General features: G+C 71.9%; 32 protein-coding genes (1 of these 32 cut by a window edge). 15 read left to right on the forward strand and 17 right to left on the reverse strand.

All coding sequences use genetic code 11. The features are described from left to right. Positions 1-64: 64 nt before the first annotated feature. The 7 genes from ACFQV6_RS11260 to ACFQV6_RS11290 all read right to left on the reverse strand — a co-directional run bounded on the left by ACFQV6_RS11260 (position 65) and on the right by ACFQV6_RS11290 (position 15,698). Positions 65-376, reverse strand: a complete 312-nt coding sequence (locus ACFQV6_RS11260) for a hypothetical protein (RefSeq protein ID WP_378027345.1) — start codon at positions 374-376, stop codon at positions 65-67. A gap of 10 nt (positions 377-386) precedes the next feature. Beyond that, entirely contained in the window at positions 387-6,428 is a 6,042-nt protein-coding gene (locus tag ACFQV6_RS11265; RefSeq protein WP_378027346.1) for an RHS repeat-associated core domain-containing protein, read from the reverse strand. 63 nt (positions 6,429-6,491) lie between these two features. Further along, positions 6,492-9,965: a LamG domain-containing protein gene (locus ACFQV6_RS11270; protein ID WP_378027347.1), complete on the reverse strand. Its 3,474-nt coding sequence runs from the start codon at positions 9,963-9,965 to the stop codon at positions 6,492-6,494. Between the two features lie 142 nt (positions 9,966-10,107). Further along, the gene (locus ACFQV6_RS11275; RefSeq protein ID WP_378027348.1) at positions 10,108-12,540 is read right to left on the reverse strand and encodes a TIM-barrel domain-containing protein; all 2,433 of its coding nucleotides are present in this window, start codon (positions 12,538-12,540) and stop codon (positions 10,108-10,110) included. 25 nt (positions 12,541-12,565) lie between these two features. Continuing rightward, complete coding sequence (locus tag ACFQV6_RS11280; protein WP_378027349.1) at positions 12,566-13,387, reverse strand: carbohydrate ABC transporter permease; 822 nt, start codon at positions 13,385-13,387, stop codon at positions 12,566-12,568. Continuing rightward, a complete protein-coding gene (locus tag ACFQV6_RS11285; protein WP_378027350.1) occupies positions 13,387-14,328 on the reverse strand; it encodes a carbohydrate ABC transporter permease in 942 nt (313 codons plus the stop codon). Before ACFQV6_RS11285 ends, ACFQV6_RS11280 begins: the two co-directional genes overlap by 1 nt. Continuing rightward, positions 14,325-15,698 (reverse strand): ABC transporter substrate-binding protein, encoded by a 1,374-nt coding sequence (locus ACFQV6_RS11290; protein WP_378027351.1) that lies wholly within the window; start codon positions 15,696-15,698, stop codon positions 14,325-14,327. The genes ACFQV6_RS11285 and ACFQV6_RS11290 overlap by 4 nt, the downstream gene beginning before the upstream one ends. Positions 15,699-15,902: 204 nt before the next feature. Here ACFQV6_RS11290 and ACFQV6_RS11295 point away from each other — a divergent pair, with 204 nt between their 5' ends. Continuing rightward, positions 15,903-16,958, forward strand: a complete 1,056-nt coding sequence (locus ACFQV6_RS11295; protein WP_378027352.1) for a LacI family DNA-binding transcriptional regulator — start codon at positions 15,903-15,905, stop codon at positions 16,956-16,958. Between the two features lie 302 nt (positions 16,959-17,260). Here ACFQV6_RS11295 and ACFQV6_RS11300 read toward each other — a convergent pair whose 3' ends face one another. Next, the gene (locus tag ACFQV6_RS11300) at positions 17,261-18,454 is read right to left on the reverse strand and encodes a glycosyltransferase (RefSeq protein ID WP_378027353.1); all 1,194 of its coding nucleotides are present in this window, start codon (positions 18,452-18,454) and stop codon (positions 17,261-17,263) included. A 128-nt stretch (positions 18,455-18,582) separates the two neighbouring features. Between ACFQV6_RS11300 and ACFQV6_RS11305 the strand changes: the two genes are divergently transcribed. Beyond that, a complete protein-coding gene (locus ACFQV6_RS11305; protein ID WP_378027354.1) occupies positions 18,583-19,239 on the forward strand; it encodes a DUF998 domain-containing protein in 657 nt (218 codons plus the stop codon). Between the two features lie 24 nt (positions 19,240-19,263). On the opposite strand, the gene ACFQV6_RS11310 is transcribed toward ACFQV6_RS11305, so the two are convergent. Then, on the reverse strand, positions 19,264-20,367 hold the full coding sequence (locus tag ACFQV6_RS11310) for an epoxide hydrolase family protein (RefSeq protein ID WP_378027355.1): 1,104 nt from the start codon (positions 20,365-20,367) through the stop codon (positions 19,264-19,266). Between the two features lie 62 nt (positions 20,368-20,429). On the opposite strand from ACFQV6_RS11310, the gene ACFQV6_RS11315 reads away from it, so the two are divergent. The 9 genes from ACFQV6_RS11315 to ACFQV6_RS11355 all read left to right on the forward strand — a co-directional run bounded on the left by ACFQV6_RS11315 (position 20,430) and on the right by ACFQV6_RS11355 (position 39,290). After that, a complete protein-coding gene (locus ACFQV6_RS11315) occupies positions 20,430-21,437 on the forward strand; it encodes a helix-turn-helix transcriptional regulator (protein ID WP_378027356.1) in 1,008 nt (335 codons plus the stop codon). A gap of 119 nt (positions 21,438-21,556) precedes the next feature. Next, the gene (locus ACFQV6_RS11320; protein WP_378027357.1) at positions 21,557-23,785 is read left to right on the forward strand and encodes a hypothetical protein; all 2,229 of its coding nucleotides are present in this window, start codon (positions 21,557-21,559) and stop codon (positions 23,783-23,785) included. Next, positions 23,785-27,132, forward strand: a complete 3,348-nt coding sequence (locus tag ACFQV6_RS11325; protein WP_378027358.1) for a DUF6603 domain-containing protein — start codon at positions 23,785-23,787, stop codon at positions 27,130-27,132. Before ACFQV6_RS11320 ends, ACFQV6_RS11325 begins: the two co-directional genes overlap by 1 nt. Further along, positions 27,132-29,744: a hypothetical protein gene (locus ACFQV6_RS11330; RefSeq protein WP_378027359.1), complete on the forward strand. Its 2,613-nt coding sequence runs from the start codon at positions 27,132-27,134 to the stop codon at positions 29,742-29,744. Before ACFQV6_RS11325 ends, ACFQV6_RS11330 begins: the two co-directional genes overlap by 1 nt. Then, the gene (locus ACFQV6_RS11335; RefSeq protein ID WP_378027360.1) at positions 29,741-33,514 is read left to right on the forward strand and encodes a hypothetical protein; all 3,774 of its coding nucleotides are present in this window, start codon (positions 29,741-29,743) and stop codon (positions 33,512-33,514) included. The genes ACFQV6_RS11330 and ACFQV6_RS11335 overlap by 4 nt, the downstream gene beginning before the upstream one ends. Next, a complete protein-coding gene (locus ACFQV6_RS11340; RefSeq protein WP_378027361.1) occupies positions 33,511-35,019 on the forward strand; it encodes a hypothetical protein in 1,509 nt (502 codons plus the stop codon). Before ACFQV6_RS11335 ends, ACFQV6_RS11340 begins: the two co-directional genes overlap by 4 nt. A gap of 105 nt (positions 35,020-35,124) precedes the next feature. Then, complete coding sequence (locus ACFQV6_RS11345) at positions 35,125-36,810, forward strand: tetratricopeptide repeat protein (RefSeq protein ID WP_378027362.1); 1,686 nt, start codon at positions 35,125-35,127, stop codon at positions 36,808-36,810. After that, on the forward strand, positions 36,807-37,853 hold the full coding sequence (locus ACFQV6_RS11350) for a hypothetical protein (protein ID WP_378027363.1): 1,047 nt from the start codon (positions 36,807-36,809) through the stop codon (positions 37,851-37,853). The genes ACFQV6_RS11345 and ACFQV6_RS11350 overlap by 4 nt, the downstream gene beginning before the upstream one ends. Before the next feature lie 177 nt (positions 37,854-38,030). Next, positions 38,031-39,290 (forward strand): carboxypeptidase-like regulatory domain-containing protein, encoded by a 1,260-nt coding sequence (locus tag ACFQV6_RS11355; RefSeq protein ID WP_378027364.1) that lies wholly within the window; start codon positions 38,031-38,033, stop codon positions 39,288-39,290. Between the two features lie 95 nt (positions 39,291-39,385). Here ACFQV6_RS11355 and ACFQV6_RS11360 read toward each other — a convergent pair whose 3' ends face one another. After that, positions 39,386-42,100 (reverse strand): ATP-binding protein, encoded by a 2,715-nt coding sequence (locus ACFQV6_RS11360; RefSeq protein ID WP_378027365.1) that lies wholly within the window; start codon positions 42,098-42,100, stop codon positions 39,386-39,388. Between the two features lie 18 nt (positions 42,101-42,118). Beyond that, positions 42,119-44,800 carry an ATP-binding protein gene (locus tag ACFQV6_RS11365; protein ID WP_378027366.1) on the reverse strand — a complete coding sequence of 894 codons (2,682 nt, stop codon included), beginning with the start codon at positions 44,798-44,800 and terminating at the stop codon, positions 42,119-42,121. 127 nt (positions 44,801-44,927) lie between these two features. Here ACFQV6_RS11365 and ACFQV6_RS11370 point away from each other — a divergent pair, with 127 nt between their 5' ends. From ACFQV6_RS11370 to ACFQV6_RS11380, 3 genes are all read left to right on the forward strand, one after another. Further along, positions 44,928-45,773, forward strand: coding sequence for a BTAD domain-containing putative transcriptional regulator (locus ACFQV6_RS11370; protein ID WP_378027367.1), 846 nt, complete (start codon positions 44,928-44,930; stop codon positions 45,771-45,773). 82 nt (positions 45,774-45,855) lie between these two features. Beyond that, the gene (locus tag ACFQV6_RS11375) at positions 45,856-48,297 is read left to right on the forward strand and encodes an ATP-binding protein (protein WP_378027459.1); all 2,442 of its coding nucleotides are present in this window, start codon (positions 45,856-45,858) and stop codon (positions 48,295-48,297) included. 39 nt (positions 48,298-48,336) lie between these two features. Further along, positions 48,337-51,069: an ATP-binding protein gene (locus tag ACFQV6_RS11380; protein ID WP_378027368.1), complete on the forward strand. Its 2,733-nt coding sequence runs from the start codon at positions 48,337-48,339 to the stop codon at positions 51,067-51,069. Between the two features lie 75 nt (positions 51,070-51,144). On the opposite strand, the gene ACFQV6_RS11385 is transcribed toward ACFQV6_RS11380, so the two are convergent. Genes ACFQV6_RS11385 through ACFQV6_RS11395 form a run of 3 tightly spaced genes read right to left on the reverse strand, consistent with a single transcriptional unit; the run spans position 51,145 to position 53,716 of the window. Then, on the reverse strand, positions 51,145-51,933 hold the full coding sequence (locus ACFQV6_RS11385; RefSeq protein WP_378027369.1) for an oxidoreductase: 789 nt from the start codon (positions 51,931-51,933) through the stop codon (positions 51,145-51,147). Continuing rightward, complete coding sequence (locus tag ACFQV6_RS11390; protein ID WP_378027460.1) at positions 51,933-52,913, reverse strand: alpha/beta fold hydrolase; 981 nt, start codon at positions 52,911-52,913, stop codon at positions 51,933-51,935. The genes ACFQV6_RS11385 and ACFQV6_RS11390 overlap by 1 nt, the downstream gene beginning before the upstream one ends. A gap of 11 nt (positions 52,914-52,924) precedes the next feature. After that, positions 52,925-53,716, reverse strand: coding sequence for an alpha/beta hydrolase (locus ACFQV6_RS11395; RefSeq protein WP_378027370.1), 792 nt, complete (start codon positions 53,714-53,716; stop codon positions 52,925-52,927). A 116-nt stretch (positions 53,717-53,832) separates the two neighbouring features. On the opposite strand from ACFQV6_RS11395, the gene ACFQV6_RS11400 reads away from it, so the two are divergent. After that, on the forward strand, positions 53,833-54,378 hold the full coding sequence (locus ACFQV6_RS11400; protein WP_378027371.1) for a GNAT family N-acetyltransferase: 546 nt from the start codon (positions 53,833-53,835) through the stop codon (positions 54,376-54,378). Between the two features lie 51 nt (positions 54,379-54,429). Here ACFQV6_RS11400 and ACFQV6_RS11405 read toward each other — a convergent pair whose 3' ends face one another. The 3 genes from ACFQV6_RS11405 to ACFQV6_RS11415 form a co-directional block, all read right to left on the reverse strand. Then, on the reverse strand, positions 54,430-56,562 hold the full coding sequence (locus ACFQV6_RS11405) for an MMPL family transporter (RefSeq protein ID WP_378027372.1): 2,133 nt from the start codon (positions 56,560-56,562) through the stop codon (positions 54,430-54,432). A gap of 117 nt (positions 56,563-56,679) precedes the next feature. Continuing rightward, complete coding sequence (locus tag ACFQV6_RS11410; RefSeq protein ID WP_378027373.1) at positions 56,680-57,468, reverse strand: MBL fold metallo-hydrolase; 789 nt, start codon at positions 57,466-57,468, stop codon at positions 56,680-56,682. Between the two features lie 120 nt (positions 57,469-57,588). Then, positions 57,589-57,671: the final stretch of an alpha/beta hydrolase gene (locus ACFQV6_RS11415; protein ID WP_378027374.1), read on the reverse strand. Its footprint extends 739 nt past the window's final position; only the last 83 of its 822 coding nucleotides appear in the window; its start codon lies beyond the right edge, outside the window — the gene reads right to left on this strand; its stop codon occupies positions 57,589-57,591.

Consider the following 57,671-nt stretch of genomic DNA (forward strand, 5'->3'; position numbering starts at 1 on the left):
TGTTCGGCGCTGAGTCCCTGCACCGCGTCGCCGACCGGGCCGTTCCGGGGAAGCCTCCGGCCGGTCAAGGCGTGCCGGGCGGGATACCCCTGACGATGTCGTGCCCGACCATGCGCAGGAATGCCCCTTGGTGCAGATTGGCGCGGTTCTTGTCGGGGACACGCAGCCAGCCGATCATCGCGACCGGCACCGCCGGGATCGCCACCGCGAAGCCGGCCAGGACACCGATGGTCGGTATCCAGGTGCCGGCCACGCCGGTGGCGCCCAGCAGCACGAAGACAGCTACGGCGGCGAAGGCGAGCAGGGCGCCTCGCAGACCCCGCACATACATCCGATACGAGCCCTCGTTCCTGAGCCAGGCCGGCTGCTGTGTCACGTCCGGCACCCTAGTCGTCGGCCCACGGGTAGACCCACACCCGCTCCGTCCAGGTATGAGTGCCGCCGAACCAGCCCACGCCGGCGCCGGGCCCGATACCCACGTTGGGCGTCACCGTCCAGACGTTCGCGGTTCTCGACTTCGAGACGCCGACGGCGGCCTTGCCGCCGAAGAAGCCCTGCGCCTCGCCACCGATCGAGTCGCCGCCCTGGTCGTCGAGGCTGCCGTTGGAGATGCTGATGCCCGCCGAGCCGCCCGCACCCCCGCCGAACCAGAAGCCCGCACCGGCGGTGCGGGAGTAGCCGATGCCTTTACGATCGGCGGCGAAGCAGAGCGAGCCCACGCCGCTGGCCCCGAAGCCGAAGATGCCAGCGACGCAGAGCTGGGCCGACCAGCCACCCTTCTGCGGGGTGTACTGCTTCTTGACCTGCGGCTTGGGCTTCGGCTTGGGCTGCTTGAACGGCTTGCCCGGCCGGTCCTCGTACCAGACGGTGTTTCCGGTCCTGGTCTTCCGCGTGGTGGAGCCCTTGTACTTGTACTCGGGATGGTGGAAGTACCTGGGCTTGGCCTTGGCCTTGGGCCCGTTGGTCGGGTCGCAGTTCTTCTTACCCTCGCAGTACGCGCCGCGGGGCTGCCCGCACGCGCCGCCGCCACCCTTGGCGCATCCGCTGACGTTGGGGTCGCTGCGCAGGCCGGTCGGGTCGGAGTTGCCGACCGGCTCGTTCTCCGAGTAGGAGTACGCGTTCCACTGCTGCGGGTCGGCGAGGTCCTGGACCGGGTCGACCGAGACGAACTTGCCCAGGCCCGGGTCGTACTCGCGGGCACCCAGGTGGGTGAGCCCGGTCGGGTCGGCCTGCCCGCCCAGGTAGCCGCGTGCGTTGACCCAGGTGACCGCCACGCCGCGGGCTTCGCCGTACGGCTTGGAGCGCCGTTGGGTCAGGGTCTGGCTCGTGTCAGCGGTGATCGTGGCGTACGCCGTGCCCTGCGAGTCGGCGGCCAGCCAGCGCAGGCCGCCGCTGTCGCGCTGGGCGATCGTCTCGCCGCCGAAGGTGTAGTAGCGGATCGCGGTGGCCGTGCTCGCCCCGGCGGCCAGGCGTACCTGGGTGTCTCCCAGCTCGACGGTCGTCCCGGTGCTGTCGCGGGAGATCAGCCGCTCGCCGTCGGCGTCGTAGATGTAGCTGCCGGCGCCGCTCGCGTCGGTGACGGTGGCCAGTGATCCCTCGGCGTCCCAGGTCAGCGTCTGCTGGCCGTTGAGACCCGGCCGGGAGACGGTGTTGCCGGCCTGGTCGTAGGCGTACGTGCCGGCCGTCCCGCCGGTGCGGGTGGTGCCGGTGACGCCGTGCGGGCGGGTGGAGCCGGCCGCCGGGTAGGCGTACGTGGTGGTGACGTCGCCGGTGGTGGCGTGGTCAACCTGCTGACGCCGGTTGCCGACGCGGCCGATCGGGTCGGTCGGCGTGCCGAAGCTCCAGCTCTGCCAGTACGGCGCCGGGCCGCCCAGCGCCGCCGCCGATGCGGGCAGGTTGGTGCAGTCGGCCGATGCCGGCGTCCACGCCTCGGTCAGCCGGCGGTGGTGGTCGTACCGGAAGCACTGGGTGTCACGACCGGCCGCCGCGTTGTCGTCGATGAGGCGGATGTTGCCGGCCTCGTCGTAGTCGAACGTCGCGTTGGTGACGTACGCGCTGCCCACGCTGCGCGTCACCGACCGGCGTTCGACCCGGCCGGTGGACTCGTCGTAGTAGCGGGCGGACGAGACGAACCCGGCGCCGGTGAGCTGGGTCGAGCGGTTGACGGTGCTCGGCTCGTACAGGCTGGTGTAGGTGGCCTGGTTGACGTAGTAGGCCGCGCCCGTGTAGCCGGCCTTGAGCCGCGCAGCGGTGCCGTAGACGTCGTCGTATTCGTAGGTGACGGTCTCCTTGGCGAGGCCGCCGGCGGCCGGGAGCACGACAGTGGCCGGAGAGCCGTCCGCCTTGTACGTGCGGTCGGAATCGTAGGTACCGGCGAGCGCGCCCTCGGCGGCCGGGATGGTGACCCGGGTCAGCTTCGGCCGGTACTCGGCGTCCACCGAGACCAGGGTGCGCACGTACGCGCTGGTGACACCGTTCGCGGTGACGTTACGGGTGCTCGTGGCGGTGGCACCCTTGTACGGCGTGTCGTACGTCCAGGACGCCCGCACCGCGCCGGTGATCGTGCCGTCGCGCATGCTGGTCCGGCGGCCGAGGTCGTCGTAGGTGGTGGCGACCACCCGGTTCTCCGCGTCCTTGACCGTCTCGGCCTGGTCCTTGAGGTTGTACGTGGTGATCGTCGTGCCCTGGTCGGGGTCGCTGCCCTGGGTCTGCCGCCCGCGGATGTCGTACGTGTAGCTCCACGTGTTGCCGGAAGCGTCGACGACGGTGGCCAGCTTCCCGGCCGGGTGGTAGGTCATCTTCGTCTCGTCGTACCCACCGGTCGGTGTGCGGCCGTGGTGCTCGCGGACCGCGGTCGTGCGGTCCCGGGAATCGGTGTACGTGGTGACACCGATACCGCCCTGCGGCGGGGTGACCGCTGTGTGGGTGCCGTGGTAACTGGTCGTGGTGCGCCATTTCTCGGCGCCCTCGGACAGCTGGATCTCGTTGGTGATCCGGCCCGCGCCGTCGTACACGCGCACGGTCTGGCGCGGGACGTCGTCGTCCAGGGTGAGCCCGTCCTTGATCTTGCCGGTCGGCAGGCCGGCCATGGCGTGCTCGTCGTTGGTCTTCCACAGCCGCCCGGCGGAGTCGTGGAACGTATCGGTGACGATCTTCTCGGTCGGGCTGGGGCCGCCGTAGGCCACCGTCTGGGTCTGCCGGTCGCGCAGGAAGCCGTCGAAGATCTCGTGGCTGACGCGGTAGGCGCCGTTCGGGTCGAGTTTCTTGGTGACGACCGTCGAGGCGTCCTTGACGGTGATCCCGTCCGCCTTGATCAGCGTGTAGTCGAAGTGGGCGGTCGGCGCGCTGCCGAACGTCGCCCGGGGCCGGCCCGGCGACCAGACATCGGTGGTACGGCCAGCGGCGTCGTACGCGTACTCGGTGATCCGCCCGTTCGAGTCGGTGACCTTGGTCGGCAGTCCTCGGGCCGGGTTGAAGTCGGTGGTGGTGGGCCAGTCGAGGTGGTTGGTGACCACAGTGCGGGTGGTGGGTGCGCCGGTGGACGGGGTGAAGACGGTGCGGGTCCGGGCGCCGGTCACGTCGGTGGTCTCGGTGACCCGGCCGACGGCGTCGTACTTGTTGGTCTTGTCGACGTGATAGCCGCGGGTTCCCCCGCTGAATCCGCTGATCGTCTCGGTCGTGGTGACCTGACCCTTGGTGGGCGTGGCGTTGTAGCCCAGCGTGTCGAAGCTGTGCCGGGTGTCGCCGATGATCTGCGCCTCGGTGGTGGCCGCGGTGGCACACGACCCGGCCCAGCTGTGCGTGCGCTTGACCGGCGTGAGCAGCCAGTTCGTGCCGGTGATGTTGCGCGCGTACTCGGTGGCCGTGCACTCGTCGTCACCGGTCGGCGTCTCCTCGCCGAGGTCGGCGACCTGGGTGACCATGCCGTAGTTGTCGTAGGTGGAGACCGCCTTGGTGCGCCGCCACCCGCCGCCGTCGAGGCCTTCACGCACCCGAACGGTGGACGGCCCGGTGAACCGGGACTCGACCGTGGAGGTGCCGATGGTGCGGGTGGCGGTCGCCGCGGACTGCCAGAAGTCGGTGACGGTGGCCTCGACGATCGTGCTGCCGTCGTACGTGATCTGCTCGCGGGGTTTACCGGCGAACGCCTCGTGGTCGACCGCGGTGCCGCCGTCGCGGTCGGTCACCGACACCGACCGGGCGGTGCCGTTGGCCAGCCGGTCGCCGTGCATGCCGCGGTAGTAGAGGGTCTCGGTCCTGCTCTGCTCCCCCGCGCCGCCGAGCGTGGTGACCACCCGCGGGTAGCCGCGCCACTGCGCCCAGCTCAGCTTCGCCGTGGGCGTGATGCCGTCGTTCATGTCGTAGTGCCAGAGCGCCTGGTTGCCCGGGTTCTCATAGTCGTAGTGGGTGAGCTCGGTCTTGTTGCCGCCGGCGTGGTCGATCTCCTGGATGTCGGTGACGACGTACTTGTGGAAGTAGTCGGTGACGTCCGTGGTGCGGCCCTCCGGCGTCCACTTGACCGGGTAGCAGCGCAGCGCGTTGTTGTCGAGTGCGGCCACCGCGGGCATGCGCGAACCGACCACGCAGTCCGGGTCGCTGTAGGTCACGAAGATCTGACCGCCGGTCTCGGTGCGGATCGAGTTGACCCGCCACCAGTTCATCGCGAGCGCCCAGTCACCGCCGGAGGAGTCGACCCGGTTGGGCTTCTGGACGCCTTCGAACGACACGCTCGGGTACGGCACGCTGCCGCCGTTGAGCCCGGTGTAGGTGACGCTCTTGAGCCACAGGCCGGGCCGGGTGCCGTCGCCCGGGTCCGGGAAGCTCTGGTCGAACGTCCAGGAGTCGACCGGGCTGCCGGACTGGTTGGTGGTCACCTTGCTGACCCGCTTGGCGCTCCAGAACGTCGGCGATCCCTGCAGGCAGTTGGTGGCTTTCGGCGCGACCGAGCAGTCCAGGTCCCACGGGGTGTCCGGAAAGGTGGTCGGATTCTTGGTGCCGCAGTTGGCCAGGCAGCGGTCGCTGTTGGTGAACACGACCTGGTTGCCGCCGCCGTAGTCGATGCGCTCCAGGTAGCCGCCGCGCACGTAGTCGACCGGGGAGGCGCTCGTCTGGTTCTTGGCGTACTTGTTGGTCTCCTTGGTGTACGTGTACGTCATCGTGTTGCCGTTGATGTCGACGACCTGGTCGAGGTTCCACCGCCAGGCCTGGTTGCACCATGAGTTCGCGAACGTGGTGTTGCGGCACTCGTCGTTGGTGTTGTTGCCGAACACCGGCACGGTCCACGCCGAACTGGCCGACCGCCCGAACCAGTACTGGGTGCCGTCGGCGGTGGTCACCTTCCAGTGCTCGTTGTTGTTGTCACCGTTGGTGACACCGCTGGTCAGGCGCTCGATCTTCGAGGCGTTCTCGGACGTCAGGTGCCACTTGCCGTCGCTGTCCTTGAGCAGTTCCCCGGAGCTGCCCGGCATCTGCAGCACGGCGTTGTCGGTGCCCCAGCACAGGTCACCGGTCTTGGTGGTGTTCAGCGCGCCCGGACCGCCCATGTCCTCCTGGCAGGTCTTGTAACGCCGCTCGATGTACCCGCCGCCGCCGAGCGAGAAGCCCTCACCGACCTGACCCGGCTGATTGTTCGATGCGGCATGCCGGCCGTCGACGCTCTGCGCCGAATAGGACAGCCCGATGTCCGGTTCCGGTCCGGCCGTGGTGGCCGGGCCGCTCATACCGTACGACCAGGTGAAGTCGCCGCTCGAGCCGGACTGCGTCCACAGCGCCGAGGGCTTGAGGTCGGTGGCGGTGAACGTGCCGGCGCCGCTGGACGGGCCGGTGGTCAGCGCGACCGTGGTGCCCGCCGCGCTGACCGCGGGCACCTGCGCCGTGGCGGTACGGGCCCGCGCGTCGTTGCGGGTCGGCAGCGGGACGGGCCGGCATTCCGTACCCGGGTCGCAGTCCGGCAGCGCTACCAGCTGCAGCCGGGCCGCCCCGTCGGCGCCGAACGCGGTCGCGAACTTGTCGTACTCCACCGTGACGTCCAGCGCGGCCGGCGCGGCCGACTCGGTGCTGACCCGCAGCAGGAGCCCGTCCACGCCGGACCGGGCGGCAGCCGCCCGGTCCAGGGTGCTGACCTTGGCCTTGGCTGCCCCGCCACCGTTCACGCCTCCAGGCGCGGCGACCAGCACGGGCAGCCGGCCCGCCCGCGCCCGGGTCTTGATCAGGGGCGTCTCGGCGGTGGCGGCGGCGGGCCACTCGGGGGCCGGCCGCTTCACCTTCGCGGCGGCCACGGTGCCGTCCACGGTGGTCTTGACCCGGGCTGCCGCCGGCTCGGCGAGCGGCACGGTGTCGTAGCGCTGGGCGGGCAGCGGTTTGGCCGGTTCGGCGGCCTGCGCAGCGGTGGCGGGCACCATGAGCAGGCCGGCCGCCAAGGCGGACACGGAGATGAGGACACGACTAATCACGACAACGCGCTCCTGGCGTCAAGCGGGCGGCGGATGGGATCAGGGCTCGTTGAACAGTGCGGTGATGTCCTCGGCAGCCAGCGTGCCCTGCCAGACCCGGACGCGGTCGATGGCGCCCTTCCAGTACGTGTTGCTGCCGCTCAGGTACTTGCCGCGGCCGACAGTGAAGCCGCCGGTGGAGTCCCAGGCCGGCCGGTAGTTCGCGGTGTTCGCGAGCACGCCGTTGACGTACAGCCGCATCACGCCGGCGGTGGCGTCGTAGGTGGCCGCCAGGTGGGTCCAGGCACTGGTGGCCCCGGTGATGAACGCCGCCATCTGACTGCCGGCCGTGTCGTCGGTGGTGCGCATGCCGAACACCCATGCGCCGCCGGTGAAGTTGTCCTGGTAGCGCAGGTAGGCGGAGCTGTTGACGGTGCCGTCCTGGCCCCAGACCGTCTGGTTGCCGGTGTTGCTGTCGCGCCGCACCCAGGCGGTGACCGAGAACGACTGGTCGGTGCGCACCACCCGGCCCGCGGTAGCCGCCGCACCGGTCACCCCGTCGAACACCAGCCCGTTGGAGAAGTTGTAGCCCTCACCCCACTGGGTGGCGAGCTGGGTGGGCTGGGTGGCGTGCGTGGTCTGCGTCAGGGTCAGCGGCCGGTCGTAGCCGGAGCCGTCGGTCACCTCACGCGGCGCGTCGTCGTCCAGGTCGTCCATCTCCCACTGGCCGACCTGCACCGGCTCGGTCAGCGGCCGCAGGTCGATGACCGGGTCGATCGCCCGGTCCCAGACCCGGACCTCGCCGAAGGTGCCGCCGACGAAGTTGCCCAGCACGCCCGCGGTCCTGGCCTGGCCCACGTGCATCGGGCCGGTGGCGTTCCACGCCTGCGCCGGGTTGTAGGCGGCCGTGCCCTCCAGTTTGCCGTTGACGTACAGGCGCAGCTCCTGGGTGCCGGCATCGTAGGTGCCGGCGACGTGCGTCCACACGCCCACCAGCGGCGCCGAGGTGCCGGTCGCGGCGGCCTGGGAGTAGGTGCCGCCGTCGGCGGTGTGCCGGACGAACCGGTAGCGGTTGACCCCGGTCGACGGGGTGGTCTGCAGATAGAAGGCGCTGGAGCTGGTGCCCGACTGGCTGAGCAGGGTCTGGAAGCCGGTCGTGTTGCTCAGCTTCACCCACGTCGCGACGGTGAACGTCCGCGACGTGTTGAGCACCGGGGCCGCGCTGCTCGCCGACTGGGTGGTGCCGTTGAACGTCAGCGCCTTTTGCACACCGGTGGCCGAGTGGGTGCCGACGATCCGGTCGTCGGTCCAGCCGGGATTGTTCGCGAGAGCGAGGCTCGGCCCGCCGGTGGGGGTGGTCTGCGCGGTGCTGCCGGAGCCCTCGTCCAGGCCCCACACGGCGGCGGGCGCGTTGCCCTCGTTCACCAGGAACCTGTAGTCGTACGGGCCCGAGGCGTTGCCGGCCTGGTCCTTGGCGCGCACGGTCAGCACGTTCTCGGCGAGCCGGTTCGGGGTCACCCAGATGGTCACGCTGCCGCCGGCCGTGGCCGGGGTCGCGGTCATCACCGGGCCGGCGTTGAGCTGGTACGCGTACGACGCCACGTCGGCCTGGCCGTTGGGCCCGAAGGTGAACTGCCCGGACCGGCCCATGTTGCCGTGCACGACGTCGTCCGGCGTGGCCTCGGGGTAGAGGTTGTCGGCCGTGGCGACGGACGGCTTCGCGGTCGGCCCGGTGGTGTCCACGTCGAACTCGCAGTAGGCAGACTGGTTGGAGCTGCCACCCAGGGTGTCGCTCGCCCGCACCTGCCAGCGCAGCCGGTCGCCGTTCGCGATGCCGCTGGTGATCTGCACCTCGGCCTTGGCGCTCGGGGCCACGCCGGACTTGGTGCGCGGCCAGCCGGAGACCGTCGCCCACGTGCTGCCGTCGTACTTCTGCAGGGTGAACTGGCCGCTGAGCGTGCCGCCGTTGGTGCCGTCCGGGTCGGTCAGCACGGCCTTGAGCCACGGCGACGACGACCGCAGGATCGGCCGGTTCGTGCCGGTCACGCACGCCTGCGCCGGTGCCGTGTAGTCGGCGGTCAGGGTGAGCTGCCCGGCCGACGGGGTGTTCGGCGGGGTGTTGTACTCGATCGACAGCTTGGTCAGGGCCGGGTCGAACTTCTTCCAGTTCTTCGAGTCGCCCTCGCCGACGCGGTTACCGGTCTCCCCGGCGGCGAGCGCCAGCGTGTAATTGGTCTGGCCCTTGGCCGCGTCCACGTCGGTGCGCAGCGCGGCCGCCGTGTACTCCAACGGCTTGTTCGGCTGCGGGTCGTTTCCGCACCCGGCGCCGGTGCTCGGCTTGTGCGCGTTGCCGCTCATGGTCTGGATGAACAGCTGCAGGTCGGGGCCGTCCCACGCCTGCCGGCCGGCGGTGGCCAGGTCGGCCGAGCGGAACAGGCTCACCGGGGTGGCCGTGCACGACCAGGAGTGCGTCATCGTGGTCAGGAACTTCGCGCTGCGGATCTGCTTGCCGGCCAGCGAGGCCAGGTTGAAGGCGAAGAACGGCCGGGCGATGCCGGAGCCGTCCGGGTCGCGGCCGGCCCGGGCGACGCCGTCGTTGCGGTTGGCGTTGGTCTCGTTGGCGTAACCCCAGCGGATCTTGTTGATCGTCGTCCACGGGTCGATGACCACCGGGTACACCGCGTTCCTGCCGCGCAGCACCTCGGTGTCCGGCACGATCACCAGTTCGTCGTTCTCGATCCCGGTGGCCAGCTCGGCCCGGTTCGCCTTTTCCGGCAACTCCTCGCTGAGGGTACGAGCCGACGCCCGCACGGCCGGGGCGGTGCCCTTGGCGTCCCACATCACCGCGCCGTCAGCCGACGCCACGTTGCGGCCCGCGCGGTCGCGTACGGCGAACCCGCCGCCCGCTTTGCCGGCCACCGACACGCCGGACGCCGCCACCTTGAACCGCAGCTCGTCGAGTTCCGGGTTCTGCGCGGCCTCGCGGGTGTTCACCACCAGTGACCAGGTGAAGCCGTCGGACAGCGCGCGCACCCGCAGGTCGACGTCGTCCAGCACGGACTCGTAGACGGCGGTGTCGTTCTCCAGCCGCGGCGCGGGCAGGGTGCCCGGCCAGGAGAACGCGACTGATCCGCCGGCCACCGGCAGCGTTGCCATCGGCTGTGTGCCGCCCGCCGAGAAGGTGGTGGCGGCCAGCGTCGCGACCGGTGTCACCACGCCGTTCTCCAGTCGCAGGCGGCGGTCGATCTGCCGCCAGCCGCCGGCGCTGTCGCCCGTCCATCGTGGCTCGGCATAGGACTCGAGGACCAGCTTGCCGGCCGGGGTCGCGAATGCCCGCGACGTCTCGGTCTGTGAGCCGTGTACCACGACCGGGACGCCCGTCTGGGCGGCCGCGTCCAGCGCGGTGTCCTCAGCTGTCGGTGACGACGAGGGCGGCGCCGCCGCCGCTGCGGCTGCCGGCAGTGCGATCATTCCGCAGGCCGCCAAGACGGCAGCAGAAACGAATCCGCGCAGGGTGGAACCCCGTCCGGCCATGGCACACATCCCCCGTGAAGCGTGGCGATCGTAAGTGACCACACCGTATGTGTTCGAATGATCGCTGTAAATAATCTTGTTGGTGAATGTTTGCTGCCTCCGACAACGAAACTCGCCCGCGAAGGCATGTCACATCGTTTCGTCAGGCTGTGAACGTCGCGTCGAAGTCGCCGCCGTGGTTGCTGAACCGCACCCGTGCGTCGGTCACCCGGTGGGCGACGCCGTCGACGTGGACCTCCCGCGGGTGCGCGCCGCGGATCACCAGGACGAATTCGTCGCGGACGAACTCGGGGTAGCCGTCGCCGGTGGTGCGAGCGAGCACCGTCACCACGGCCCCGGTCCGGGTCAAGGTGAAGACTGTCCGCCGGACCGCGCCGCCCTCGGCCGCGGTGGTGGCGCCGTCGTCCTCGACCAGCACCGAGGTGTGCGCGCCGTCGCCGGCCGGCACCACCACGTGCAGCTCCGTGCTGCGAGGCTGGTAGCCGTCGGCGTGGGCGGGGGCGTGCGGCCACATCGGGATCACCGCACCGCCGCGGGCGTACAGCGGGATCCGGTCCATCGGTGTCGCCGCGGTCACGAATCCCGGCCCGGTCAGGACTGTCCCGTCGTACCAGTCGACCCAGGTCCCGGCCGGCAGGTACACACGGCGGGCGGTCATCCCGGCGGCGAGGACCGGTGCGACCAGCAGGTCCGGGCCGAACAGGTACTCGTCGTCGATGTCCCGGGCCAGCGGGTCGTCCTGATGGTCGAACACCAATGGGCGCTGCACCGGTGCGCCTGTCCGGCTCGCTTCGACGAATGCCGCGTACAGGTACGGGATCAGCCGGTACCGCAGTCGGATGGCCTCGCCGACCAGGCCGGCCACCGTCGGCCCGAACGACCAGGCGTACTGGTCGACGTGATTGATCGCTGAATGGTTGCGGCAGAAGGGTGTCAGCACCCCGTACTGCATCCAGCGCAGGAACAGTTCGGCGTTCGTGTCGCCCATGAATCCGCCGACGTCGGCGCCGACGAATGCCTGACCGCTCAGTCCCAGCCCGGCGGCCATCGGCATGCTCATCGCCAGGTGGTCCCATCGGGAGAGGTTGTCGCCCATCCAGTTCGCGGCGTACCGCTGAATTCCGGCCGATCCGGCTCGCGACAGCACGAACGGGCGCTCGTCCGGGCGTTCCGCGCGCCATCCCTGCACTGCCGCCATTGCCATCAGCAAGGCGTACTGGTTGTGGAATCGTTCGTGGGAATGCCGGCCTCGGCCGAACCGCATGGCTTGCGGGTCGATGGCCCCGGTGGCTGGTTCGTTCATGTCGTTCCAGATTCCGGAGACTCCCGAGCGCAGATGCTCGGCGTTCAGCTGTCCCCACCATTCTCTGGTCTCCGGCAGGGTGAAGTCGGGGAATGCCGTGTCGCCGGGCCACACCTGGCCGAGGAACACTCCGCCGCCTTCGGTCCGGCACAGCAGGTCGGCGTCGATCGCCTCGTCGAACACCCGGTATCCGGGTTCGTGCTTGATTCCGGGATCCACGATGGTCACCAGTCGATATCCGGCTTTCGCCAATGTGCTCAGCATCGCCGCCGGGTCGGGGAACCGTTGCGCGTCCCAGGTGAACACCCGGTAGCCGTCCATGTGTTCGATGTCGAGCCACAGGCCGTCGCAGGGGATCTCCTCCTGGCGGTGCCGGCGAGCCAGCGCTTCGACGTCGGCCTGGGTGTAGGCGAACCATCGGCATTGCTGGTATCCCAGGGACCACACGGGTGGTACCGCGATCCGCCCGGTCAACCCGGTGTAGGCGGCCAGGATGTCCGGCATGCGGGGACCGGTGAAGACGTACTCGATGTATTGACCGCCGTCGAATCGGATCGAGTACTCCCCCGGAACGGAGAAGTCGTAGCAGGCGCGGTAGGGATTGTCGACGAACGATCCGGCGGTCGCGCCCGACGTGGCGTCCAGGTGGTAGATGAAGGGAATGGAGACGTAGTAGGGATCGAATTGTGTGCTCGTCCGGTCCGCCCGTGGGTCGTTCTCCGCGCGCGCGGCGGCGAATTCGCCGGAAGCGCGCGGGTCCAGGACGTCGACGTTCCACAGCGCGTAATCGCGGCCGCGCCGGTTCAGCGGGCCGGTCTTCTCCCCCAGGCCGTAGATCGCGTCAGCCCCACGGCACCGGCGGCGAATCACAAAGGCGTCGTTCAACATCGCGTACGCCCCGGCGCCACCATTCTTGTCGTCCGCGCCTACCGCAACCGGTGATCCGTCCGGGCGATGCACGTCCAACCGGAACGGTGCCATTCCCAGCGTGACCACCAGCCCCGAGGTCCGCAGCCGCACAACGCGGCCGCCGTCGTCGCCGGTCGTCTCCTCCACCGTGAACGGCACCTCGGCCGCCAGGGGATCCACGCACACCGCGTGGGAGGGGTGCTCGTCGAAGACGCCGCCCCGGGTGATCGCGAACCGTACGACGTCCTCGTGCACGACGTCGACACTGAGTCGTTCACCGTGCAGGCCGGCCAACAGGCCCCGTTTGGTCACCTCCACCGCGTCGACACGCGTGAAACTCCGGAAATACTGAGCGTCTGACACGCCTGGCCTTCCTCGACTGTGGAACTCAACCCTTGACGGCGGCGCTGGCCGCCCCAGCGACGAAGCGCTTCTGGAAGATCACGTAGACGATGACGACCGGAATGATCGACACCGTGGTCGCCGCGAACAGGCCGCCGTAATCAGTGCTGTACTGCCCGCTGAACGTGGTCAGGCCCACCGCGAGCACCTGCTTGGACGGGGTGCTGATCATGAGGTACGGCCACAGGTAGTCCTCCCAGACCCACAGGAACTGGAAGATGGCCAGCGCCGAGATCGCGTTGACGCTCAGCGGAGCGACGATGCGGTGGAAGATGTACAACTCGGAGGCGCCGTCGATCCGGGCCGCCTCGAGGACCTCGTCCGGCACGTTGTCCATGCTCTGGCGCATCATGAAGATGCCGAAGGAGCTGATCGCGGCCGGAATGATGATCGAGGCGTAGCTGTCCTGCAGCCCGGCGTCGGTGAACATCGTGTAGCGGGGAATCAGGACGACGGCCCAGGGGATCATCATGGTCGCCAGGACCACCGAGAACAGCGGCCCGCGGCCCCGGAAGCGGTATTTGCCGAACACGTACCCGCCGAGCAGGCTGGTGTAGACGGCGATCGTGGTGATCACCACTGCCAGCAGCATCGAGTTGCCGAACAGGCGTACCACGTCGAAGTTCTCCTGGATCGACCGGTAGTTGGCCAGGGTCCAGACGCGGGGCAGCAGGTGCTGGTCGACCGCGGCGATCTCGTCGGCGTTCTTGAAGCTCGACATGAGCATCCACACGAACGGGAAGATCGTCACGGCGGCGACGGCCAGCAGCCCCACGTTGAGGGCGATGGCGGGTGTCCTGTGGCGCATCACTGTGCCTTTCCGCGCAGCGGGCCGGTTTGCGCCCGGTACGACAGCAGGGTCAGCACCGCTGTGCCGAGGAACAGCACGAAGGCGGCCGCCGACGCGTACCCGAAGTTGTAGTTCTCGAACGCCTGTTGATAGATGAGGTATGAGATGAGGCTGGTCGAGTCGCCCGGGCCGCCGCCGGTCAGGACGAAGACCTGCACGAACGCCTGGAGGTAGCCGATCATCGAGGTGACGACGACGAACAGGGTCGTCGGGCGCAGCATCGGCCAGATCACCCGGCGGAACCGTGGCCAGGCGCCGGCCCCGTCGACCTCGGCCGCCTCCAGCACGTCGGCGGACAGGGCGTACAGGCCGGCCAGGTAGAGGATGACGGCGAACCCGAAGTCCTTCCAGATGGTCATCACCATGACCGCGGGCAGCGCGAAGCGGCTGTCGTAGAGCCAGTTGACGTCGAACCCGAGGATCGAGTTCACCGCACCGAACTGCGGGTTGTACATCAGGCGCCAGACGTACGCGACGGCGACGAGCGGGGTGACGGTGGGCAGGTAGAAGAGCGTGCGGTACAGCGTCTTGCTGCGGATCAGCCGCGAGTGGATGGCGTAGGCGAGGGCCATGCCGAGGACGACCCGGCCGATGATCACGCCGGCCATGAAGACGACGGTGTTGACGGACGAGGTCCAGAACACCGGATCGGCGAACAGCCGCCGGTAGTTCGCGAGGCCGGCCCATTGGTAGGTGCCGTTGAGCGGGTTCCAGTCGTGCAGACTCCCCAGGAACGCGGCGACGACCGGCCAGGCCACGAGGGCGAGGATCGCCACGACGATCGTCGTGACCACGACCAGGCGCAGCGGGCGTTCGCCGCGCGCGGCCGGGGTGCGCCGCCGGTTCCTCGGCGAGGGGACGGGCGGCGCCACCCCGGGTGTCAGTTCGGTGGTGGTCATTTCGAGGGCGCGTACCCGGCGTACGATTGCTCGGCTGATTGGAAGTTCTTGGTCTTCAGGTCGGTGGCGATCTTCTGTTGCGCCGCGGTGAGGGCCTTGGCCGGGTCGACCTTGTTGTAGAGGATGTCCTGCCACATCTTCGTGAAGTTGTCCTCGAAGGTGGACGGGATGGTGCCCGGCCAGATGTAGCGCTCGATGTCGCCGTACGCCTGCAGTGCGGGGTCGGCCTTGATCTCGGGGTCGTCGGCCAGCGGCTTGTATGCCGGGAAGACGCCGTAGCTCAGGTTGAGCGCCTTCATGCCGGCTTTGTCAGTGAGGTAGAACTTCAGGAAGTCCTGGGCGGCGGCCTGCTGGTCGGCCGGTGCGTTCTTGTTGATCCCGATGGTCGACTCACCGTTGTAGCGGTCGAAGGCGTAGGGCGTCGCGCCGGCGGTGGGGACCGGGGTACGGAAGACCCCGAACTTGATCTTCGGGAAGTCGTTGCGCAGCGTGCCCTCGTACCAGCCCCAGGCGTACACCATGGCGGTCTGACCTTGGCCGAAGCTGGTGGTGGCCTCGGTGCCGAAGTCCTTCGAACCGCTCCCGTCGCCGTACATCTGCAGGAAACGCTGGATGACCTGCATGTTCGCGGCGTTGTCGACGGTCGGCGTCTTCCCGTCGGCGGCGAACATGTTCTGACCCAGTTGGTAGGCCAGGCCGGACTGGAAGGCGCTGAACGAGGCGTTGAAGTTGAACCCGGCCTGCTTGAGCTTCGAACCGTCGCGCAGGGTGAGCTTCTTCGCCACCTCACGGAACTGGTCCCAGGTCTGCGGAATGTCGGCGTCGGTCAGGCCGGCCGTGGTCCACATGTCCTTGTTGTAGTAGATGGCCCCGCTCATCAGCCCCAGATCGACGTAGTAGACCTTGCCGTCGATCACGTGGGACTTGACGTTGGTGTAGTCGGCAGTCAACTGATCGAGCGGGACGTCGTACGGTGCCATGTATTTGATTATGTTGTCGTGCTCGCTGTTGTGAACGTTGAAGATGGCGGGCCCTTTCGTGCCCTGTAACTGCAACGGCAGTTTCGTCCAGTAGTCCTCCCACGGCTGGTTGACGACGGTGATGTCGACGTTCGGGTGGATCTTCTGGTACGCGTCAGCGAACGCCTGCATCTGCGGGACGTTTCCCCAGGCCCACCAGTCGAGACGGATCGGTTTCCCGTCGTTGACCAGGGTGTTCGGGTCGTATTTCAGGTTGACGCCGGCGACCGGCAGCCCCTTGGCCGCCGTCGTGTCCTTCACCCCGTCACCGGCGGAGGGCTCGCTGGAGCATGCCGTCAGCGTCAGAAGGCCGGCTGTGAGTACAGCGGTCAAGGTGCGCGTGGTTTTCATGGAACCTCCGCAGGAATGGAGTCATCACCTCTGCGGCTGCCGCCGAAGGGGTGGGATCAACGGTCCAAGGAATGCGCCGATGGGCATTCGTTCGCGATTAGGTTTACCGGTATACTTGGGCAACCTAGCCCGGCCATCGACCGACGTCAAGATGGTTGGATGGGAAGGTGGGCCGCCATCCGGGCGCAGGGAGGACCAAAAGAGATGCCGACGCTCCAGGACGTCGCCCGCGAGGCCGGGGTCTCGAAGATGACGGTCTCCAACGTGCTCAACGGGCGCCGCGACCGGGTCTCGCCGGCCACCATCGCCCGGGTCATGGAGGTCGTCGGCCGGCTCGGTTACGTGCCCAACGCCACGGCCCGATCATTGAGTGCGCGCCGGTCGAACATCGTCGCCCTGGCCTTTCCCGGTCGCGACTCCAGCCGGGGCGAGCCCCTGATGGACCCGCACGACTCGGTCTTCCTCGCCGAGGTCGAATCGCACGTCACCAGGGCCGGCCTCTACCTGATGGCGCACTCGGTGAACAGCGTCGAGTCCACCGCTGACAGCCTGCGATCCTGGAACGTCGACGGGGCGATCTTCCTGGGCACGCGGGCCGACGAGGTCGCCGCGCTGCACCGGGCCTACGAAGCGCCGATGGTGTTCATCGACAACCACGGCACCTCACCCCACATCAGCAACGTCGGCATCGAGGACAGGCTCGGGGGCCACCTCGCCGCCCGCCGCCTGATCGAAGCCGGACACCGGCGGATCGGCTTCGTCGGGCCGAGGTTCGACGAGCCCGGTGTCGTCCGCGAGCGGCACGCCGGTTTCGTGCAGGCGCTGGCGGAGGCCGGGCTGAGCCTGCGGCCGGAGCATGTGGTGCGGTGCAACACGAGCTTCGACGCGGCCGTCGCTGTGGCGCAGCAGGTCCTGGCCGCGCCGCAGCGGCCCACGGCGATCTTCGCCACCGCCGACATCATCGCCGCGGGCCTGCTCAAGGGGTTCGTCCGGGCGGGCTGCCCGGTGCCGGACGAGATGTCGATCATCGGGTTTGACGATCTTGAGGTCGCGCGGCATGTCACCCCCGAGATCACCACCCTGCGCCAGGACATCCCGGCCAAGGCCCGGGCGGCGGTGGAGGTGCTGCTGGCCCAGCTCGCGCAGTGGCCGTCGGCGCGTTCCGAGCGCCGGGTGCTGGGCGTCACCCTCATCGAGCGCGGATCCGTCGGCCCGCCGCCCGCATCCATGCCTGGAGCTCCGCTTCGGGTTTACCGATAAATCACTTTTCCCGTACGGAGTTCAGCGTGCCTGATTCGTCGGATTCGCTGGATTCGATGTCGCAGGTCGTGCTCGGTGACAGGCCCCGGGTTGACCGCCTGGCGCAGCAGGCGCGCACGGTGAGGTTGTGTGAGAGCTGGTTGCTGCTCCGGCGTGGGTAGAAGCGCACGGTCGGGTTGTGTGCGAGCCGGCTGTCGCTTGCGCTGCCACCGCCACCCGCTCACCCGCCACCCGCCACCCGCTCACCCGCTCACCCGGTCACCCGGTCACCCGGTCACCCACTGCTCAGGGCCGGCCCGTGGTCAGCGCCGGTGGGCCGGGGACCGGCTGAGCCGGGCCCGGTCGTAGATCTCCAGGAGGCGGTGCAGGAAGACCTCCGGGGAGTACGCCGCCGCGGCCTCCAGGCCGTCCCGGACCACCGCGGCGCGCAGAGCTTCGTCGGTCAGCATCCGCAGCAGGGCGGCGGCGAACGCGTCCGGTGCCGGGTCGCAGACGAACCGGCCGGCGTCGGTGGCGCCGGGCCGGACGGCGAGGCCCGGGTCGGCGACCACGGCGGGCAGCCCGGACGCTTCCGCCTCGGCCAGCACCAGGCTTTGGGTGTCGGTGGTGGAGGCGAAGGCGAGTACGTCGGCGGCCTGGTAGAAGGCGGCGACCTCGTCGTGTGGGACCGGCGGGTGGACCCGGACGTGTCCGCGCAGGCCGAGGGCGGCGATCCGGCGGTTCAGATGGCGGCGCTGACGGCGTACCCCGAGCAGGATCAGCCGGGCGTGCGGCCGGGCTGTGCGGACCCGGGCGAAGGCCTGCAACAGCAGCTCCGGGTTCTTGTCGGCGGTGCCGCGGCCCACCGAGAGAACGACGCCGCCGTTGGCGGACGCCGGACGAGGCGTGGCCGCCGGGCCGGGCATGGGCGCCGGACGAGGCATGGGCGCGGTGACCGGAGTGGGCAGGACACAGACTTCGGCGGCCGGCTCGAACGGGGCGAAACCGGCCGCGGTCTTGGCGGAGGGTGCGATCACCACCGCCATCCGCGCGAACATGGTCTTGCCGAGTTCGACCAGCCGCCCGCGGCGGACCGCACCGGGCCGGGTCAGCTCAAGAAATTCCCGAGGTGACCAGCCCAGGCCGAGGCGCAGGGCGCACCAGGCGGCGCCGGCCGGGATCTCGGCGAACAGGTCGGCGTACGCCAGCAGGTCGGTGTGCCAGGTCGCGACCAGTGGCACTCCCCAGTCGGCGGCCGCGCGGAACCCGGTCATCCCGACCGGGCCGGTGCTGTGCACGTGGACGATGTCGGCCGGGCGGGCGGTGAAGGGCAGGGCGATGCGGATCTGTCGCAGCGGCATCGGCACTGAGGGCACTCCCCCGCCCAGCAGCGGGCCGGGGCGGTAGAGGTCGGCGTCATGCCCGGCCGAGCGCAGTAGCCGGACGGTCAACTCCGCCGACCGGGCGACACCGTCCGGGCGGCCGACGTGGCTGTCGCAGAAGTGGGCGACTCTCACAACGCGAGCGGCGGCAGCATGCGGCCATCTTTCCGCGCGCGGCCAAGGGTTTCCACCCCGCCGGGCTCGCCGGTCGTAACCTCGGGCGGGTGAGCGGCGTGAGGACGAGCGCGGTGAGGACGAACGCGGTGAAGCGTCTGCTGCCGGCCTTCGGTGTGCTCGCCGCGGTGCAGATGATCGTGGTGAGCACGGTGGATGGCCTGACCCGGCCCGGCTACGACGAGACGCGTAACTGGATCAGCCAGTTGTCGCTCGGCCCGGGTGGCTGGCTCGGCACGGTCAACCTCGCCACCTGCGGCCTCTGGATCGTCCTGTGCGCGGCCGGACTGCGTCGGCGGGCCGATCGGTGGGCGGTCGGCCTGCTGGTGTGGTGCGGGTTCGCGCTGGTGGCGCTGGCCGTGATCCGGACCGACGCCGGGCTCGGATTCCCGCCGGGGGTGCCGGAGGAGCACACCATCCGCGGGCTGATCCACAAGCTGATCGCCGCGACGCTGGCCGGTGCGGGGATCGGGGCGGTGGCCAGGATCGGGCCGCGGCAATCGGCGCGGGTGGTCGCGGTGGTCATGGGGGTGGCGTTCGTGGCGGCCGGTGTGCTGGTTCTGCTCGACGACGCCGGTGTCCTGCCGAGCAATCCGAGTGGGCTGCTGGAGCGGCTCGCGCTGTTCGCCGGGCTGATCTGGATCGGCCTGGTCGGTGGCGCGGCGTGGCCAGCGGTTCGATCACGTCGAGCGCCCCGGCCGGCGCGCGCTCCAGCAGATGCTGGCGGGCCAGGGTGGCCCGGTTGAGTTCGCGCCGGCTCAGGACGTCGGTCACTTGAGCGAACCGAAGAACGCGCGCAGGTCCGCGGCCAGCTCTGCCGGGGCCTCCATGGCCGGGAAATGCCGGCCACGCTCGTGCTCGGCCCAGTGCGTCTCGGCCGGCGCGGGGATCAGCTTGCGCACCGTCTCATCAGAACCGAAGACCGAAAACGCTTGGGGTACGGCCGGAGCACTCCCCCATTCCGACGAGTGCGCCTGGTCGTAGAGGGTGTGTGCGGCGCTGACCCCGGAGCCGGTGAACCAGTAGAGGCTGACCGTGGTGAGCATCTGGTCCCGGTCGATGGGCAGGTCGGTCCACTCCTCGAACTTCTCCGCGATCCAGGCGAGTTGCAGCAGGGGTGAGTCGGCCAGGCCGTACCCGATGGTCTGCGGGCGGCTGTTCATGATCGAAAGGTAGCCGGATCCGTCGGTGCGGAACGCATCCATCCGGTCCTTGATGAGCTTGTCGACGGGGTCGCCGACGTCGAGCCGCTCGGCCATGCCGGGGATGAACGTGGCGGTGGCCGCCGCCGTCCACGGGTCCGTCACGACGTGCAGGCCGATCACGTGCGGGCCGTCGATGCCGGCCAGGGAGCCCGAGATGCCGGCGCCCACGTCACCGCCGTGTACGCCGTACCGCTCGTAGCCGAGGCGGCGCATCAGCTCGGCCCAGGCCCGGGCGGTGCGGGCCATGGTCCAGCCGGTGCCGGCGAGCGGGGTGGAGAACGCGTACCCGGGCAGCGACGGAATCACCAGGTGGAAGTCGTCGGTCAGTTCTTCGATCAGGCCGAGGAACTCGGCGACGCTGCTCGGATAACCGTGGGTGATCAGCAGCGGGGTGGCGTCCCCCCGCTGCGACCGGACGTGCAGGAAGTGGATGCGCTGTCCGTCGATCTCGGTCGTGAACTGCGGGTACGCGTTGAGTCGCGCTTCCTGGGCCCGCCAGTCGAAGCCGCGGCGCCAGTAGTCGGCGACGTCGCGGAGGTGGTCGAGGGGGACCCCGCGTGTCCAGCCCGTGCCGGGGAGTTCGGCGGGCCAGCGGGCGTTGGCCAGCCGGTGGTGCAGGTAGTCGAGGTCGGCGGCGGGGATCGCGATGCGGAAGGTCTCGATGTCCATGCCGCCAACGTTAGGATCAATCGCGGAAAGCTTCGTTCCTAGATTGCCGTCAGGATCGGGAGATGTTGGAAACCTCGGCGCGCCTGCTGCGCCTGCTGTCGCTGTTTCAGGCCCGGCCCGACTGGACCAGCACCGAGCTGGCGTCGCGGCTCGATGTCACCACCCGCACGGTTCGCAACGACGTGGAGCGGCTGCGGGCGCTGGGATATCCGGTGAACGCCCGGCCGGGAGTGGCCGGCGGCTACCGGCTGGGTTCCGGTGGTGCGCTGCCGCCGTTACTGCTGGACGACGACGAGGTGGTCGCGGTGGCGGTGGGGCTGCGCACGGCGGCGAGTGTCACCGGGATCGGGGAGACGTCGGTGCGCGCGCTCGCCAAGTTGCAGCAGATCCTGCCGTCGCGGCTGCGGCACCGGATCAGCGCCTTCCAGGCCGCGACGGTGGCGATGCCGTCAGCGGGTCCCGTTGTCGACCCCGATGTGCTGACCGCGATCGCCGGTGCGTGCCGGGATCATCATCGGCTGGCGTTCGACTACCGGACGCATGCGGGGTCGGCGGGGCGGCGGTCGGTGGAGCCCTATCGGCTGGTCCACCATCGGGGCAGGTGGTATCTCGTGGCGTGGGACCTGGATCGAGATGATTGGCGGACGTTCCGGGTGGACCGGATGGAGCCTCGTACGCCGACGGGGCCCCGTTTCACCCCCCGGCAGCTGCCGCCGGACGGGGAGATCGCGGCCCGAATCTCGCGCGGGGTCGGCGAGGCTACGTGGCGGTACCGGGCTCGCGTGGTCGTGGAGGCCTCGGCGGATCACGTCCGGAGCCGCCTGCCGATCCCGGTGGACGTGGAGGAACTCGGCGAGCAGCGATGCGCCTTCTCGCCGGGCTCCGACCACCCCGAGATGCTCGCGCTGTATCTCGGCATGCTCGGCGCGGACTTCACCGTGACCGGCGCACCCGAGCTGGTGACCGTCCTGGGCCGGCTGGCCGAGCGCTACCAGCGCGCCTCGGACGCCGGCCGCGCTCCCGTCGTGGCGGATGGCGCGACTTCCGGAGACGTCGATGTGTCCGATTGAGGTCGGATGATCGGCTGGTCTCTCGAACTCAACAGCTGGCTCGGAACGATGGAGTCGGGCAACGGACAGTTGCCGGTAATCGCCCGGCGTAGCGTCCCCGCCGTCAAAGGGAGGCGGTTGTGGACGACATACCGCTGGACGTCAACGCGTTGCCCGGCATCGTGGCCGGGCCGGTGCTGCGCCGGGTCACTCGATCCGCGGCGTCGGTCTGGGTTGCTCTGACCAGGCCCGGCACAGTCACACTGCACGTGCGTGTCGCCGGGCAACCGGCCACCGAGATCGAGGCCGGTACGGCGGAACCCGTCCGGGTCGGTGTCGCGCTCTGGCTCGCGGTGGTGACCGGCGGAGCTCCCGGCGGAACGTTCGACGCCGACGGCCTGTACGAGTACCGGCTCAGCTCGGCCGGCTGGCCGCAACCCGCCTGGGCGGACCTGGCGATCGGCACAGCGCTGCCGGCGTTTCCGGGGCCGCCGGACGACGTGGCGAAGCTGACGATTCTGCACACGTCCTGCCGGAAGGTGCACGGCGGCGGGCGCGACGCCCTCGCGGGATCCGCGCAGGTCATCCGCGATCGGCTCAGTGCCGGCGAGGCGAGGCCGCATCTGCTCGTACTCTCCGGTGATCAGATCTACGCCGATGAGGTGCCGGCACCGTTGGTGCCGCGAATCGCGCGGATCAGCACCGATCTGGTCGGCGTGGAGGATTCCGCGATGTTCGCGCCGCTGCCGAGGATCGGCGGGCGGCAGACACGCTCGGAACAGTTTCACCTGACGTCGTCGGCGGCCCGCGACCACCTGTGGCGGCTGGGTGAGTTTCTGGCCGTCTACCTGCTCTACTGGTCGGATCTGCTGTGGCCCGCGGCGCTGCCGGCCTGGGCCGATGTCCAGCCTGGCGCCCTCGATCCGGCTTCCGGGCTGGACGAGCAGACGTGGCAAGGGCTACGGGACGCCACGGCCACCTTCCGGGCGGGGCTGCCGGAGGTACGGCGCGTGCTGGCCACCGTGCCCTCGCTGATGGTTCTCGACGACCACGAGGTGACCGACGACTGGAACCTGGACCATCCATGGGTCGCGGGGGTCTACGCGGACTCGGCCGGGAGCCGGATCGTCACCAACGGACTGCTGGCGTATGCGCTGTGCCAGCACTGGGGCAACGTGCCGGCCCGGTTCGCGACGGCCGGGACGCCGGAGGCAGCGGTGCTGGCTGCGGTCGCCTTCACCGGGTCCAGCCCGGACACCCTGGTGCTGCGAAAGGCTTTGGGGCTGCCCGCGGCCGTGCCGCCCGCCCCGCCGTCGGTTCTGCGCGATCTCACCGATCCGGCCGCCGTCCGGTACGACGTGACACTCGGTCCCGCCGACGGCTGGCCGGTCCGGGTGATCGGGCTGGACGAGCGCACCGCTCGCGAGTTTCGCCGGGTCGACCACCCGGCCGCGCGGATCGGGCTGGCCGCACTGTCCCGGATGCTGCCCGGGCCGGACCCCGCCGAAGCGGTGCCGCTGACGCTCGTGGTCGCGCCGTCGCCGATCCTCGGCACTCACGTGATCGAGCATGTCATCCAGCCCGCGGTCGGCCTGTTCCCGGGTGGGTCGGTCTACGCCGATTTCGAGTCGTGGTCGGCCGCCACCGCCAGCCATCAGGAGTTGCTGCGCCGGCTGGCCGCGTACGCGCCGCTGGTCTTTCTCTCCGGGGATGTGCACTACGGCGGAACGGCCGCGCTCAGCTACACCCGCGCGGCGGGGACCACCCGGGCCGCCCAGATCACCAGCAGCTCCGCCCGGAACGCGGACACCAAGACGATGGTGCTGCACCTGTTCGGCGACCTGGCGATGCGACTGGGGATCGAACGCGAGCGGCACTTCGTGGGCTTCACCAACCTGAACGCCCCGCAGCTCGCCGGGCCGCCACCGGCCGGCACCACCCTGCCGTACGACGACCTGTCCGACGTGCTGCTCGGCCGCGCATTTCGCGCGGGGCAGGAGGCGCCGGCCGTGCTCAGCGCGGAGGTCGCCGCCGCGTACGGGCTGGGTGCCGGCGACTGGCACTACGCGGTGGAGCCTGTCGACGACGAGACGATGCCGCCGGCCGGTCCGCTGCTGACCGACCTCCAGGCGGCACCGGCGCCCGCGTGGCCGACCTGGGATCCGGCGAAGTCGTACCGGATGGTCAAGGCCCTGCGGGCGAGTGACCTGCACCGGATCGGGCGGATGTTCATCGGGCTGCCGCAGATCTCGCTGCTGGAGTTCAGCACCGGGCCGCTGGCGGTGCACCATCACATGACCGCGCCGGCCGGCGCCGAGGCGGCCGGCGTCGCCCGGCACCGGGCGGACACCAGGGTGGAGCTCAGCTGATGGCCGACAAGTCCGTCATCGAGACGATCTCCGACGAGTACGCGGAGGCGATGCGCTCGGCACTCGACGGCGCCGATGCCATGCTGCCCCGGCTGAACCCGCCGAACGCCGCCGCCGCACGGGCCGCGATCGATCAGCTACCGGCGCGGGCCAAGGCGGTCACCGACGCCGCCGATCTGCCCGGCTGGCTGGACGCCGTGCAGCGGTGGCGGGACAAGGCCACCGAGGTCGCGGACCACGCGTTCGGCGGACCGCGCGCCACCGAGGCGGCGCTGGTGCGGTTCCTCGAGGAGCGCTTCCCGCGGACGGCCGCGTTCCTGGCGCTGACCGAAGTCATCCGGCACCGTCCCGATGCGCCGGACGAGATCGACCGGACCAAGCTGCGGCAGCTCGTCAACGACCCGGGCACGCTGGTCGACGAGCAGCTCTGGGACGCGCTTCTGGGTGACGCCGGGCTGCCGGGCACCGGGCGGATGCCGGCCGTGATCGTCGCGTTGCTGCTGATGGCCCCTCAGATGATCATCGCGTTGGCCCGGGGGGACACCAGGGTGGCCGGATTGCCGGCGCCGCCCACCGACAGCCCCGGTCCGTGGCGCACGTTCCGCGAGGCCAGTGAGGGCTGGATCTCGCTGACCGTGCCGATCGGCGACCCGGCGCGCCCGCAACCGGTGCCGGGCGACGTGTTCGACTGGGTGGCCGATCTGATGCCCGATCTGTCGGCGACGCTGGCGATCCGGTCCCAGCGGCTGCCCGGGCGCACCGTCTTCGAGATGTGGCTGGCCGTCGCGGTCGAGGGCGACCGCTGGCAGTACGACATCGGCGACGACTGGTATCTGCGGGTGGAGCCGGGGCTGACCGGCGGGTTCGGCTACGACGGCGGCTGGCACGGCGCGTTCCGGCAGTTCGCGCTGGACCCGGCCAAGCTGCCCGGGCCGGGTGACCCGGTCGAGGTGACGTTCGGGCGGGACCGCGGGCCGGGGCAGCCGGACATCGCTTTCGGGCCGCCGTACGACACCCGCCTGGTCATCCACGATCTGGGTGCCTTTTTGCGGCTGCGCGAGGACCACCCGATCGTCGAGGTCGGGTTGTTCGTGCACGAGTTCACCGCGGTGCTGACCAACCGCTGGTGGCGAACGTTCGGCATCACCGACACCATCTTCCGCGACGGCATCCGCTTCACGCTCGACCTCGACCTGGCCTGGGTGGAGGGCCGGGGCCTGCTGCTCAACCTGGCCGCCGCGCTGGACCTGACCATCGGCATCGACTGGGAGCTCGGCAAGGACAGCCCGGTCGGCCTCAAGCTGCACAGCATCCACCTGCTGGTGCCGATCCAGGCCACCGCGAACAGCTTCGATGTCCGGGCCGAGGTGCGCTTCCACATCTCGGTCCACCTCGGGCCGGTGGTCATGGTGGTCAGCGGGCTGGGCGGCTGGGTCGGATACTGGAACAAGCAGAACGTGGGGTTCCTCCCGCCGACCGGTGCGGGCCTGCAGATCTCCGCGGGCATCTTCACCGGCGGCGGGTTCCTCGACTTCACCGGCGGGCCCAACGAGCGCTTCGGCGGCGTGGTCTACGTGCGGGTCGGGCTGTTCGAGGTGACCGCGTTCGGGCTGCACGAGCTGACCGGCAAACCCGGCGAGGCGGGCCGGCGTACCTCATTGATCATGGTCTTGGGGGTGCGGTTCTCGCCGGGCATCCAGCTCGGTTTCGGTTTCGAGATCTCCGGTTTCGGCGGGCTGATCGGCATCAACCGCCGGGTCGACACCGACGCCCTGCGCGAGCGGCTCACCTCCGGCGCGGCCGGCAACGTGCTGTTCGCCGACGACCCGATCCGCAACGCCCCGCAGATCCTCGGTGACCTGGGCGCGCTCTTCCCGGCGCACCCGGGCAGTTACGTCTTCGGCCCGACGGTTCAGCTGAGCTGGCTCAACATCGCCGGACTCAAGATCTTCCGGCTCGACCTCGGCCTGTTCTTCCAGTTCCCCGGGCCGAGCACCATCGTCGTGCTGGGCTCGGCGCGCGCCCAGCTGCCGCCGTTCGAGAACGTGCCGCACCTGATCGACATCCGGTTCGACGTCGTCGGCCTGATCGACTTCCCGAGGCGGATCGTCGAGTTCGACGCCACCCTGATCAATTCGAAGATCATGGAGGTCTTTCACCTCACCGGTGACATCGCCTTCCGGCTGTCCTGGGGTGAGCGGCCCTACCTGCTGCTGAGCTTCGGCGGCTTCCACCCGAACTTCAAGCCGCTGCCGGCCCAGTTCCCCGAACTGACCCGGCTGGCGCTCACGGTCAAGCCGGGATTCCTGTCGGCCGGGATCTTCTTCCGGGCCGAGGCCTACCTGGCGGTCACCTCGAACACCGTGCAGTTCGGCGGGCGGGTCGAGCTGGGCTATGCGGTCGGGCCGATCAACCTGACGGGTTTCATCAGCCTGGACGCGCTGATCCAGTTCAGCCCGTTCCACTTCGAGGTGTCGGTCAGCGCCGGCGTTCGGCTGCGGTGGAACTCGTCCACCATCGGCGGGGTGCGGCTGGAGGGCACGATCAGCGGACCCGGCCCGGTGGCGCTCAGCGGCAAGGCGTGCTTCGAGATTCTGTGGTTCGACATCTGCGCGAACGCGACGGTGAGCCTGGGCGGTTCCTCGTCGCCCGCCCCACCGGCGGTCAGCAGCGTGGCCCAGGCACTCGGCAACGACCTGCGCGACCCGGCGAACCTGAACCCGGTCGGCGGCGACGACACCGAGGTGGCGCAGCAGCCGCGCCCGGCCGCGCCCGGCGACCGTCCGCTGATGTCGCCGCTCGGCTCACTGCGCTGGACCCAGAGACGGGTTCCGCTGAACCTGCTGGTCGACCGGTTCGAGGGCCAGCCGCTGAGCCGGTCGCAGAGCGTGAAGGTCGAGGCGGCGCCGGCCGGTGTGGCGGTGCGGGACTGGTTCGCGCCCGGCTCGTTCGCCAACCTGACCAAGGCCGAGGCGCTGAACCGGCCCGGGTTCGAACGTCTGGACGCCGGTGTCGAACTGGGCTTCGGCGGTCCGGTCTCGTCGGCCGCGGTCCGGCACGAGGTGACCGTCATCGAGGTCCGGCTGCCCCGGCCGCCGCTGCTGGGCATGATCGCGCTGCCGTTCCCCGGCGTTGTGCTGGCCGCCGTCGCCGAGCGCACCGGCCCGGCCGCGGTCCGCTCCGACGCGGTGAAGTTCGGGGTCAGCGACGAGGTCTTCGCCGTCCGCGACGCGTCCGGCGTCCTGCTCGCCGAAGGCCTGCCGGTCAGCGAGGCTCACCAGCGCGCCCGCCGGGCCGCCGGCACCGCGGCGCCCAAGGGCGACCTGATCGACCTGGGAGCGTTCTGATGGCGGTACGCCTGGACTTCCTCGGCTGGCGCCGCTCGGCGACCTATACGTCGGTGCTCAGCCCGGCGCTGACCGCGCAGGGCCGGCTGACCGGCCGGGTCGATCTGACCCTGCGCAACACCGAACCGCCGAACGAGGTGGAGAGCGCCGGCCTGACCTTCGACCTGCTCGGCCCGGGCGACGTCAAAGGCTTCAAACCCTTTGCGGTACGCCATGAGGTGCCGTCGCCGGGTATCACGGACTTCGAGGAGACGAAGTGCGTGTACGTGGAGCTGTCCGGGCCGGACCTGCCGTGGCGGTACACGCCCGAATTGGCCGCGGCCCGGCGGCTGCGGCCCTGGATCGTGCTGGTGGTGGGCACGACGACGGAGGTCGTGCTCCAGCCGGGCGGGACGGTGACGATCGGCGCCGGCGCGCTCGGCGCCCACAACCTGGACCATGCGGCGCGCTGGGCGCACGTGCAGGACGACGTCGACCACCCCGGCGAACGGCTGGTCGCCCGGCTGTTGTCGCCGCGGGATCTGGCCCAGCGGACGCACTACATCGCGGTCGTCGTGCCCGCCTTCGCGCCCAACGGGCAACCCGCGTGGGTGGCCGGGACGCCGAGTGTGACACTGCCCGCGTACCACTCCTGGGAATTCGCCACGGGCGAGGAGGGTGACTTTCCGACGCTGGCCGCCCGGTTGCGGGTCGGCACGATGAAGCCCGGCTTCGGCCGGGCGGCATTGGACTACACGCCCCTGGCGGGTGACGAAGGCCTGTCGGTGCGCGGCGCGCTGGCGCCGATCGGCAGCATCGACGCCGCGGTGCCGGGCCCGGTGGCCGCCGACGTGACCGAGCTGACCGAGCCGCTGCTGGACCCGCGCCGTCCGGTGATCACCCTGCCCGGCTACGGCGAAGCGTGGCGGGCCGAGCCGGATCTGACCGAGTGGGGCGGGCAGTTCCGCGTCGATCCGCGGCACCGCGCCGTCGCCGGGCTGGGCTTGAAGGCCGGCATCGATTTTCAGGACCTGCTCTCCGACGCCGCCTCGGCCCAGGCCGGCGCGCTCGAGGAGGCAGCCGCCCTGGTCCGGCATCTCACCGCCGGCCTGGGCGCATCCGCTTCGCTGTGGACCAACCGGCTGCCCGCCGATCCGATCCGGCGTCTGGCCGTCTTCGGGCCGGCGCTGGCCAGGCTGCCGACCACGACCGGGTCGGTGCTGGACCGGATCACCGGGCCCGGCCGGCCGCTGCCGCCCGCGATCTTCTCGGCGGCGGCCCGCAGGGTGCTGCGCGGAGCGACCGATCCGCGGGACGCGCTGGAGGCAGCCAACTCCTGCCCGCCGCCACCGCCCCGTGCGCCCCGGGGCCTGCCGCACGACGACCACCTGAGCAAGAGCACCGGCGTCCCCGGCCTGGACGAGGCCATGGCCAGGGCGGCCGAGGCCGGCCGGGCCCCGTTCACCGGGCTCAAGGACCTCGTCGACGCTTTCGACCGAAGGCCGTACAGCGATCAGACGGTGAACCTCTTCGAGCGGGCCATGGCCCACTGGGTGGCGGCCGCCGCGGACGGGCGCCCGATTCCGCTGCTGGCGTTGCTGGCCATCCTGGACCCGCCGGATGCCAAGCAGCTCGACGAGAGGCAGCTGATCGCGGCGTTGCGCCGGATCCAGGAGGGCGATGGGGACACCGACTCGGTCATCGACCTCGTGGTCGAGGTGAGTACCCGGCCGCCCGACCGGCCCTGCCGCCCGATCGACCTGGGGGCGGTGGCTGAGGTGGTGGGTGCGGCGATCGACCCGACGGCCGGCCGGCCGTTCGTGGTGGACCGGGTACTGGACCTGATCGCCGGGCTGGACGACCAGCCGCTCACCCCACCGGAGCTCTGTCCCGACCTGGACATCCCGGCGTGGCAGATGCTGCGCGACCGTGACCCGGACTGGCTGCTGCCCGGTGCCGGCACGATGGAAAGCGACCGGGTGGTCGCGGTGCAGACCAACCCGGCCTTCGTCGACGCCTTCCTGCTCGGGCTCAACACCCAGACGATCGGCGAGCTGCGGTTCCGCAACATCCCGATCCGCACCGGCTGCACGCCGCTGCGCCAGTTCTGGGCCCGCACCAACCCAGCCACCGAGAGCTACGACGACGACATCGTCGGCGTGCACCGCTGGCCGGACGCCGGCCCGCTCGGCAGCCCCGATCATCAGACGGCGGCGGCCGCCGGGGCGGACCTGGTGATCGTCTTCCGCACCACGCTGTTCCGCCGCTACCCGCGCACCCTCGTCTACCTGACCCCGGCTCCCCTGGCCGGCGGGCAACCGGACTGGGAGGCCGACCCGGACCTGAGTCAACGGCTGCTGCCGGTCTTCCAGGGTGCCCTGACGCCGGAGATCGTGTTCTTCGGGTTCGACCTGGAACCGGCGCTGGGCCGCGGGCACTGGGTGGTGCTCGAGGAGCCACCGCACGGGGTGCAGTTCTTCAGCGGGCCGACGCCGGGGATGTCCGCCGCCCGCGCCGAGGTCCTGACCCAGCCCGGTGCTCACCCGGACGGTGCCGCGTTCGCCGACGCCGCGTTCGCCGACCCGTATCGGGTGATGATCCGCGGCGTCGCCCTGATCGGGAGCACCCCATGAGTGGACCGACCGTCGGCGTGCTGCTGCCGCTGCGCCTGGAGACCCGCTTCGTCGCACCGGCCGACGGGAACGGCTGGCGGCTCAAGATCCGGATCGTGCCGGACGCGGCGAGCCTGGACCGGCATCAACCGCTGCCCGACGCCGCCGAGCTCGACGCTGTCGAGTCGCTGTGGCAGCTCACCGGGGGTGACCTCGCCTCCGAGGAGGGCAAGGCTCAGTGGCGGCGGTTCGCCGCCCAGGTCGGTGCGGCCCGCGGGGCGTGGCTGGCGCGCAGCTTCCCGGCCGGGGCCGCCCGGCCCGCTGTGATCAACGAGGGACTCACCGGCGGGCGGGTCGCCGGGCTGCCCGGCACCATCGAATTGTGGCTGGGCCGCGGCGGCGCGGCGCCGGTGCGGGTCGCCGGGCTGCCGGTGGATCAGGCCGGACTCGGCCTGGACCTGACCGATCCGGAGGGCGGCGAGACCCGGTGGTGGTCGTCGTTCGAAGAGGCGAAACGGGTCGGGCTGGGCGCCGAGATCGACCTCGGCCCCGGCGAGCCGGACGACCTCGACGTCCTCTACGCGGTGGGGCTCGGTGACGGTGACCCGCTGGAGCTTTTCGCGAACCACCGCGACGCCGGGGTGCTGGGCGTCCCTGCGCTCGGCACTCCCACCAACTCGATCGCCGGTGCGCCGGCCGCCGACCTGGCCCGCGACCCGGACACCTGGCTCACCCTGCTTACCGCGCCCCCGCCCCAGCCGGCCGTGGACTCGATCAGCCTGGCGCTGACCGGTAAGGCGGGCAGTCTCGGCGCGCTGCCCGGCGGCGACCGTGATCATCTGCCGATCAACCGGGCCCTGGTCGCGGCGCTCTGGTCGGCGGTGTTCGGGCACGGCGTCAAGGACGTCTGGGGCGCGGCCGAACGTGGGCTCGCCACCGGGGTGTGGGCGCTGGACAACCTCGTGCCGGAAGGGCTGATGCCGCCGCTGCGCATCGGCGACCAGCCGTACGGCCTGGTCCCGGTCACCTCGCTGAACCGCTGGGTGGGCGAGCTGGGCGACCCGGACGTGGAGGCCGGGGTCCGTGCCATCGGCGCGGCGGTCCGCGATGCGGCAGCGGCCGCCGCAGAGGTGGCCGGAACCATCACCGGCGCGAGCACCGAGCGGCTGCTCGACCTGATCGGCCGGGTGCCGAACTCCCGCGGGTACGCGTGGCGCTGGTCCCTGCCGCTCGAAGTGATCTACCTGCTGGAGTGGGCGATCGGCGCCGGCATCGCGTGGCCGGTGCTGCTGGAGTGGTGGAACCGGATCGCCGAGCCGGTGCGGACGCTGGCCGGGGAGCCGGCCCGCCGGTACGCGGCCCTGGGCGAGCCGCAGGATCTGCGGTTGCCGCTGGTGCAGCCGACCAACCTGCCGGACGGCCGGAGCCTGGACGACGTCATCGAGCGGCTGCTGGAGATCCCGCCCAGCCGGCTCGCCTCCCCGGCGGTGATCCGTGAGTTCTTCAACCCGCTGCCCGACAGTCTGCTGTTCCGGCTGCTGTTGCACGCCCGGCTGGTCGACGCGGCCGAGGTGGCGCGGATGTCGAAGAACGAGACCGGGCCGTTCCTGGAACCGGTCACCGCGCCCTCGGCCAGTGCGACGGCACTGCAGGTCTGGGGCTCGGCGTTCTCCGACGGGATGCTCGGCGACGACCCGGCGAGCCGGCTGTTCAAGGCCGGCCGGGAGGCAACGATCCAGCTTCTCGGCGCCGACCCGGCCGCCCTGGAACGGGCCTTGCGCAGCACGCTGGACACGGCCGCGCACCGGATCGACCCGTGGCTGACCGGGCTGGCGGGGCGGCGGTTGCGGACGATCACGGACGCCGTGCCGGAGCCTCGGTTCCGGCTCGGCTGTTATGGCTGGGTCGACGCGCCGCGGCCCCGGTCCGCCGCCGCCCCGGCGCCGGAATATCTGCACGCTCCGTCGATGGAGCAGGCGCTGACCGCGGCGATCCTGCGCGACCGGGCGGTCTCCGACGCCGAACCCGGCCGCTGGCAGATGAACCTCGACTCGGACCGGATCCGGCTGGCCGCCCAGTTCGCCGCCGAGGTGCGCCTGGGCGGTCACCTCAGCGAGGTGCTCGGCCGGGCGGTGGAGCGGGCGGTCGGCACCAAGAGCACCGTGGACCGGTTGCGGGAGCTCTTCCCGGTCCGCACCGAGCACGCCGGACGCCGGGTCTGCGACGGCCGGGCGGTCCTGCGGCAGTACATCACCGCTCCGGACAGCCTGGGCCTCACGCCGGCGCAACGCGAGGCCCTGGCACCCCTGGCCCAGGTGCTCGACACGTACGGGGATCTGCTGGTCGCCGACGCTGTGCACGACGTCGTCTCCGGCCGGGCCGAACTGGCCGCCGCCGCCCTCGACGCGGCCGCCGGGCTGGCCGCCCCGCCGACCCTGGACGTGCTGCGTACGCAGCGATCCGGCCGGTCCGCACGCAGCACCGTGGCGGTCGTGCTGCCGGCCGGCCAACCTCCGCCGGCGGCGGAGCCGACCACCAGCCCGGGCACGCTTGCCGAACCGGCAGTGGCGGCGCTGCTGATCGCCGAGACCGGGGATCCGGCCGGCCCGGCGTGGACCTGGCATCTGTTCGACGCCGGCGGCGTGGTGCTGGAACCGGTCACGCTTGCCGATATCGGGCTGGCGCCGATCGACACCCTGTCGCTGTCCGACGACGACCTGCGGCGGCTGGCCGCCTCGATCCGGCCCGGCGCGGTCGAGGTGACCGACGGCCCCGTCGCGGGAGCGGCCCGGTCAGCGGCCCGCCGGATCTCCGACATCCTCGGCAGCCGGCCCGCGACACCCGCCGATCTCACCGTCGCCGGTGCGGCCGGGTCCGGCGCGGCGGTGCAGGCCGAGATCAGCGCCCGGTACGCCGCCGTGCACGCGGTCGCCGTCGACCTTCAGCCCGTACTGCTCGCCGCCGCGGCGGGAACCGCCGTCGAGCAGCGGGATGCGCTCATCGCCGCTGCTCGCTGGGGCATCACGCCGCTGACCGCCGACGAGTCCACGATCGGCACCCAGGTGAGGCGGGCGGCCACCGCGCTCGCCGAACGGCTGGCGCACGCGCCGGCACCGGCCGACGCGGCCGCCCTCGCCCCGGCGGCCCTGGCGCAGGCGCTGGCCGAGCTGGTGTCCCCCGAGGGCCGGTTGCCGGTGCTGGCCCGGCTGGCGCTGCCGGCCCTGCTGACCGCCGACCCGGCGCTGGACCGGGACTGGCTCGAAGTGTCCGCCACGGTCCGGCCGCACCTGGCCCGGCTCGAGGCGCACCAGCTCGGCCGGCGCCTGGCGGCCGAGGCACCGTTCACCGCCTGGACCAACCGGCCCGGGGACCCGTGGCAGCTCGATCCCGGGCCGGCCGAGGCTCATGGGTTGTTCACCGAGACACAGTTGCTGGCGGTCTTCGGCCCGGCCGGCACCCTGGATCCCGAGGCCGACCCGGGGCGGATCGTCGCGGCGGGGCTGCTCGACTCGTACAGCGAAGTGATCCCGGCGACGGACCACGCGACAACCGTGGCGTTCCACTTCGACGCGCCGGGAGCCCGGGCGCCGCAAGCTGTGCTGATCGCCGTACCGCCGGATCTGTCGTTGCCCTTGGACACCGCGACCGTGGTCGACATCCTGGCCGAGACCCGGATCCTGGCCCGGGCGCGGGCGGCCGGGCCGGACGAGCTGGACGCGTACGCGGCCGGTGAACCGCTCACCCTACTGCCGGTGCACCAGCCCACCGGCGTACGTCTGGAGCCCAAATGACCCGCTACGACGTGGGGCGGCGGCTGGAGCCGATCCGGCCGGTCGCCGACCTGGACAGGGGGTTCCGCGCCGAGATCGCCGACCCGATCTGGTTCCTGGCCCGGCAATGGCAGCTCGCTGAGCACCAGGGCGAGGACGCCGCCTCCCCGGTGCAGGTGCGGCATGTCACCAGCCACGACCCGATCGACCCGCTGAGCGGCGACCCGGCCACCGACCCGTCGATCGTTCCCGCCGAGGCGATCATCGAATCCGAGCCGGACGAGTGGTGGACGCCGGGCCGGCGTATCCGGCTCGGGCTGGCAGCGGCTCCGTTCGTCGCGGAGGATCCGGCGTTGCTGCTGGCCGGGCTGCCGGTTCCGTACGACCGGTTCGACGGCACCGGGCTCGACGGCCTCACCCTCTATCGCGGCCGGGCCGCCTTGAACCTGCCCGACGGCTTCTTCGACGAGGTGCCGGGCACCGCGGCCGCCGACCGGTGGGACCCCGCCGAACTGGTCTACTCAGCCACGTTCACCAGCGCCACGGTGACCCTGCGGATCCCACGCCACGACGGCGGCGACGTCGACTGGTATTCGGTCCGCGCGGATCAGCCGCAGCCCGCGCCGGCCGAGGCGCCGAAGCCGGTGACCGTCCTGCCGGCCCGGCTCAAATACCCGGGCGCCCCGCACCCGCGCTGGTGGCAGATCGAGAACGCGCACGTCGACGTCGGCGGTTTCCCGCCGGACCGCAGCCACCTCGCCACCATGCTGCTGATCGACCTGGTCGTCTCGCACGCCGACGACTGGTACAGCTTCCCGGTGCAGACCCACGCCGGCCGGCTGGTCACCCTGCGTGAGGTGGTGGTGCGGGACGCGTTCGACGACGAGACCCCGGTGGGTACGCCGGACGACTGGTCGCTGTTCCGGATGTCCGGCTCCGATCCGGCGACCCTCGCCGTCTGGCCGACCGTGGTGGCGCCGCTGAGCAGCCAGCCGGTCGACGACGTGGTGCTCGGCGTGGACGAGGACGCCAACCTGCTGTGGGCGGTCGAGCAGCGCGCCGCCGGGAAGGCGCTCGCTGCCCCGCCGCCCGCCGAGCCGGTCCTGCCGCCCGGCCCGAACGGCGCGGTGCTGGCCAGTGAGCCGATCGGCTACGCCTATCGGCCGAGCACCCTGTTGCCGCGCTTCTGGCACCCGTACGAGGTTCGCGACCTGGACAACCGGCGGCGCTTCGTCCAGGGCCGGCTGGCCGACCTCGAGGTGCGCCCGCCGGTCCTGATGCCGGAACCGGTCAGCCCGCTGCTGTACGACCCGGCGGCGTCACCTGAAGGTCCGGTACATCAGGTGGAGCCGGCCACCGTGCCGGTCACCGGGCTGCGCCTGCAGCGGCAGTGGGTGCTCGGCCGGCGTACCGACGGCCTGCCGGTGCTGTGGATGCAGCGCCGGCGGCTCCCGCTGCTGGGACCGCCGATCTCAGGTCTGCGTTTCGACGTCGCCCAGCAGGTACCCGCCACTGTCACCGGATGACCCGCCTGGCGTATATCCGACTCGGCCCGCCCTGACGCCGTCGTCGACGAGCGTCGGGTAAGTAGAATTTCGTCGATCCCGGCAGGCGGATTCGGGGGATGGTCGATGGCCGAGACACCTGGGGCTGCGCGGCGCGGCCGGCGCGAAGCCACGATGGATGCCGCGCTTCCCGAACACCGGGTCGCACTCGCGTCCCGGCTGCGTGACCTGCGGGACGAGAGCGGGCGGCCTTCCTATCGGCGGCTCAGCGAGCTGGCGCACTGCAGCTTCGCCTCGCTGTCCGCGGCGGCCGCCGGCCGCCGGTTCCCGACCTGGGAGACGACACGCGGTTACGTCACCGGGTGCCTGCGGCACGCGGGCCGTGAGGCGGACATCGACCTGGTGCTGGGCCAGTGGCGCCGTCTGTGGGAGGACATTGACGTACGGGAGAAGGCGCACCGCCTCGACCGCCCGGCGGCACAGGTTTCCGCGCCGCCTGCCCCCGCGGTGCCGGTCCGGAAACGATCCCGGTGGCCGATCGCGGCCGTCGTCGCCGTGCTGGTGCTGATGGCGACCATGGCCGCCGGCGACGCGAGGCGGTCCGCGCCGCAGGCCATGACCGGCCTGTTCAACATCCTCGTGGTGCCGTTCGAAGGGTTCCCGTCCTCGGCCGGCGGGCTGGAGCACACCCTGGCCCGCGAGTTGGAGCAGTGGGCGCGCGGCGAGACCGCCGTTCAGACGCGCGGTCCGGACGACGTCGGCCGGGTGGCCGCCCGGGGAGCGCGCGCCCGGCAGGATGCCCTGACCCGGCTCGCCGCCGACCACAACGCCGATGTCGTCCTGACCGGTCTGCTGCGCCCCGACGGCGACACCTGGACCGTGGTGATCGAGGTCGTGCTCACCGAGCGGGTCTTCGCCGAGACGCCCGAGTTCGTCGGCCGCCACGAGTTCGCCCTCACCGAACCGGCCGATGTGATCCGGGGCAACGTCGAGATCAACCAGCAGTTGGCGGGCGACGCCGTCCGTTACGTGCAGGCCGTGGTGGCGTTCGTCCGGGGGCTCGGCCGGTACGCGCTCGACGACTATCCGGGCGCCGAACGCGAGTTCCGGACGGCGGACGGCGGGCTGGCCGAGCCGGCCCGGCGGATCACCGGGCACACCGAGGTCGTTCTGCTGATGCTGGGTAACGCTGTCGGCCGTACCGGGCGGTACGCGGAGGCGGCGGCGATCTTCCGGCGGGCGCTGGCGCGTAGCCCGGAGTACCCGCGCGCCACGATCGGGCTGGCTGAGGCGCTGCGGGCCGGGGTGACCTGTGGCAAGGGCGGCGTCGCACCGCTGCGCCAGGCGCTGGAGCTTTACGGCAGGGCGCTGCCGGCCTCCGGTGGTGGCCTGGTCGAGATGAAGACGCGGCTCGGGCTCGGGCTGGCGTACCAGTGCCTGAGCATGAGCGGGACGCCGCGCTGGACGCAGGCGGACGTGCAGTTGGCGGATGTGCAGTTCGCGGGGGTGCTGCGAGTGCACCGGGGCTGGGCGTCGAGCGGGGAGGCGCGACGGCAGTCGCTACGTCTGGCGGCGGAGGCCAGAGCCGGGCAGGCCCTGACGGCCTGGCGTTCGGGTGACCTGGCCGGCGCCGCGGTGGCGTACGAGGAGGCGGTGAGCATGCTGCACGCCATCGGGGTCGTCCGGCCCACCATCCAGGAACGCGAACGGATCTTCCTCCGCAACCTGCGCGACACGTACGTCGCGATGAACGAGAGCAGCCAGGCCGAAGCGGTCGACGCCAGGTTGCTCCGGGCCGGAGGTGGCTCATGATCCACGCTCGGCTGGTGCGCCGCGCCGCCGTCCCGGTGGCCGTTGTGGTCGCCGTCTCCGCGATCGTCGTCCAGTTGGCCACCGGGTCTCCCGGCCGGCGCGGGCCCGGGACGGCCGGCGCGGCTCCCACGGTGTCCACCAGCTCGGCGTCACCGTCCGCCGGGGCATCGCCGTCCGCTTCGGCGTCGCCGTCCGCTTCGCCTTCGGCCGGCGCGGCTGTCGCACCGCCTGCTACCCCGCTACCGGTTCGTGCCCGGGTCACGTCACCCACCGGCACCTCCCGATCTGGGCAGCCTCGGCACCGGCCGAGCCCGGCGGGCTCCGCCCGCCCGAGTTCTGCTCCGCCCCGGACCGGGCCGCCGGCCGCGTCACTCGACGAGTTGCTCCAGCAGGACGGGCCGCCGCCCGACGGGGTCGCCGCGCAGATGGATCTCTTTCTGGGTGGCGGGTCGAACTGCTTTCCGGACGATTACACCGGGGACCCCGTCGTCGAGATGCCGGAGATCGTGAAGATCCCGAGCGTGCCGTCCGTCTGTGTTCTGGGATTCGACCAGGGCCGTGAACTGACCCTGCGTTTCACCAACCCGGCTGGGGCGGCGACGACCACGGTGGTGCCCGCGGACTGGGACGCGTACGCGGTGGCCTATCCGATCACTCCGGGGAGCCCGGCCGGCACCTATCGCGTCCACGCCGCCCAGGGCCCGCTGAGCGCGACAACCGAGTTCGCCGTGCGCCGGGCCGACAGACCGAGGATGTGGATCCATCCGTGGGTCGCGGACGCCGGCTCCGTGATCGACGTGTACGTCGGCGGGTTCCCGCCGGGCCGCCCGGCCGCCCTGCACCTCTACGTCTGCGAACAGAAGCTGCGGTACCGGGCCACGACGACCGTCGCGGTGGACCTCAACGGCGAGGGTCATCTGGCCCTCCGTACGAGCGCCGCCACCGAGCCGAACTGCTACGTCATGAACAACCCGCTGATCTACGACCCGTCAGCGCCCGGCGAGCCGCAGCCCCCGGCACACTCCAGCTTCCGGCTCCGCTGACATTTGTTCACGAAGACGCCCTGAACAAATCGCTGACCTGCGTGAACAACGCGCTTTGTACAGAGTTGCCGAGCGGTGGTTCCGCCCGCCGACGGGCCGCGCGACGCTCCTCCTCAGACGGCCGGACCGCTGGGGACGGAGCTCGGCCGACGACATCGATGACATCGGGGGGAACCAATGACCTATCGACCACCGGCACGCTTGGGTGCCGGGCTGGTAGCCGCCGCGCTGGCCGTTGTCGGCCTCGCCGCGCCGGGGCACGCCGGGGGCCGTTCGTCGACACCATCGGGGGTGTCCGGTGCCACTCTGGTGGTCCGGGCTGTCGACGCGGTCACCGGCGCACCGGTGAACGGCTTCTGCGCGACGATGACGCCGATCGACGGTAACGCCTGCGACGACGGGGCGCAGGTGACCCTGACCGGCCTGGCCGCCGAGCCCGCGTCGGTCTTCGTCACCACCGGTCCGGCCAGCGACTATCTGTCGTCCGAGGCGGTTCCGGTGACGCTGGTCGAGGGTGAGACCACGACGGTGACCGTCCCGCTCACGCTGGGTGGGCGGATCAGCGCGGCCGTCGTCGACCGGATCACCGGACAACCCGTCGCGGACGCTTGCATCGCGCTGGCGGTTCCCGGACGGGGCGTTTTTCCGGACGGCTGCGAGAGAACCGACGAGCAGGGGCGGGTCATCACCAACCCGCAGCCGGTCGGCACGTATCAGATGTTCGTGTACACACCCGAGGGGTACGGCTACCAGTGGGCCGGCCTCAGCGGCGGCACCGGCGACCAGCGTGAGGCGGCCCGGATCCGGGTTCGGGCGGCCCGGGTGACCCAGGCTCCCACCGCACGGCTGGACCCGTCCGGCACCATCAGCGGCGTGGTTCGCGACCCGGCCGGCGCGCCGGCGCCCGGGGTGCGCGTCGGGATCACCGCCTGGGGCCTCGGCAGCGGCCCGACGAGTGACGTGGTGACAACCGGCGAGCAGGGCGGGTACGCGCTCGACCGGCTCGGGCCGTACTCGTGGCCACTGAACTTCACGCCCGTGAACGAGCTGCCCCGGCAGTGGTCGGGCGGCGTGGCCAACCGGTTCCGGGCCGAGACGATCAGGGTACGGGCGGGCGAGGCCACCACGTACGACATGGGACTGGTGCGCGGCGCCGGACTGCGCGGAACGGTGACCGTGCGCGGCGGCGCGGCGGTCGACAGTTGGACACTCATCGCGGTGAACGCGGCAACCGGCGACGCCATGGGCAGAGCGGACTCGGCCGACGCTGCCGACCGGACGTATGAGATGCCGCTCGTCGGCGGGCAACAGGTCAAGATCCGATGGTTCACCGGAGCCGGGTCCGGCTGGTGGGAGAACGCTACCGACATCACCACGGCGGGTCGGGTGCCGGTGCCGAGGTCCCGGTTCGGAACGCAGGACCTGACGATCGGGTGATCAGTGGGCGATGGGCGGGCGGCGGACTCTGCGCCGCCCGCCCATTCCGGCCGGTCCCGACGAGGTTGATCAACGCGGTGATCAGGCGTGTGACATCAGGCAAGGCCGGCGAGGGCGTCCCGCAGCGCCGTTCGGCCGCTGATGCCGAGCTTGGGGTAGATCCGGTACAGGTGAGTGCCGACGGTGCGATGGGACAGGAACAGGTGGTCGGCGATCTCCTTGTTGGTGCGGCCCTCGGCGGCGAGCCGGGCGATCTGCAGCTCCTGCGCGGTCAGGGCGCTGTGCTGGATCCCGGCGTCGTCCGGCACGGCCACGCCGGACGCGCGTGTCTCGGCCTCGGCGCGGGCCAGCCACGGCCTGGCGCCCACCTCGCGGAACGCGGCGGCCGCGACCGCCAGTTCGGTCCGGGCATCGTTGATCCGGCGCTGCCGGCGCAACCATTCGCCGTAGACCAGGCGGGTGCGGGCGACTTGCAGCGGGTAGTCGTCCGCGCCGGGGACCGCGAGCGCGTCGCGGAAGAACGGCTCGCCGTCGTCGTCGGCCAGCAGGGCCTGCGAGCGCAGCAGCAGCATGCGCGTCAGCGGGCTGCTGAACGAGGCGGCCTGTTGTCTCGCGGTGGCGAGCCGTTGGCGGAACTGCGGCGCGCAGTCGGCCCGGCAGGCTGCCTCGGCCAGGTCGGCGATGGCGAGCAGCCCCAGGCCGGGGATCTCGCACACCGCTGTGAGTTCGATGTAGGCGTTCCAGTGCCGTCCCGCCGCGAGCTCGGCGAGGCCCTGGCTCCAGCGCTGCCACACGGTCATGTCGACCCGGGTGGGTGTGCCCAGCGCGCGGCTGCGGGCCAGTGCCGCCGCGGTCTGCTCGGTGTCGCCGCGCCATGCGTGGACGTGCGCGACGACGGCCTCGCCGAGCGCGCTGAGGAAGTCCTCACCGAGGTCGGCGGCGAGGCGGTTGCCTTCCTCGGCTGCGGCCAGCGCCTCGGCGAGACGGCCCTGCGCGGCGAGCGCCCGGCCGAGCACGACGCCGCCGGTGGCCAGGTCGCCGACCGTGCGCTGCCGGCGGGCGAGCCGGGTCCCGGCCGCGTGGTAGCGGCCGGCGAGCACCCAGTCGTGCGCCGGTTCCGCGGCCAGGCCCAGGGCGAGCACCTGGACCGGGGTGTACGTCTCGGGAAGCTCGCGCAGGTGGGCCAGCGCGGCCTCGCCGTGCCGGGCCGGGTCGAGCAGAGCGTGGGCGCCGGCGGTGGTCGCGTTCTCCATCGGGCCGGCGACCGCCCGCAGATCCTCGGCGATCTGCCGGCGCACGTCCGGCCCGACACCGTAGGCGGCGCAGTACGTCGCGGTGCTGAACAGCAGTGACAGCGCCAGGATCACGCCCTCGGGTGCCTCGGCGGTCGCCTCCGCCGCGGCCCGGCGGGCAAACGAGCTGACCTCGAGCGGGTCGCGTCTGATGGCGCCGGTGGTGATGCCGATGCTCTCCTCGGCGAGGGCCGCCCGGGCCAGGACGAGCGGGTCGGTCGAGGTCTGGATCGCGGCGGCGGCCATCCGGGCCGCGGCCGCGTTCAGGCCGGCCATCCGGCCGGTTTCGGCGGCGTGGGCGAACCGGCGGGCCCGGTCCTCGTCGGTCGCCGACAGGTCCGCGGCCCGCGCCCAGGACCGCGCCGCGGCACCGGTGTCGCCGCGGGCCGCCAGTGTCTCAGCGGCCTGGTCGAGATCTTTGGCGACGGCCTCGTCGGTCCCGGTGGCGGCGGCGGCCCGGTGCCAGGCGGCGCCGGGCTGGTCACCGCCGGCGGCGAGTACGCCGGCGACCGCCTCGTGAACGATGATCCGGCGGTGGCGGGCGGCCGCCTCGTACACCGCCGAGCGGACCAGTGGATGGCGGAACCGCAGTTCGGATCCGGCGGCCCGGACCAGGCCGGCCTCTTCGGCGGGTGCGAGATCGGCCAGTCCGAGGCCCAGCCGTCGCGCCACCGCGGTCAGCTCGTCCAGCCGTGACCCGGTGAGCGCCGCGGCGATCAGCAGCACGTCCTGGGCCGGTTCGGGCAGGGCGGCGACCTGCCCGGCGAAGACCCGTTCGAGCCGCTCGGGCAGCGGCAGCCGGGGGTGGACGGCGGTCTGCTGCGCCGGGTTACCGCCGGTGAGGCCGCGGGCCAGCTCGATCAGGGCGAGCGGGTTGCCCTCGGCCTCGTCGAGGATCAGTGCCCGCTGCGCCGGGCCGAGCGCCGGGTTCGTCTCGCCGAGCAGCCGGGCCGCGGCGTCCCGCGGCAGCGGGTCCAGGACGATCTCCGGCAGGCGCAGCGTGCCGAGTGGGGCCGGTGGCTCGTCCCGGCAGCTGGCGACGATCAGGACGGGCACGTCGCGCAGCCGCCGGGAGGCGAAGCCGATCATGGCGAGGCTGGGCTCGTCGAGCCACTGGACGTCCTCCAGCATCAGCAGCAGGGGCTGTTCCCCGGCGAGGTCCTCCAGCAGGCTCAGCAATGCCACCGACAGCATCAGCCGGTCCGGAGCGACGTCGGGGCCGATGCCGAACGCGCTGAGCAGGGCGTCGCGCTGCTGCGGTGGCAGGCCGCCGACCCGGTCGAGGGTGCCGTGCAGCAGCTGGTGCAGGCCGGCCATGCCGATCGACGCCTCGCTCTGCACTCCGACGCAGCCGTACGTGCGGAATCCGCTGTCGGTGGCCTCCCGCTCGAGTGCCTCGATCAGGGTGGATTTGCCGATGCCCGCGTCGCCGCGCAGCACGACGGTGGTGGCGTCACCGTCCCGTGCGGCGGTCAGCAGGTCGAACAGTTGGGCACGTTCGCGTTCGCGGCCGATCACGGTGTGGACCGTACCGGGTCAGCGAAGGTCGGCGATGGCACCGGGGAGCGCGGCCCGGCTGGTGATACCGAGCTTCGGGAAGATCCGGTAGAGGTGTGCCCCGACGGTCCGGTGTGACAGGAACAGCTGGTCGGCGATCTCCTTGTTGGTCCGGCCGTCGGCGGCGAGCCGGGCGATCTGCATCTCCTGGGGGGTGAGCTGGGCGGCGAGCGGTTTCGCCGGTGTGCCGGCGGTGACACCGGCGGCGCGCAGTTCGGATCGGGCCCGGTCCGCCCACGGGCCCGCTCCGGCCAGGTCGAACGCGGTCGCGGCGGCGGCCAGCTCGTCGCGGGCGGCGGTGATCCGGCGCTGCCGGCGTAGCCACTCGCCGTAGACCAGCCGGGTGCGGGCGATCTGCAGGGGGAACTCGGTGGCGGTGTCCGGCATGCCGAGGGCGGCACGGTAGTGCTCCTCGGCCCGGTCGTCGCCGGCGAGTAGGCCTCGGCTGCGCTCGATCAGCATTCGCAGGAGGCCGGACCGGAACGGGCGGGTCCGGTCCTCGACGGCGTCCACCAGCGGCGCGGCCTGCTCCGGGTCGCCGGCCCGGCACGCCGCCTCGGTGAGGTCGGCCACCGCCAGTGGGCCGAGGTCGGGATGACCGGCCGCGAGGAGCAGTTCGTCGAGCGCCTCCGGGTGCCGGCCCGCGGAGAGCGCTGCCAGCCCGTGTGCCCAGCTGAGGTGGAATCGCAGGTCGGCGCGGTCCGCGGGGAACGGGCCGGTGGTCTTCGTCTCGTCGCCGCGCCAGGCCGCGAGTTGCGCGGTGAGCACCTCGGTGGCGGCGATGATCAGCGGCAGGCCGAGGTCGGCGCCGTGCCGCCGGGCCTCGTCGGCGACCAGTGCGGCGTCGGCCAGCCGTCCGCGCACCAGCAGGTTGCGGGCTTGCTGGATCTGGACGCCGGCGAGGTCGGCGAGAGCGCCGGCTCGCCGGTAGCCCTCTGCCGAGGCGGTCCAGCAGGCCCCCGCGAGGACCCATTCGTACAGCGACTCGGAGGCGGTGGCCAGCCCGGACGCCCATGGCGGTGGCAGCGTGAGCAGGTCCCGGGTGGCGGCGCGGACGGCGGTGATGAGCTGCTCGGCGTGGGCTGCGGGCGCGAGGTAGGCGGTCGCCATCGTCATCCTCGGGTCGTCGCCGGGCAGCCCGAGCTCCCGCAGTCCTTCGAGGATGCGGTCGCCGGTGGCGGTTCCCGGGCTCTCCTGACGGCAGCGGATCGACGCGAACAGCAGCAGGCTCGCCGCGATGTCCGGGTCCACCGGCGCGGCCCGGCGCGCGCTCTCGATCAGCCGGCCGATGTCCAGGCCGGCGGTGCCGACGTACAGCGCGAGGTACGACTCGGTGATCGCCAGGTCGGCCTGGACTAGGGGGTCGGCGACCTTCTGTGCGGCGGCGACCAGTCGCCGTGCGGCGTCGGGCAGGCCACTCTGCCGGGCGGCGTCGGCCGCCCGGGCCAGCCGGCGGCCCTGGAGATGCGGGGCGGGCGACAGCTCGGCGGCGCGTTCCAGGTAGCGCATGGCGCCGCCGAGAGCGCCGCGGGCGCGGGCCAGGCCGGCGGCCTCCGCGAGGTCCCGGGCGACGGCTTCGTCGCGGCCGACGGTGCCGGCCGCCCGGTGCCAGGCTGACCGTTCCGGATCGCCGGCGAACACCTCGGCCAACGCCCGGTGGGCGGCGATCCGGCGGGGGAACGACGCCGCGCCGTAGATGGCTGACCGGATCAGCGGGTGCCGGAAGGTCAGTTCGTCGCCGGCCCTCCGGACCAGTTCGGCCGCCTGGGCCTGACCCAGTTGCTGCTCGGGTGCGTCGATGCCGAGCAGGTGGGCGGCCTTGCCGAGTTCGGTCAGGGTGACCGCGTCGCCGGCCGCGGCGAGCAGCAGCAGGTCCTGTGCCGGCAGCGGCAGCCGGGCCACCTGGTCGGCGAAGGCGTTCTCCAGGCGGGCGCTGAGCGGCAGCCGGGCGGGTAGGGCGGCCGTGTCGTGAAGTCCCCGTTCGGTGAGGCCGCGGGACAGTTCGACCAGGGCCAGCGGGTTGCCCTCGGCCTCGTCCAGGACCCGGTCGCGGACCTCGCGGCGCATCCCCGGGTCGAGTTCGGCGAGCAGGCCGGTGGCGTCGTGCTCGGTGAGGCGGCCGATCGGCAGCTCGGGCAGGCCGAGTTCGGTGATCGGGTCCACGCTGTCGGAGCGGCAGGTGACCAGCATGACGATCGCCGTGTCGCGTACTCGGCGGCCGACGAAACCGATCAGGTTCGCGGTGGGCCGGTCCATCCACTGCACGTCCTCGACGATCAGCAGCAGCGGCTGTTCCTGGGCGAGGTCCTCGAGCAGGCCGAGCACCGCGACGGAGAGCACGAGCTGGTCCGGCGAGGTGCCCGGGCCGAGACCGAAGACGCTGTGCAGGGCGGCGCGCTGCCGGTCGGGCAACCGGTCGGCGCGGTCGACCACCACGTGCAGCAGTTGTTGCAGGCCGGCCAGTCCGGCGCTGCTCTCGCGCTGCACGCCGGCGCAGGTCAGCACCCGGAAGCCGAGTTCGATCGCGGTCGCCCGGGCCTCGTCGACGAGGGTCGACTTGCCGATCCCGGCGGGACCGCGCAGAAGCAGGGCGCTGCCCCGCTCCCCTGCCCCGGCCAGCAGCCCCCGCAATGTCGCCCGTTCCGGCGCCCGCCCGTGCATGGGCAGACCATAACGTCCGATGGCTTAGGTCATCGGTACGCCGGTCGCCGGCTGACGTAGTCGTGTGACAGATGCCCTGCTCACCGTCGCTGCGAATACTTCGTGGCGACAACGGGGGGTGGGAATCGTGGCAGTACGGGACGTCTGGTTCACGGTGCTCGGGCCGGTCCGTGCCTGGACCGGTGACCGGGAGGTCGATCTGGGTGCACCGCAGGCGCGGGCGTTGCTCGCGCTGCTGCTGGCGCACGGCGGGCAGGCGGTGAGCCTGGCCCGGCTGGTGGACGCGATGTGGGGTGAGGATCCACCGCGGACGGCGGTCAACGCGATCCACCGTAACGTCGGCCTGCTGCGCCGGATGATCGAACCGGAGCTGCCGGCCCGGCATCCGGGTGGCTGGCTGGTCCGGGCGGCCGGCGGGTATCGGCTGGACGTGGACGGCGAGAGCCTGGACCTGTTGCGGTTCCGCCGGCTGGTCCGGCAGGCCCGGCAGCCGGGCAGTCCGGACCCGGTCGGCCTGTACCGGCGGGCTCTCCGGCTGTGGGACGGTGCCGGCGGGGACGGCATCGACGCGCAGGTGCGCGGTGACGCGGTGTTCACCCGGCTCGACCAGGAGCTGTCGACGGTGGCGCGGGAGGCCGCCGACACCGCGCTGGCGTTCGGCGCGGCGGGGGAACTGGCTGACGTGGTGGAGCTGGTGGCGGGGCGGGCGCCGTTCGACGAGCCGCTGCACGCCCGGCTGATCCGGCTGCTGTCAGCGGCCGGCCAGCGGGCCCGGGCGTTGGGGGCCTATCAGGCGTTGCGGGTCCGGCTCGATGAGGAGCTGGGGATCTCGCCCGGTCCGGAGGTGGTCGCCGCGCACCGGACGGCGTTGCAGCTTGAGCCGGTCAGGTCGCTGCCGGGGCGGGCGCGGGGGTTGAGGTCGGTGCGGCTCCTGTCGTACGGAAGCAATGGTTGTCGGTTTTCGGTGCTTTGACCCTGGAATGATCCGGTGACCGTCCGTCACATGACGTACGCGGCAGTCGTGCCGCCGGGCCTAGGGTTCGGTGGTGAGCGAGATGGTCGGCCGCGGAAGACCGCTGTCGCGTCTCTCCGAGCTGATCGCCCGGGCGCACGCCGGCGACGGCGGCGCGGTGCTGATCACCGGTGAGACCGGCGTGGGTAAATCCACCCTGATCGAGGCCGCGGCCGGGATCGCGGCTCAGGCCGGATTCCGGGTGCTGAGCTGCTCCGGTGTCGAGGGCGAGACACAGATCGGCCTGGCCGGGCTGCACGAGCTGCTCCGGGTGATCATCGACCGCGCCGAGATCCTGCCGGAGCAGCACCGCGACGTGCTGTTCAGCGTCTTCGGCCTGGGCCCGCGGATCGCGCCGGACCGGCTCCAGCTCTCCGCCGCGGTGCTCGGCCTGCTGACCGCGCTCGCCGCGGAGCAGCCGCTGATGATGGTGCTCGACGACGCCCACTGGATGGACCAGCCGACGATCGGCATGATCGCTTTCCTGGTGCGGCGGGTGACGGCCGCGCCGATCGTGATGGTGGTCGCCCGGCGGCCGGACGGGGCGGCGGCGCTGGAGACGCTCGGGCTGGACGAGATCGTCCTGGAGCGGCTCACCGAGTCGCAGGCCCGGAGTCTGGTCACCCGGCGGCACCCGGGCCTGGCGAACCATCTGCTGCGTCAGGTGCTCGACGAGTCCGAGGGCAACCCGCTCGCGCTGATCGAGCTGGCCGGTGCGGCGGCGAGCGGCCGCCACGATGGCGCGGTGTCGTCGTTGCGCGCCCGGCTGGAGCGGGGCCACGCCGCCCAGCTGGCAGCGCTGTCGCCCGGCGCGCAGGACCTGCTGTTGCTGGTCGCCGCTGCCGCCGGTTCGGTGTCGGTTCCCGAGCTGAGCGCCGCGGCCGAGCGGATGGGCCTGAGCCTCGACGGGTTCGCCGAAGCCGAGAAGAGCGGCCTGGTCGCCGTCACCGGCACGAGCGTGTCCTTCCGGCACCCGCTGATCCGGTCGGCCGTCTACCGGACGGCCGGCCTGCACCGGCGGGTCACCACCCACCAGGCGCTCGCCGGGACGCTGGCTGAGCGGGGGCAGTCCTCCCAGGCCGCCTGGCACCGGGCCGCGGCGACCTTCGGGTACGACGAGCCGGTGGCCCGCGACCTGGAGGACGCCGCCGCCGGTGACAGCCTGCGCGGCCTGCACGGCGCGGCGATGCGCGCGCTGGAGCGGGCGGCGGCCCTGACCCGCGACCGGGCCGGGCAGGGCCGCCGCCTGATCGGGGCGGCCCAGGCGGCCCGCCTGGCCGGGATGACCGGCGACTGCCGACGGCTCGCGGCCCGGGCCGCGGAGGTGGCGCCGGACGCCGAGATCCTCAGCGGGCAGGCGATGATCCTGCTCGCGCTCGACCTCAACTCCGGTACCCGGACCTGTGAGCCCGATGACCTGCTCGCGCTGGGCAGGCGGTTCGCCGGTGCCGGCCGGCGCGACATGGTGTTGCCCATGGTCACGTCCGCCGCCTTCCTGTGCCGGTGCCGGGCCGGTTCGGCGGAGCTGCGGGACCGGATCAGCGAGGCGCTCGACGCGCTCGACGTGCCGAACTCCGGCCCACAGCTGGTCATCGCGCACGCCGTCCTGGCGCCCGCGCGGCACGCGCCCGCCGTCAGGCCCCGTCTGCGGGCGTACGCCGGCGACCTGACCAGCCTGTCCCCGCAGTTGCTGTCGGGTCTGGGTACCGCCGCGGAGGCGTTGCAGGACTGGACGCTGGCCGCCGGTTTCTTCACGGCCGCCGCGCAGCGGTTCGAGGACGGTGCGGCGCTCGCCGACGCCATCACCGTCCGGCCCGAGGTGGCGTTCGCGTTCGCCGTCCAGGGCCGCCTCGGCGAGGCCCTCGCCGAGGCGGAGCCGGTGCGGGTGGCGGCGCGCGACGGGGACATGCTGGTCGCTGCCGCCTTCGCCGATGCGGTGGCCGTGTTCGCACGGGCCTGGCAGGGCCATCCGGTGCCGGCCGCGGAGCTGATCCGCGCCGACGTGGACGCCCTGCGCGCGTGGGCCGCCGGCCTGTCCGCGCTGACCCGGGGCGAGCCGGCCGCGGCATACGGCGCGCTGTGCGCCACGGCCCGTCATCCTGACGTCGCGGCGCCGGCGATCGCCGATCTGGTCGAGGCCGCGGCCGCGGTGGGTCAGGCGGATGCGGTGCGCGTCGCGCTCGAGGACGCCGAGCGGCTGGCCGAGGGCACGCGAGCGCCGCTGATCCGGTCGCTGGTCCACCGCGCCCGGGCCATCCTCGGCGAGGACTGCGAGGGCAACTTCCGCCGCGCTCTGGAGGTGCCGGGCGCCGATTCCTATCCGTTGCAAATCGCCAGGACAAGTCTTGTGTACGGGGAATGGCTGCGCCGCGCCAACCGGGCCGCCGAGGCGCGGGCTGTCCTTACCACCGCCGCGACCGTGTTCGAGCGAGCTGCCGCACACCCGTGGCTGGCCCGGGCTCAGAGATCGCTGCGGACCGTATGATCGGGCCGCTGACTGAGTGGACCGAGGTGAAGCGCCCCCATGGCGAGCCTGTTCGGGCGCGCGGACCAGGTCCGCAGCATCACCGCGCTGGTCGCCGGGCTGCGTGACGGCGGTGCCGCCCTGCTCGTGCGCGGTGAGGCCGGCATCGGCAAGTCCGCCCTGCTGGACCTGGCCGTGACCGTCGCCGGGCAGGCGAGGGCGCAGGTTCTGAGCACGACCGGGGTCGAGGCGGAGAGCCACCTCGACTTCGCCGGCCTGCACCAGCTGCTGGGGCCGCTCCTGCCGCTCGCCGAGGCCCTGCCGGGTCCGCAGCGCACCGCGATCCTGACCGCGTTCGGGCTGGCCGACGCCGCGCCGCCGGACCTGTTCCTGATCGCCCTGGCCTCGCTGAACCTGCTCGCCGACGCCGGCAGCCTGGCGCCGGTGCTGGTCACGGTCGACGACGCGCACTGGCTGGACCCGGCGAGCGCGGCCGTGCTGGCCTTCGTCGCCCGGCGGATCGCCGCCGAGCCGATCGGGCTGGTGGCGTCGGCCCGCGACGGGTTCGGCACGCCGCTGGACGGCGCCGGCCTGCCGGAACTGCGGGTGCCGCCGCTGGATCCGAAGGCCGCCGAGGCCCTGCTGGACGCTCGGGCGCCGGGCCTGCCACCGGCGGCGCGGGCGTCGATCCTGGCGACCGCCGAGGGTAATCCGCTCGCCCTGGCGGAGCTTCCCCTGGCGCTGGGCGAGCCTGAGGTGGCCGGCCGGCTCGACCCGGCCGGGAGCTGGCTACCGCTGACCACCCGTCTGGAGCAGGCGTTCGCGGGCCGGCTCGACGGCCTGCCGGAGGCGACGGTGACGGCCCTGGAGGTGGCCGCGCTCAACGACGGTGACGGCCTGGCCGAGACGCTGGCCGCGGCCGGCCGGCTGCGGGAGGTCGCCACCGGGGATCTGCAGCCGGCGATCGAGGCCCGGCTGATCACCGTCGACGAGCGGCGTATCCGGTTCCGGCATCCGCTGATCCGCTCGGCCGTGCAGCAGCGGATCGGCGGGGTGCGACGGCTGGCCGTGCACACCGCGCTGGCGCAGGCTCCGGACATGTCCGCCGAGCGGCGGCTGTGGCACCGGGCCGCGGCGAGCGAAGGACCGGACGAGCAGGTCGCCGCCGAACTCGACGACGCCGCGCAGCACGCCCAGCGGCGGGGCGCGGTCGCCGGCGCGGTACGCATCCTGGAGATCGCCGCCCGGCTGAGCACCGACCAGCACCGGCGGGTGGAACGGTTGCTGCGGGCGGCGGCCTGGGCCACCGAGCTCGGCCGGCGCGACGCGGTGGATCGGCTGCTCGACCTGATCGGGCCGGCCGAGATCACCGCGGCCCAGCAGGCTCGCCGGGCGTGGGTGCACGGCCGGTTCGACAACCATCTGGCGGAGAGCATCCCGGGGATCCGCGCGCTGGTCGCGTTCGCCTGGGAGGCGATCGGGCGCGCCGAGACCGACCTGGCCCTGGACCTGCTCTACGCGGTCGGGCTGGCCTGCGCGTACACCGAGCCGGGCACGGAGATCCGGGAGTCGGTGGTGGCCGCGGCCCGCCGGATCGAGGTGGCCGCCGACGACCCGCGGCTGCTGCTCGTGCTCGCGTTCGCGCACCCGGTGGCGTGCGGCGCCGAGGTGCTGGCCCGGCTGCGGCAGTGGGCGGCGGCCGGGATCGGTGACGAGTCGTCGTACCGGGCGCTGGCCACGAGCGCGAACGCGATCGGCGAGTACGAGCTGTGCCTGGCCTTCGCCGCTCCGGCGCTGACCCACCTGCGGAGCCAGGGCCGGCTGGGTCTGCTGGCCCGGGCCCTGGCCGTGCAGGGCCGGGCAGCGGCGAACCTGACGAATCTGAGCATCGCGGTCACCGCCGCCGAGGAGACGATCCGGCTGTCCCGGGAGACCTCGGTGCCGCCGGTCGAGGCACTCGGCTGGGCACAGAACGCGCAGGTCGCGGCGTTGCGGGGCCGGTTCCGTGAGTTCGAGGAATGCGCGGCGCAGGCCGAGCTGCTGGCCACCCCGCTGCGCGCGGCGGCAGCGTTGTCCACGGTGCAGCACGCCCGGGGTCTCGCCGCGCTGGCGGTCGGGCGCCACCCGGAGGCGGTCGAGCCGTTGCTGCGGATCTTCGAACCCGGGGATCCGGCGTATCACCTGCTGCACCATTGGGATGCGATCGGTGACCTGGCCGAGGCCGCCGCCTCGGGGCCGAGCCGGCCGCGGGTGCTCGAGATCGTCGCCGGCCTGGAGCGGGTCGCCGAGCGGATGCCGACGACGGCGTTGCGGGTGGGGCTCGGTTATGCCCGTGCTGTGCTGGCCGACGATGAGCAGGCCCTGCTGTTGTTTCTGGCCACCGACCTGAGTGGGTGGCCGTTCGTGCGGGCGCGGGCGCAGCTGGTCCACGGCGCGTGGTTGCGCCGGCATCGCCGCCGCGCGGAGTCCCGGGCGGTGCTGCGGGCTGCCCGCGACGCGTTCGACGCGCTCGGCGCCGCGCCGTGGGGTGAGCGGGCCCGGCAGGAGCTGCGCGCCTCCGGGGAGGTCAGCACCCGCCGGGCTCCGGACGCGCTGGACCGGCTCACCCCGCAGGAGTTGCAGATCGCCCAGCTGGCGGCGGACGGGCTGACCAATCGGGAGATCGGTCAGCGCCTCTACGTGTCGCATCGCACGGTGAGCACCCACCTGCACCGCATTTTTCCGAAGCTCGGTATCACGTCCCGGGCGGCGGTCCGGGAGGCGCTGGCCCGCACTCCCGAACCGCCGGACTGAGCCTCCCGCGTTGCCGGACCGCCTTGGTGATCAGGCCGCCGGTGCGATGTTCCGGTTGATCCGGAACAGGTTCGCTCAGAGCGTGCTGATCAGGCCGCCGTCGATGACGATGTCGGCGCCGGTGACGTTCCCGGCGCGGTCGCCGGCCAGCAGCAGGACCAGGTCGGCAACTTCGTCCGGCCGGGTGAACCGGCCGGTCGCGGTGCCGCCGACGGCACCCTTGACGACGTCCTCCGGTGTGAGGCCGGCCGAGTCGCCGACGGTCTCGGCGACCCCGCCGGCGCCCAGCCACAGGTCGGTCTCGACCGGCCCGGGGCTGATCGTGTTGACCCGCACACCGCGCGGGCCGACCTCTTTCGACAGGGACTTGGAAAAGTTCGCGAGCGCGGCCTTGCTTGCGCTGTAGTCGATGACCAGCGGGTCAGGCAGCGACGAGTTCACCGAGTTGATCGTGACGATGGTGCCGCCGCGGTCCAGCAGCAGTGGCAGCGCGGCGCGGGTGACGCGGACCGCGGCGAGCAGGTTGATGGTCAGGGTGTCCAGCCAGTCGGCGTCGGTGACCGACAGGAACCCGCCGACCCGGGGCCGGACCGCGCCGACGTTGTTGACGAGGATGTCCAGCCGGCCGCCGAGCACGGCCGTGGCCTGCTCGACGAGCGCGGTGGCGCCCTCGGCGGTGCTCAGGTCGGCGTTGACCGGGTGCACCCGGCCGTCCGCGGCCAGGGCGGCGAGTTCCGGCGTGGTGGTCCGGGCGCCGGCGACCACGTGCACGCCCTCTCCGGCGAGGGCCCGTACGATCGCCAGCCCGATGCCCCGGCTGGCCCCGGTGACCAGGGCGTTTCTGCCCGACAGGCGCAGGTCCATCAGGCCCGCCCGCGCAGGAAGGTGGTGAGGATCCGGGTCATCTCGGCCGGGTGCTCCTCGTAGATCCAGTGCCCGGAGCCGGCGATCACCTTGCCGGTGACGTTCACCGCGTACCCTCGAACCTGGGTTTCGATGTTGCCCCCGAGACTGCCGTCGGCGCCGATCGCGAGCACGGGCATCGGCAGTTTGGTCTTGATGTTGATCTCGTTGTCCTTGATGTCCTGCGGGAACGCGCGGAACCAGTCGAAGCTGGCGCGCAGGTGCGCGTCGTCCTTGAGGTACTTCGCGAAGACCTTGACGTCCTCGGGGCCGACGCCGTCCTTGACGTCCTCGAGCTGGTCGGTGAACAGCTGCACCCACCGCTCCTCGCGGCCGTCCACCATCTGCTCGGGCAGGCCGTTGGTAAGCGAGAAGAAGCCGAAGTTCCATACGCCGCGGCCGACCTCGGGCAGCGCCGGGAACGAGTAGAACGACCTGTCCGGGATCGGCGCCTCGCTCAGCACGAGCTTTTTGACCTCGGTGGGGTGCGCGGCGGCGTACGCGTAGGCGACCATCGTGCCGATGTCGTGCCCGACCAGCCTGATGCCGGAGTTCAGGCCCAGCTTCACGAGCAGTCCGTGGATGTCGGCGGCCATCGTCTTCTTGTCGTAGCCACCCACCGGGGCGTCGCTCTTGCCGGCGCCCCGCAGGTCCGGCGCGACAACCGTGTAGTGCTCGGCGAGCGCCGGCAGGATGTCGTGCCACTCGTACCAGGTTTCCGGATAGCCGTGCAGCAGGACCAGGACGGGGCCGTGCCCGCCGCGGACGAAGTTGATCCCGACCTCGCCGACCCGGACCTTGCGTTCGGTGAAGCCGGCCGGCAGGCGACTGTCGGCTGTGTCGTAACTTTGCGCGCCGGCGGTGGTGTTACCGCGCGCGTCGGCCACCGCGGGTCCGCTGAACGCGACGACGGCGGCCAGGGCCGCGGCCGTCGCTTTCATCACGGCCCGCATCAGAGGCCCTGCTCTTTGAGCCAGGTCAGCGCCGTCTCGGCCACGTCGCGCCACCCTGAGTCGATGGTCAGCGAGTGTGCCTTGTCCGGGAAGTCGACGATGTCGGTGACCGCGTGCGAGTGCCGGTACTGCTTGAGCGTGGACCGCACGACCACCTCGGGCACGGTGTGGTCCTTGCCGCCCGCCATCAGCAGCAGCGGGCCACGCGACTCGTTGGCGGTGTCGACCTTGGCCGGCGAGTGCGGGTTGAAGTTGGCGGCCGCGGCCTCGAACAGCGGCTTGCCGGGAGCGGGGATCGCCCAGCGGTCGAACAGCTCGCGGGACTCCTGCTCGGTGACCGCGTTGCCGAAGGCGTACCGGAACTGCTCCGGCGTCAGCGAGACGGCGCGCTTGGCGTTCGCCGGGTTGCCCAGCACCGGGAAACCCGACCGCAGCGTCGACAGTGGCAGCGGCAGCACGCCCTTGATCTGAGCGGCGTCGATGGCGACCGCCGCGGCGCCCAGGTCGAGGCCGAGCAGCTTCTGCGCGATCATGCCGCCGAACGAGTGACCGATCAGGATCGGCTTGGCATCCAGCCGCTCGATGATCCCGGTGTAGTGCTCGACGACGTCGTCGATGCCGTGACCGGCGAGGGCGTCCGGGTTCGCCCGGGTCGCCTCGACGGTGTCGGCGTCACCGGGCCAGCCGGGAGCGGTGGCGCGGTAGCCGCGCTCGGTGAACAACTCGAGCCAGGGCTGCCACGAGGTGGAGTGCAGCCACAGGCCGTGGATGAAGATGACAGGTACGGACATGTTCTGAGCCTTCCGACGCCGGATGTGCGACAGCGGCCTCAGGCTAGGAAGGGCTCAGTGGGCAAAGAGTGGGCGAGCGTTCGCGGCGTAGTGGCTGAAAATGCTACGAAGGGTGGGTGCCCGGTCTGGAGAGTTCCCTTGATGCCCCGTCCCTGGAGACTCCGCGGCTGCTGTTGCGCCGCTGGCGGAGTGAGGATCTGGACGGGTTCGCCGCCGTCAACGCGCAGCCGGAGGTGATGCGGTACATCCATGACGGCCGCACCCTGGACCGGGCCGCGACCGCGGAGCGGCTGGCACATTATCAGCGGCACTGGGACCAGCACGGCTACGGCCTGTACGCGGTGGAGGTCAAGGAGACCGGTGAGCTGGCCGGTTTCACCGGGCTGGCGGTGCCTGCCTTCCTGCCCGAGATCATGCCGGCCGTGGAGATCGGCTGGCGGCTCGGTCGTGCGTACTGGGGCCGGGGCCTGGCCACCGAGGCCGCCCAGGCCGTGGTCTCGCACACCCGTGCCGAGCTCGGCCTGAGGCGGCTGGTCAGCATCCACGTCGTCGGCAATGAGGCGTCCGCGCGAGTGATGGTCAAGCTGGGCATGACGCTGGAGCGGGAGACCGTGCAGCCGGACACCGGCCGCCGGGTCCGGGTCTACGCGATGGACCTGTGAACACGCACCGGCCCCGCTGATCGGGTGCCATCACCGCGCTCGTCTTACCGGTCAGCCCACGGGGACCCGCGGCGCAGGCGCCGTCGCTGTGGTGGCCAGGCCCGGCCGCCACCAGTTCCACCGGCCGAGCAGTGACATCGTCGCCGGGAGCAGCAGACCGCGCACCACGGTGACGTCGAGCAGGACCGCCACGGCCATGCCGACGCCGATCTCCTTCACCGCGACCAGGTCGCCGAGGACGAAGCCGAGGAAGACGATGCCGATCGCCAGGGCGGCCGTGGTGATCACCGGACCGGCGGCGGTGATGCCGGCCAGGACGGCGCGGTCGTTGGCCGCGGCGTCGGTGGCCGTGCGCCGGTCCCATTCCTCCTTGATCCGGGCCAGCAGGAACACCTCGTAGTCCATCGACAGCCCGAAGGCGAAGACGAACAGCAGCAGCGGTGTGGTCAGGTCGAGCGCACCCCAGGGTTCGAAGCCCAGCAGTCCGGCGCCCCAGCCCCACTGGAAGACCGCGACCAGCACCCCCATGGTCGCCAGCAGGGTCAGCATGTTCATCGCGATGGCCTTGACCGGCACGACCACCGAGCGGGTCAGGGCGAACAGCAGCGCGCCGGTGGCCACGATGATGATCGCCAGGGCGGCGGGCAGGCGCTCGGCCACCGACCGCTTCGCGTCGGTCAGTTCCGCTGCGGGACCAGCCACCAGTACGGGGGCGGGCGCGTCGAGTGCCCGCAGGTCGGCTACCAGCTGCTGAGCCTGCCGGCTGTCCGAGGCGCCTGTGGGCACCACGTCGGCGACGCTCACTCCGGCGGGCATTCCGGACCGCACGTAGACGTCGGACACGCCCGGCAGCTGCTTCATGGTGTCGAACAGCTTTGTGACCTCGGGCCGGTCGGGGCCCGCCTCCACCACGACGGTCAGCGGCTGCTTCGGCGGCTCGGCGAACCTCTCCTGCGTCGCCTCGTACGCCTGCCGCGCCTCGCTGGTCCTGGGCAGCACGCGCACGTCGGAGTTGGCGAACTCCACGAAGAACAGCGGAGCGCTGAGCACCAGCAGGCCGGCGACCGTTGTCAGCGCCACCGCGCCCGGCCGGCGCTGAGCCAATCCGGCCAGTCGCACCAGAAGGCCGGGGCCCCGGCTCTGCCCGGAGGTCCGTTGCCGGCGCCACCCGCCGTGCGCCGGGATACGCCGGTGACCGACCGCGATCAGCGCGGGCACCAGCGTCACCCCGGCCGCCGTCGCCAGCACCACGACCAGCGCTCCGCCCATCGCCATCGCGGCCAGCATCGGGTCGCCGAAGGCGAACAACCCCACGAGTGCCGCGGTGACCGCCGAGCCTGACACCAGCACCGCCCGGCCGGCGGTGGCCACCGTACGTTCGACGAGCTCGGCCGGTGAGGCGCGCGGATCGGCGGCGCGTTCCTCCTGGAACCGGGCGATCATCAGCAGGCTGTAGTCGACCGCCAGGCCGATGCCGAGCAGGGTGACGACGTTGACCGCGTACTCGCTGACCGGCATGAGACGGGCCAGTCCGGTCAGCGTCAGCAGCGTGGCGGTGACCGCGCCCAGCGCGGCGACCAGCGGCAGCAGGCCGACCACCAGGCCGCCCAGCAGCACGATCAGCAGGAGCCCGACGCAGACCAGAGCGACTGATTCGCCGACGGCGGCATCTCGGACGGCCTGGTCGCCGAACTCCCGCTCGGCCAGCACTTCGCCGCCGATGAGAATCTCGGGAGCGTCGATGCGGCGCAAGGCGGCGCTCACCCGGTCGGCGACCCGCAACGCCTCGTCGTCGCTCAAACCCGGCTTCAACTCGACCGTGACCAGAGAGCTGCGGTTATCGGTGGAGATCTGCCGGGTCCCCGTGGTGTAGGAGTCCTCGACTTCGGCCACGCCGGGGATGTCACGGATCTCGAACGCGATCCGGGTGACGCTGTTGATCAGCTCGATGGCGCCGACGTCGCGCCCGGAGATCACCGCGACGACCCGTTCACCCTCGGGCGACAGCGCATCCAGGCGGTCCTGCGCGACAGCGGCCGGAGCACCGGCGGGCACCGAGTCGATGGACTGTGTGCGGTCGTAGACGGAGCCGCCGAACACCGCGCCGGCCATCGCGATCGCCAGCCACACGACGATGACGGTGAGACGCCGGACATACACCGTACGACCTAGCCCAGCCAGCATGACGCCCTCCTGACCGGCGCCGGAGGGGCAGCCGCGGCACATGCAATCATCGCGGCCCGGCGACGCGCAACTGTGGACGGCAACGATCCACTGTGGCTGCACCGGTGAAGCTCAGCGTCAGACGGTCAGGTCGGAGGGTGTTCCTGGTGTCAGCCATCGCAGGCGCTCACCAAGGTCCAGGTGTTCCGCGGTGAACTGTCGTTCGACCGCCTCGCGGCCCTGGGAGAAGTGCTGCCAGCCCTCGTAGTGGACGGGTACCACGGTGGCGGGCTGGAGGTGGCGGCACAGGTTCGCGGCCTGGCGGGCGGTCATCGAGTAGTGCAGTGGGCCGGTGATGGGGAAGCGGACCGCGCCGAGGTGCAGGATCGCGGTGCCGATGTCGAAGCGGCGGGTGATCTGCTCGGTGCCGCGGAACAGGACGGTGTCGCCGGAGATCCAGAGGGCGCCGTGCTGCTGTCCGGGCCATTGGAGCATGAAGCCGATGACCGCGCCGGCGATCGGGCGGCTCAGGGGTGGGCCGTGCCGGGCGGGTGTGGCGGTGATGGTGATGGTGGGGCGGCCGGGTGCGCGTAGTTCGGTGGTGGTCCAGGGGCGCAGGCCTTCGCCGTGGCCGAGGCGGCGGGCGCCGGCGGTGGTGGTGATCACGGTGCCGACGTCGGTGAGCAGTGCGCGGCCGGCCGTGTCGAGGTTGTCGCCGTGGTGGTCGTGGCTCAGGAGTACGGCGTCGATCGGTGGGAGGTCCGACAGTGGCACGGCCGGGCCGGTGAGCTTGCGGGAGGAGGTGCCCCAGCCGAAGGCGTAGCGGCGGCCGGGCGGGTCGAAGGTGGGGTCGGTGAGGATCCGCCATCCGTCGATGTCGAGCAGCGTGGTCGGACCGCCGATGTGGGTGATACGAATCCGGGTCATGGTGCTGCTCCCGCGTACTCGAAGGGTCTTGGTGTCGAAGTGGAGATGATCGGTCAAGAACGCGGGGGTACGGCGGCGCACCGGACAGGTGCCGGGCGCCGCCGTACGGTGAAAAGGGTTTTATTTTGCGGGTGTGCGCGCGTGGCGCAGAGCCCAGTCGAGGACGTCGTCGGCGACCTGCTCCCAGCCCTGGTATGCCGGCA

The organism is Actinoplanes sp. GCM10030250, from assembly GCF_042666575.1.
Taxonomy (GTDB): Bacteria; Actinomycetota; Actinomycetes; order Mycobacteriales; family Micromonosporaceae; genus Actinoplanes.

Bases quoted from the DNA above. Each gene is read 5' to 3' on its own strand.
- ACFQV6_RS11270 (WP_378027347.1), bottom strand. From the start codon at position 9,965: ATGGCCGGACGGGGTTCCACCCTGCGCGGATTCGTTTCTGCTGCCGTC.
- ACFQV6_RS11280 (WP_378027349.1), bottom strand. From the start codon at position 13,387: ATGCGCCACAGGACACCCGCCATCGCCCTCAACGTGGGGCTGCTGGCC.
- ACFQV6_RS11285 (WP_378027350.1), bottom strand. From the start codon at position 14,328: ATGACCACCACCGAACTGACACCCGGGGTGGCGCCGCCCGTCCCCTCG.
- ACFQV6_RS11290 (WP_378027351.1), bottom strand. From the start codon at position 15,698: ATGAAAACCACGCGCACCTTGACCGCTGTACTCACAGCCGGCCTTCTG.
- ACFQV6_RS11295 (WP_378027352.1), top strand. From the start codon at position 15,903: ATGCCGACGCTCCAGGACGTCGCCCGCGAGGCCGGGGTCTCGAAGATG.
- ACFQV6_RS11310 (WP_378027355.1), bottom strand. From the start codon at position 20,367: ATGGACATCGAGACCTTCCGCATCGCGATCCCCGCCGCCGACCTCGAC.
- ACFQV6_RS11315 (WP_378027356.1), top strand. From the start codon at position 20,430: ATGTTGGAAACCTCGGCGCGCCTGCTGCGCCTGCTGTCGCTGTTTCAG.
- ACFQV6_RS11325 (WP_378027358.1), top strand. From the start codon at position 23,785: ATGGCCGACAAGTCCGTCATCGAGACGATCTCCGACGAGTACGCGGAG.
- ACFQV6_RS11330 (WP_378027359.1), top strand. From the start codon at position 27,132: ATGGCGGTACGCCTGGACTTCCTCGGCTGGCGCCGCTCGGCGACCTAT.
- ACFQV6_RS11335 (WP_378027360.1), top strand. From the start codon at position 29,741: ATGAGTGGACCGACCGTCGGCGTGCTGCTGCCGCTGCGCCTGGAGACC.
- ACFQV6_RS11340 (WP_378027361.1), top strand. From the start codon at position 33,511: ATGACCCGCTACGACGTGGGGCGGCGGCTGGAGCCGATCCGGCCGGTC.
- ACFQV6_RS11345 (WP_378027362.1), top strand. From the start codon at position 35,125: ATGGCCGAGACACCTGGGGCTGCGCGGCGCGGCCGGCGCGAAGCCACG.
- ACFQV6_RS11350 (WP_378027363.1), top strand. From the start codon at position 36,807: ATGATCCACGCTCGGCTGGTGCGCCGCGCCGCCGTCCCGGTGGCCGTT.
- ACFQV6_RS11355 (WP_378027364.1), top strand. From the start codon at position 38,031: ATGACCTATCGACCACCGGCACGCTTGGGTGCCGGGCTGGTAGCCGCC.
- ACFQV6_RS11365 (WP_378027366.1), bottom strand. From the start codon at position 44,800: ATGCACGGGCGGGCGCCGGAACGGGCGACATTGCGGGGGCTGCTGGCC.
- ACFQV6_RS11375 (WP_378027459.1), top strand. From the start codon at position 45,856: ATGGTCGGCCGCGGAAGACCGCTGTCGCGTCTCTCCGAGCTGATCGCC.
- ACFQV6_RS11380 (WP_378027368.1), top strand. From the start codon at position 48,337: ATGGCGAGCCTGTTCGGGCGCGCGGACCAGGTCCGCAGCATCACCGCG.
- ACFQV6_RS11385 (WP_378027369.1), bottom strand. From the start codon at position 51,933: ATGGACCTGCGCCTGTCGGGCAGAAACGCCCTGGTCACCGGGGCCAGC.
- ACFQV6_RS11390 (WP_378027460.1), bottom strand. From the start codon at position 52,913: ATGAAAGCGACGGCCGCGGCCCTGGCCGCCGTCGTCGCGTTCAGCGGA.
- ACFQV6_RS11395 (WP_378027370.1), bottom strand. From the start codon at position 53,716: ATGTCCGTACCTGTCATCTTCATCCACGGCCTGTGGCTGCACTCCACC.
- ACFQV6_RS11405 (WP_378027372.1), bottom strand. From the start codon at position 56,562: ATGCTGGCTGGGCTAGGTCGTACGGTGTATGTCCGGCGTCTCACCGTC.
- ACFQV6_RS11410 (WP_378027373.1), bottom strand. From the start codon at position 57,468: ATGACCCGGATTCGTATCACCCACATCGGCGGTCCGACCACGCTGCTC.